Origin of the sequence: Bacillus sp. 22446 (assembly GCF_052044955.1) — a bacterium.
Classification (GTDB): Bacteria; Bacillota; Bacilli; order Bacillales; family Bacillaceae; genus Bacillus; species Bacillus altitudinis.
Map to the genome: position 1 here is coordinate 1 of NZ_JBQEOD010000009.1, position 57671 is coordinate 57671.

Annotated in this window: 60 protein-coding genes and 1 riboswitch (1 of these 61 running past the window's edge); of the genes, 22 read left to right on the plus strand and 38 right to left on the minus strand. The window is 41.6% G+C overall.

The features are described 5' to 3' along the window. Nucleotides 1-225: 225 nt before the first annotated feature. Together gerQ and ACTJJD_RS15315 are read left to right on the plus strand one after the other, a co-directional pair. Nucleotides 226-756 carry a spore coat protein GerQ gene (gene gerQ, locus ACTJJD_RS15310; RefSeq protein WP_173408391.1) on the plus strand — a complete coding sequence of 177 codons (531 nt, stop codon included), beginning with the start codon at nucleotides 226-228 and terminating at the stop codon, nucleotides 754-756. Between the two features lie 131 nt (nucleotides 757-887). Next, nucleotides 888-1505: a cupin domain-containing protein gene (locus ACTJJD_RS15315; protein ID WP_019743221.1), complete on the plus strand. Its 618-nt coding sequence runs from the start codon at nucleotides 888-890 to the stop codon at nucleotides 1503-1505. 42 nt (nucleotides 1506-1547) lie between these two features. Here ACTJJD_RS15315 and ACTJJD_RS15320 read toward each other — a convergent pair whose 3' ends face one another. The 3 genes from ACTJJD_RS15320 to ACTJJD_RS15330 form a co-directional block, all read right to left on the minus strand. Beyond that, complete coding sequence (locus ACTJJD_RS15320) at nucleotides 1548-1919, minus strand: DUF423 domain-containing protein (protein ID WP_003215282.1); 372 nt, start codon at nucleotides 1917-1919, stop codon at nucleotides 1548-1550. A 67-nt stretch (nucleotides 1920-1986) separates the two neighbouring features. Next, nucleotides 1987-3297, minus strand: a complete 1311-nt coding sequence (locus tag ACTJJD_RS15325; protein ID WP_041507947.1) for a purine/pyrimidine permease — start codon at nucleotides 3295-3297, stop codon at nucleotides 1987-1989. A 33-nt stretch (nucleotides 3298-3330) separates the two neighbouring features. Next, on the minus strand, nucleotides 3331-3663 hold the full coding sequence (locus ACTJJD_RS15330) for a YwdI family protein (RefSeq protein ID WP_008343634.1): 333 nt from the start codon (nucleotides 3661-3663) through the stop codon (nucleotides 3331-3333). 172 nt (nucleotides 3664-3835) lie between these two features. On the opposite strand from ACTJJD_RS15330, the gene ACTJJD_RS15335 reads away from it, so the two are divergent. After that, nucleotides 3836-5194 carry an aldehyde dehydrogenase gene (locus ACTJJD_RS15335; protein WP_432414310.1) on the plus strand — a complete coding sequence of 453 codons (1359 nt, stop codon included), beginning with the start codon at nucleotides 3836-3838 and terminating at the stop codon, nucleotides 5192-5194. A gap of 26 nt (nucleotides 5195-5220) precedes the next feature. Here ACTJJD_RS15335 and ACTJJD_RS15340 read toward each other — a convergent pair whose 3' ends face one another. Beyond that, entirely contained in the window at nucleotides 5221-5907 is a 687-nt protein-coding gene (locus ACTJJD_RS15340) for a uracil-DNA glycosylase (protein WP_440608611.1), read from the minus strand. Next, nucleotides 5904-6731, minus strand: a complete 828-nt coding sequence (locus ACTJJD_RS15345; protein WP_440608612.1) for a glycosyltransferase family 2 protein — start codon at nucleotides 6729-6731, stop codon at nucleotides 5904-5906. The genes ACTJJD_RS15340 and ACTJJD_RS15345 overlap by 4 nt, the downstream gene beginning before the upstream one ends. Nucleotides 6732-6858: 127 nt before the next feature. Between ACTJJD_RS15345 and ACTJJD_RS15350 the strand changes: the two genes are divergently transcribed. From ACTJJD_RS15350 to ACTJJD_RS15360, 3 genes are all read left to right on the plus strand, one after another. Then, a complete protein-coding gene (locus ACTJJD_RS15350) occupies nucleotides 6859-7164 on the plus strand; it encodes a general stress protein (protein WP_017360126.1) in 306 nt (101 codons plus the stop codon). A 126-nt stretch (nucleotides 7165-7290) separates the two neighbouring features. Beyond that, entirely contained in the window at nucleotides 7291-8100 is an 810-nt protein-coding gene (locus tag ACTJJD_RS15355; protein WP_060832744.1) for a bifunctional hydroxymethylpyrimidine kinase/phosphomethylpyrimidine kinase, read from the plus strand. A gap of 866 nt (nucleotides 8101-8966) precedes the next feature. Beyond that, a complete protein-coding gene (locus ACTJJD_RS15360; protein ID WP_440600166.1) occupies nucleotides 8967-9821 on the plus strand; it encodes a hypothetical protein in 855 nt (284 codons plus the stop codon). A gap of 387 nt (nucleotides 9822-10208) precedes the next feature. Here ACTJJD_RS15360 and ACTJJD_RS15365 read toward each other — a convergent pair whose 3' ends face one another. From ACTJJD_RS15365 to ACTJJD_RS15385, 5 genes are all read right to left on the minus strand, one after another. After that, entirely contained in the window at nucleotides 10209-10463 is a 255-nt protein-coding gene (locus ACTJJD_RS15365) for a hypothetical protein (RefSeq protein ID WP_008359596.1), read from the minus strand. A gap of 187 nt (nucleotides 10464-10650) precedes the next feature. Further along, complete coding sequence (locus tag ACTJJD_RS15370; RefSeq protein WP_440600187.1) at nucleotides 10651-12108, minus strand: sucrose-6-phosphate hydrolase; 1458 nt, start codon at nucleotides 12106-12108, stop codon at nucleotides 10651-10653. A 19-nt stretch (nucleotides 12109-12127) separates the two neighbouring features. Continuing rightward, entirely contained in the window at nucleotides 12128-13516 is a 1389-nt protein-coding gene (locus tag ACTJJD_RS15375) for a sucrose-specific PTS transporter subunit IIBC (protein ID WP_007497804.1), read from the minus strand. A gap of 255 nt (nucleotides 13517-13771) precedes the next feature. Then, entirely contained in the window at nucleotides 13772-14605 is an 834-nt protein-coding gene (locus tag ACTJJD_RS15380; RefSeq protein ID WP_008345476.1) for a PRD domain-containing protein, read from the minus strand. 51 nt (nucleotides 14606-14656) lie between these two features. Continuing rightward, nucleotides 14657-14935: a hypothetical protein gene (locus ACTJJD_RS15385; RefSeq protein WP_440608613.1), complete on the minus strand. Its 279-nt coding sequence runs from the start codon at nucleotides 14933-14935 to the stop codon at nucleotides 14657-14659. 501 nt (nucleotides 14936-15436) lie between these two features. Here ACTJJD_RS15385 and ACTJJD_RS15390 point away from each other — a divergent pair. Beyond that, entirely contained in the window at nucleotides 15437-17860 is a 2424-nt protein-coding gene (locus ACTJJD_RS15390; protein ID WP_440608614.1) for a S8 family serine peptidase, read from the plus strand. A gap of 81 nt (nucleotides 17861-17941) precedes the next feature. Continuing rightward, on the plus strand, nucleotides 17942-18169 hold the full coding sequence (locus ACTJJD_RS15395) for a hypothetical protein (protein WP_017360133.1): 228 nt from the start codon (nucleotides 17942-17944) through the stop codon (nucleotides 18167-18169). Nucleotides 18170-18180: 11 nt separating this feature from the next. On the opposite strand, the gene ACTJJD_RS15400 is transcribed toward ACTJJD_RS15395, so the two are convergent. The 3 genes from ACTJJD_RS15400 to ACTJJD_RS15410 all read right to left on the minus strand — a co-directional run bounded on the left by ACTJJD_RS15400 (nucleotide 18181) and on the right by ACTJJD_RS15410 (nucleotide 21311). After that, nucleotides 18181-19185 carry an LLM class flavin-dependent oxidoreductase gene (locus ACTJJD_RS15400; protein WP_440608637.1) on the minus strand — a complete coding sequence of 335 codons (1005 nt, stop codon included), beginning with the start codon at nucleotides 19183-19185 and terminating at the stop codon, nucleotides 18181-18183. A gap of 54 nt (nucleotides 19186-19239) precedes the next feature. Continuing rightward, nucleotides 19240-19989 carry an oxygen-insensitive NADPH nitroreductase gene (gene nfsA, locus ACTJJD_RS15405; RefSeq protein WP_060832746.1) on the minus strand — a complete coding sequence of 250 codons (750 nt, stop codon included), beginning with the start codon at nucleotides 19987-19989 and terminating at the stop codon, nucleotides 19240-19242. 110 nt (nucleotides 19990-20099) lie between these two features. Further along, a complete protein-coding gene (locus ACTJJD_RS15410; RefSeq protein WP_008345489.1) occupies nucleotides 20100-21311 on the minus strand; it encodes an FtsW/RodA/SpoVE family cell cycle protein in 1212 nt (403 codons plus the stop codon). Nucleotides 21312-21788: 477 nt separating this feature from the next. Here ACTJJD_RS15410 and ACTJJD_RS15415 point away from each other — a divergent pair, with 477 nt between their 5' ends. After that, the gene (locus ACTJJD_RS15415; protein ID WP_008345491.1) at nucleotides 21789-22052 is read left to right on the plus strand and encodes a spore morphogenesis/germination protein YwcE; all 264 of its coding nucleotides are present in this window, start codon (nucleotides 21789-21791) and stop codon (nucleotides 22050-22052) included. 77 nt (nucleotides 22053-22129) lie between these two features. On the opposite strand, the gene qoxD is transcribed toward ACTJJD_RS15415, so the two are convergent. From qoxD to ACTJJD_RS15455, 8 genes are all read right to left on the minus strand, one after another. Beyond that, nucleotides 22130-22510, minus strand: coding sequence for a cytochrome aa3 quinol oxidase subunit IV (gene qoxD, locus ACTJJD_RS15420; RefSeq protein ID WP_007497818.1), 381 nt, complete (start codon nucleotides 22508-22510; stop codon nucleotides 22130-22132). Nucleotide 22511: 1 nt separating this feature from the next. Next, on the minus strand, nucleotides 22512-23129 hold the full coding sequence (gene qoxC, locus ACTJJD_RS15425) for a cytochrome aa3 quinol oxidase subunit III (protein WP_007497820.1): 618 nt from the start codon (nucleotides 23127-23129) through the stop codon (nucleotides 22512-22514). Continuing rightward, on the minus strand, nucleotides 23129-25087 hold the full coding sequence (gene qoxB / locus ACTJJD_RS15430) for a cytochrome aa3 quinol oxidase subunit I (protein ID WP_008345496.1): 1959 nt from the start codon (nucleotides 25085-25087) through the stop codon (nucleotides 23129-23131). The genes qoxC and qoxB overlap by 1 nt, the downstream gene beginning before the upstream one ends. A gap of 27 nt (nucleotides 25088-25114) precedes the next feature. After that, nucleotides 25115-26071 (minus strand): cytochrome aa3 quinol oxidase subunit II, encoded by a 957-nt coding sequence (gene qoxA / locus ACTJJD_RS15435; RefSeq protein WP_089374137.1) that lies wholly within the window; start codon nucleotides 26069-26071, stop codon nucleotides 25115-25117. Between the two features lie 513 nt (nucleotides 26072-26584). Next, on the minus strand, nucleotides 26585-27667 hold the full coding sequence (locus tag ACTJJD_RS15440) for a M24 family metallopeptidase (RefSeq protein ID WP_440600163.1): 1083 nt from the start codon (nucleotides 27665-27667) through the stop codon (nucleotides 26585-26587). Between the two features lie 7 nt (nucleotides 27668-27674). Beyond that, nucleotides 27675-29195 carry a UDP-glucose--hexose-1-phosphate uridylyltransferase gene (galT, locus tag ACTJJD_RS15445; protein ID WP_440600162.1) on the minus strand — a complete coding sequence of 507 codons (1521 nt, stop codon included), beginning with the start codon at nucleotides 29193-29195 and terminating at the stop codon, nucleotides 27675-27677. Between the two features lie 31 nt (nucleotides 29196-29226). Then, the gene (galE, locus tag ACTJJD_RS15450) at nucleotides 29227-30219 is read right to left on the minus strand and encodes a UDP-glucose 4-epimerase GalE (protein ID WP_024719494.1); all 993 of its coding nucleotides are present in this window, start codon (nucleotides 30217-30219) and stop codon (nucleotides 29227-29229) included. Then, the gene (locus ACTJJD_RS15455; protein ID WP_024719495.1) at nucleotides 30219-31397 is read right to left on the minus strand and encodes a galactokinase; all 1179 of its coding nucleotides are present in this window, start codon (nucleotides 31395-31397) and stop codon (nucleotides 30219-30221) included. Before ACTJJD_RS15455 ends, galE begins: the two co-directional genes overlap by 1 nt. Nucleotides 31398-31578: 181 nt before the next feature. Between ACTJJD_RS15455 and ACTJJD_RS15460 the strand changes: the two genes are divergently transcribed. Beyond that, a complete protein-coding gene (locus ACTJJD_RS15460; protein ID WP_008345501.1) occupies nucleotides 31579-32424 on the plus strand; it encodes an AraC family transcriptional regulator in 846 nt (281 codons plus the stop codon). Nucleotides 32425-32458: 34 nt separating this feature from the next. On the opposite strand, the gene ACTJJD_RS15465 is transcribed toward ACTJJD_RS15460, so the two are convergent. Together ACTJJD_RS15465 and ACTJJD_RS15470 are read right to left on the minus strand one after the other, a co-directional pair. Continuing rightward, nucleotides 32459-32716 (minus strand): hypothetical protein, encoded by a 258-nt coding sequence (locus tag ACTJJD_RS15465; RefSeq protein ID WP_144739660.1) that lies wholly within the window; start codon nucleotides 32714-32716, stop codon nucleotides 32459-32461. Nucleotides 32717-32742: 26 nt separating this feature from the next. After that, entirely contained in the window at nucleotides 32743-33126 is a 384-nt protein-coding gene (locus ACTJJD_RS15470; RefSeq protein WP_024719496.1) for a GtrA family protein, read from the minus strand. 458 nt (nucleotides 33127-33584) lie between these two features. On the opposite strand from ACTJJD_RS15470, the gene ACTJJD_RS15475 reads away from it, so the two are divergent. The 6 genes from ACTJJD_RS15475 to ACTJJD_RS15500 all read left to right on the plus strand — a co-directional run bounded on the left by ACTJJD_RS15475 (nucleotide 33585) and on the right by ACTJJD_RS15500 (nucleotide 37971). Further along, complete coding sequence (locus tag ACTJJD_RS15475; RefSeq protein ID WP_008345506.1) at nucleotides 33585-33725, plus strand: anti-repressor SinI family protein; 141 nt, start codon at nucleotides 33585-33587, stop codon at nucleotides 33723-33725. Between the two features lie 297 nt (nucleotides 33726-34022). After that, nucleotides 34023-34712: a class I SAM-dependent methyltransferase gene (locus tag ACTJJD_RS15480; protein ID WP_024719497.1), complete on the plus strand. Its 690-nt coding sequence runs from the start codon at nucleotides 34023-34025 to the stop codon at nucleotides 34710-34712. Then, on the plus strand, nucleotides 34705-35373 hold the full coding sequence (locus ACTJJD_RS15485) for a glycosyltransferase family protein (protein WP_144739662.1): 669 nt from the start codon (nucleotides 34705-34707) through the stop codon (nucleotides 35371-35373). The genes ACTJJD_RS15480 and ACTJJD_RS15485 overlap by 8 nt, the downstream gene beginning before the upstream one ends. Before the next feature lie 107 nt (nucleotides 35374-35480). Beyond that, on the plus strand, nucleotides 35481-35795 hold the full coding sequence (locus ACTJJD_RS15490; protein ID WP_025208191.1) for a DUF485 domain-containing protein: 315 nt from the start codon (nucleotides 35481-35483) through the stop codon (nucleotides 35793-35795). Beyond that, a complete protein-coding gene (locus ACTJJD_RS15495; protein WP_007497838.1) occupies nucleotides 35792-37330 on the plus strand; it encodes a solute symporter family protein in 1539 nt (512 codons plus the stop codon). Before ACTJJD_RS15490 ends, ACTJJD_RS15495 begins: the two co-directional genes overlap by 4 nt. A gap of 302 nt (nucleotides 37331-37632) precedes the next feature. Continuing rightward, nucleotides 37633-37971: a DUF4288 domain-containing protein gene (locus tag ACTJJD_RS15500; RefSeq protein ID WP_060781543.1), complete on the plus strand. Its 339-nt coding sequence runs from the start codon at nucleotides 37633-37635 to the stop codon at nucleotides 37969-37971. A gap of 348 nt (nucleotides 37972-38319) precedes the next feature. Here ACTJJD_RS15500 and ACTJJD_RS15505 read toward each other — a convergent pair whose 3' ends face one another. The 4 genes from ACTJJD_RS15505 to cidR all read right to left on the minus strand — a co-directional run bounded on the left by ACTJJD_RS15505 (nucleotide 38320) and on the right by cidR (nucleotide 41213). Next, nucleotides 38320-38694, minus strand: coding sequence for a nuclear transport factor 2 family protein (locus tag ACTJJD_RS15505; protein ID WP_440608615.1), 375 nt, complete (start codon nucleotides 38692-38694; stop codon nucleotides 38320-38322). A 113-nt stretch (nucleotides 38695-38807) separates the two neighbouring features. Beyond that, the gene (gene thiE, locus ACTJJD_RS15510) at nucleotides 38808-39497 is read right to left on the minus strand and encodes a thiamine phosphate synthase (RefSeq protein WP_277687504.1); all 690 of its coding nucleotides are present in this window, start codon (nucleotides 39495-39497) and stop codon (nucleotides 38808-38810) included. Further along, the gene (thiM, locus tag ACTJJD_RS15515; protein ID WP_440600161.1) at nucleotides 39484-40308 is read right to left on the minus strand and encodes a hydroxyethylthiazole kinase; all 825 of its coding nucleotides are present in this window, start codon (nucleotides 40306-40308) and stop codon (nucleotides 39484-39486) included. The genes thiE and thiM overlap by 14 nt, the downstream gene beginning before the upstream one ends. 17 nt (nucleotides 40309-40325) lie before the next feature. Next, a complete protein-coding gene (gene cidR, locus ACTJJD_RS15520; protein WP_008345526.1) occupies nucleotides 40326-41213 on the minus strand; it encodes a cidABC operon transcriptional activator CidR in 888 nt (295 codons plus the stop codon). Nucleotides 41214-41378: 165 nt separating this feature from the next. On the opposite strand from cidR, the gene ACTJJD_RS15525 reads away from it, so the two are divergent. After that, nucleotides 41379-41762: a CidA/LrgA family holin-like protein gene (locus ACTJJD_RS15525; protein ID WP_008345527.1), complete on the plus strand. Its 384-nt coding sequence runs from the start codon at nucleotides 41379-41381 to the stop codon at nucleotides 41760-41762. Then, complete coding sequence (locus ACTJJD_RS15530; protein WP_007497850.1) at nucleotides 41756-42436, plus strand: CidB/LrgB family autolysis modulator; 681 nt, start codon at nucleotides 41756-41758, stop codon at nucleotides 42434-42436. The genes ACTJJD_RS15525 and ACTJJD_RS15530 overlap by 7 nt, the downstream gene beginning before the upstream one ends. 37 nt (nucleotides 42437-42473) lie before the next feature. On the opposite strand, the gene ACTJJD_RS15535 is transcribed toward ACTJJD_RS15530, so the two are convergent. Continuing rightward, nucleotides 42474-43655, minus strand: coding sequence for a class I SAM-dependent rRNA methyltransferase (locus ACTJJD_RS15535; RefSeq protein WP_019743483.1), 1182 nt, complete (start codon nucleotides 43653-43655; stop codon nucleotides 42474-42476). Nucleotides 43656-43772: 117 nt separating this feature from the next. On the opposite strand from ACTJJD_RS15535, the gene ACTJJD_RS15540 reads away from it, so the two are divergent. After that, the gene (locus tag ACTJJD_RS15540; protein ID WP_008345541.1) at nucleotides 43773-44156 is read left to right on the plus strand and encodes a VOC family protein; all 384 of its coding nucleotides are present in this window, start codon (nucleotides 43773-43775) and stop codon (nucleotides 44154-44156) included. Nucleotides 44157-44242: 86 nt separating this feature from the next. On the opposite strand, the gene ACTJJD_RS15545 is transcribed toward ACTJJD_RS15540, so the two are convergent. From ACTJJD_RS15545 to ACTJJD_RS15555, 3 genes are all read right to left on the minus strand, one after another. Continuing rightward, nucleotides 44243-44971 (minus strand): amino acid ABC transporter ATP-binding protein, encoded by a 729-nt coding sequence (locus ACTJJD_RS15545; protein ID WP_007497858.1) that lies wholly within the window; start codon nucleotides 44969-44971, stop codon nucleotides 44243-44245. After that, nucleotides 44968-45612 carry an amino acid ABC transporter permease gene (locus ACTJJD_RS15550; RefSeq protein WP_440608616.1) on the minus strand — a complete coding sequence of 215 codons (645 nt, stop codon included), beginning with the start codon at nucleotides 45610-45612 and terminating at the stop codon, nucleotides 44968-44970. Before ACTJJD_RS15550 ends, ACTJJD_RS15545 begins: the two co-directional genes overlap by 4 nt. Nucleotides 45613-45682: 70 nt before the next feature. Further along, nucleotides 45683-46447 (minus strand): transporter substrate-binding domain-containing protein, encoded by a 765-nt coding sequence (locus ACTJJD_RS15555; protein ID WP_007497862.1) that lies wholly within the window; start codon nucleotides 46445-46447, stop codon nucleotides 45683-45685. A 529-nt stretch (nucleotides 46448-46976) separates the two neighbouring features. On the opposite strand from ACTJJD_RS15555, the gene ACTJJD_RS15560 reads away from it, so the two are divergent. Then, nucleotides 46977-48062, plus strand: coding sequence for a tetratricopeptide repeat protein (locus ACTJJD_RS15560; protein ID WP_039165127.1), 1086 nt, complete (start codon nucleotides 46977-46979; stop codon nucleotides 48060-48062). Nucleotides 48063-48081: 19 nt separating this feature from the next. After that, nucleotides 48082-48231 (plus strand): hypothetical protein, encoded by a 150-nt coding sequence (locus ACTJJD_RS15565; RefSeq protein WP_017358698.1) that lies wholly within the window; start codon nucleotides 48082-48084, stop codon nucleotides 48229-48231. A gap of 51 nt (nucleotides 48232-48282) precedes the next feature. Here ACTJJD_RS15565 and ACTJJD_RS15570 read toward each other — a convergent pair whose 3' ends face one another. From ACTJJD_RS15570 to ACTJJD_RS15590, 5 genes are all read right to left on the minus strand, one after another. Beyond that, nucleotides 48283-48915 carry a GTP pyrophosphokinase gene (locus tag ACTJJD_RS15570; protein ID WP_007497867.1) on the minus strand — a complete coding sequence of 211 codons (633 nt, stop codon included), beginning with the start codon at nucleotides 48913-48915 and terminating at the stop codon, nucleotides 48283-48285. Nucleotides 48916-49009: 94 nt separating this feature from the next. Beyond that, nucleotides 49010-50023, minus strand: coding sequence for an ABC transporter permease (locus ACTJJD_RS15575; protein WP_156061547.1), 1014 nt, complete (start codon nucleotides 50021-50023; stop codon nucleotides 49010-49012). Then, nucleotides 50020-51516: a sugar ABC transporter ATP-binding protein gene (locus tag ACTJJD_RS15580; RefSeq protein ID WP_136944639.1), complete on the minus strand. Its 1497-nt coding sequence runs from the start codon at nucleotides 51514-51516 to the stop codon at nucleotides 50020-50022. Before ACTJJD_RS15580 ends, ACTJJD_RS15575 begins: the two co-directional genes overlap by 4 nt. 72 nt (nucleotides 51517-51588) lie before the next feature. Then, nucleotides 51589-52707, minus strand: coding sequence for a sugar ABC transporter substrate-binding protein (locus ACTJJD_RS15585; RefSeq protein ID WP_035389900.1), 1119 nt, complete (start codon nucleotides 52705-52707; stop codon nucleotides 51589-51591). A gap of 172 nt (nucleotides 52708-52879) precedes the next feature. Next, nucleotides 52880-52989, minus strand: a riboswitch (SAM riboswitch). A gap of 117 nt (nucleotides 52990-53106) precedes the next feature. Next, nucleotides 53107-54534 (minus strand): DUF1565 domain-containing protein, encoded by a 1428-nt coding sequence (locus tag ACTJJD_RS15590; RefSeq protein ID WP_440608617.1) that lies wholly within the window; start codon nucleotides 54532-54534, stop codon nucleotides 53107-53109. A 359-nt stretch (nucleotides 54535-54893) separates the two neighbouring features. Between ACTJJD_RS15590 and ACTJJD_RS15595 the strand changes: the two genes are divergently transcribed. Beyond that, entirely contained in the window at nucleotides 54894-55985 is a 1092-nt protein-coding gene (locus ACTJJD_RS15595; RefSeq protein WP_008345553.1) for a branched-chain amino acid aminotransferase, read from the plus strand. A gap of 324 nt (nucleotides 55986-56309) precedes the next feature. Here ACTJJD_RS15595 and ACTJJD_RS15600 read toward each other — a convergent pair whose 3' ends face one another. Together ACTJJD_RS15600 and ACTJJD_RS15605 are read right to left on the minus strand one after the other, a co-directional pair. Beyond that, entirely contained in the window at nucleotides 56310-56708 is a 399-nt protein-coding gene (locus tag ACTJJD_RS15600) for a hypothetical protein (RefSeq protein WP_057078885.1), read from the minus strand. 117 nt (nucleotides 56709-56825) lie between these two features. Beyond that, nucleotides 56826-57671: the 3' portion of a 6-phospho-beta-glucosidase gene (locus ACTJJD_RS15605; protein WP_017368309.1), read on the minus strand. Its footprint extends 483 nt past the window's final position; 846 of the gene's 1329 nt are visible here — the last part of the coding sequence; its start codon lies beyond the right edge, outside the window; it ends in the stop codon at nucleotides 56826-56828.

Here is a 57671-nt window from a genome sequence, read left to right on the forward strand (position 1 = left end):
GCGGAGCGAATTTGACATTCGTGAGCACCGAAGCGCAGGACTGACACCGAATGCGAGGGTTTGTCTACACGCTGAGGAACTGCACAAAGCAGTTCCTTTTTTTCGTTCAATGTACATATTCTCTCTTCCTGTCTCATAGTGTGAAAGAGAAAAAGAATGCTATGGAAACAACAGGCGCTTTTCTGCCTTCTGTTTAGAACACCATGAGGAAAGAGGAGGAACGTTATGAAATTGAAAAATCAATTTGGGCAAGGTTCGGGTTTCGAAGGTCAAGATTTTCGCCAGCAACAATATGGAGCAAATCCGTATCCTGCGCAGCAGATGGGTTATTCAGTCCCTCCCCAAACGCAGGGTCAAATGCAGCAGGGGTATTCGCCAATGCCGTCTACTGGTACTTCACAAGGAGGCCAAGGTGGGCAAAGTGGCGGGCAGCCCTATCAAATTCCTTCGGGACCGATTTATCAGCAGAACGTCACCGGTCAGCTGCCGCTTGAGCAGTCCTATATTGAAAATATTTTGCGATTAAACCGCGGCAAAGTAGCCACGATCTATATGACGTTTGAGGCAAGTAAAGAATGGAACTCTAAGATTTTTAGAGGGGTCATTGAGGCCGCAGGACGTGATCACATTATCATTAGTGATAACAAAACTGGGACACGATACTTATTGTTAACAATCTACCTTGATTACATTACGTTTGATGGGGAAATTCAATATGACTATCCATACTCGATGTCTACGTATTCTCCGAGATAACCTCAAGGTCATATCAGCAGCAAGGTGCAGACGCCCTTGCTTTTTTCTTTTGTCTAGGTTTTTGACACACCTTCGGGGGAAGGCTCATAAGATGCCTAGTAGTTTTTATTAAACGCCTAGAGGTGACATCAATGACTGTTGAGCTGGATTATACATCGCCGAATGTCAAATATTCATTTGATCTGAACCAAAGCCCCCTTGTGAAATATGACCAACACAACCTGATTAATGTTTTAGGAAAAAAACAATTAAATTCGCTCGATCAAGTATCTCTGCTGGATATATATTTGAGTAAAAGCAAAGTAGTAGAGCCTCATTATCATCAAAATGCTGCCGAGCTTGTTTATTGTATCGCCGGCTCTGCTGCTGTATCCATGTTGAACCCTTTTACAAAAAAGCTGTCCACCTACACCATTACCCCTGGGCAGGTAGCCAATGTGCCACAAGGCTGGTGGCATTATGAAGTCGCCTTACAGGACAAAACCCATTTGTTAGCCATTTTTAACGCATCGACGCCAGAAGTCATCTTAGGTTCAGACCTTCTAACCCTCACGCCTTCACACATCATGGCACATACTTATTGCATGAACGAAACGCAGTGGAAGCAGGCGACGCAGCCTGTGAAACCTGGTGTGTTTATCGGACCTTTCTGCCACCGGGAGGAAGAGACACAAACGCACCCTGTCCCCCCTTCCCACTATGTACCTTATTATCAAGCACCTCCGAACTATTCTCCTTATTGGAGTTAAGAAAAAAACCGATGCCCCTATGAGAGCATCGGTTTTCCTAGCTTATAAATTTTTTGCTGCTGCAATCACTAGCATGATCCAAGAAGCGATAAATGCCACTCCGCCAATTGGTGTAATGGCACCTAGAATCTTCACCTGAGTCAAGGCAAGCACATAAAGGCTTCCTGAGAAGAAAAGAATGCCTGCCAGCATCACCCAGCCAGCGGTCGGCACTAGAGAAACACCTGACAGCTTATCTGCCAGAAAGGCGACAATAAATAGGCCAATGGCATGGAACATCTGATATTGAACCCCTTTATTCCATATCTCAATATACTTTTCAGGAATTTTCCCTTCCAGTCCATGTGCACCGAAGGCTCCAAGACCAACCGCAAGCATGGCGTTAATGGCACCTAATATGAAAAATAGTTTCATTCGTCATTCTCCTTATCTCATCAATTATGTTTATCATAGCGCGGGTCTTATCCAACATTCAACTTTCCTATGATGCTGACACGAGATTGTCGGATTTCTTCTTCTTTCGCAGTAGCACTTGATCGACCACAATCGCAATCAGTGTGCCAAGCACAAGACCATTGCTCAATAAAGAAATCAGCACAGGATGCATGCCTTTCAATGCCCCCTGCGGCACAAACATTGCGCCCACACCTGCTAAAACAGCGATGCCAAGCACAAATCGAATGCGCGGGATGTCTTCTTTTTCATACTGATCGAATTCAGACATAGCAATCCCAATCATAGAAGAGAACACCACAAAGTTCACAGCCAGCCCCACAGGAGAAGGCAATGCAGAGAAAAAGCTCATCAATAATGGAAATAAACTAATGAGGACAATGAGCAGACTGCCAATAAAAAATGGCTTTCTCGATGGAATTTTGGTTGTTTGTATAAAGCCCGCTGCCCCTGAAATAGGAACAGGCGCAATCGCTCCAATCAGTCCGCTTAGCAAATGACCAAATGCGGCGACAAAACCAGCCGGTCTAGCTCGTTTTCGCTCACGCAGTTCACCAAATGCCTTGACGGAACTTTCCACAATTCGAATACTTGCCAGCATATTCACAATGAGTAAGATCGTAATAAAAAAGGACGTGACAAGCAGTCCACTGTCAAAGACCGGCATGCCAAACGGAAACAGTTTTGGAAACTCAATGATCTGCTCAGGAATGCGAACAGGCTTCGCTAGTCCGAGTAAAGCAAATAACAGCCAGCCGCCTGCAAGTGCAAATAACACAGAAAACTGTCTTAAATAATGCCATTTTGAGCGGCTGATCATGAAGGTGATGACAATAATCAAGATCGATAGACAAAAGACAAGCCCATCTACCTGATTTCCCCGATAGCCGATCCCCATCAGCCCTTTCATGATTGGCTGACTTAACTGCACAACAAGCAGCAGCAAATAAATACCTGTGACAACCGGCGTAAATAAAGACGCAAGCCAATTAATGATTTTAAAAAGACTAAAAATAAAAAAGAACGCAGCACTAAAAATTAACGCCCCTTGTAACGCTTGCAAGGTTTCAGGATATGTAGCAAAAATCGTCCCTGTCATGCCTGCATAAAGGGTATATACCCCCCACCACAGCCCTGCTGGACTTTCATTGATCGGCAGCATATGACCGCATAAACACTGCACCATCGCCACAAGTCCAAGTGAAAAGAATGTACTCTGAATCAGTTCCGCCGACTGCACTTGATTTAATTCAAATGCTTGTGCAATCGCAATCGGCACAGCAATAGAAGCTGCGATAAAAAATGCCATCCACTGAATGGCGCCCAAAAATAGTTTCAACCCGATCACCTTCCCTTTGTCGTGACAAGACCATTAAAAATCAAAAATAGAGTCACCGTTGCCATCTTTCTCTTGTTGACCCTCTTCTTTATGCTGAAATTTCTTTGCACCGCTAGTGCCCATCAATTTCTCTAGCATGGCTTGATCCGTAGACACAGCCGGTGCAGATGGTGTCTGTATAGATGGAGGTGGTGAAATAACCGAAGACTGCGGCATTTGCACCTGTGATGATGTGTCGAGAATGACATCACATAGTGAAGAAATGACCGCCGCTTGACGTTTCACCTCTTCATCATTTCCACTTTGTTTTGCTTTTTGAATGGCTTCCTCCATTTTTTGAAGCAGACTTGATATATGAATATTCAAGGGTAGACCCTCCAATCTAAAAAATTCGTTTTCCAACATTATTTTACCAAATGAACAAACCGAATGGGTTCATTTTTTCAAAGCTGTGTGCTTCTGTTCATCTGATTTGACCCTTACCCAAGATTCACACATAATAAAAAAGAAACAATATCGTCTTTGAAAGGACTGAAAGATGAACAAACTCACTGAACTCATTCACAAACAAAAAAACGTGCAAACACCAGCGGTTCAAGATCGAATCCGTCTTCTTAACGATTTAAAAAAAGCCATTAAACATCATGAAAAGGACATATTACAAGCCTTAGCCCATGATTTACATAAATCCGAACAGGAAGCCTATACAACAGAAATTGGCATGGTATATGAAGAGATCAATCATACCGTCAAACATCTTCACAAATGGGCCAAACCATCTCGCGCGAAAACACCTCTGACCCATATCGGATCAAAAAGTATGATCATTAAGGAACCGTACGGAAGTGTTCTAATTATTGCCCCTTGGAACTATCCTTTCCAATTGGCCCTTTCGCCATTAGTTGGAGCCATTTCTGCGGGAAATGCCGTTACTTTAAAACCGTCAGAATTAACGCCGCACGTCTCAAACGTGATTGGCACGATTGTGGAAAGCGTGTTTCAAGAAGATCTTGCAGCGGTCGTTGAAGGCGGTGTGGATGTCAGCACAGAGCTTCTGAAACTGCCTTTTGATTATATTTTCTTTACTGGGAGTGTAGCCGTCGGCAAAGTCGTCATGGAAGCGGCCGCAAAACATCTCACACCTGTCACACTTGAGCTCGGCGGAAAAAGTCCATGCATTGTCATGCCTGATGCAGACATCAAACTCGCTGCGAAACGAATCACCTTTGGTAAATTCACAAATGCTGGTCAAACATGTATTGCACCAGACTATTTACTTGTTCATGAATCGATCAAAGAAGAACTATTGCGTGAAATGACGACCTGTATCCGAGACTTTTACGGGGACCAGCCTGAAACAAATCCGCATTTCGGAAAAAATGTCAGCCAGCGTCATTTTGATCGACTTTCACAATTTCTCTCAAATGGCACGATGGTGACAGGTGGACAGCGCAATGAACAAGAGCTCAAAATCGCACCGACCATTTTAGATCATATTACATGGGAAGATCCTGTGATGCAGGAGGAAATTTTCGGACCTATTTTGCCTGTCATCACATTTGGTTCTCTTCAAGAGGCAGCTGACATGATTAAGGCAAGACCAAAGCCGCTCGCTCTTTACTTATTTACAACAAATAAAGAAACAGAAGCCTATATTCTAGACAACCTCTCATTTGGCGGGGGTTGCATCAATGATACGCTGATGCATGTCGCCACTCCATATTTACCATTTGGAGGCGTTGGTGAAAGTGGTATCGGACGATATCATGGAAAAGAAAGCTTTTTCACCTTTACGCATGAAAAAAGCGTCCTGCGCCAGACCAATCGCTTTGATTTTTCTTTCCGCTATCCAAATGCGAAAAACGGACTCGACATTGTCCGCAAATTTTTAAAATAAACAGGACGAAGGGATTTTCCCTCGTCCTATTTTGATTCAATGTCCATGATACACCAGTTGATTTCATCGATCCCCATTTGCTTTAAATAGGCGTTTACTTTTGAGAACGGACGGCTGCCAAAAAAGCCGTTTCTTGCAGAAAAAGGACTTGGATGAGGTGACTCAATGATGTAATGCTTGCTTTGATCAATGCGTTCTTTTTTATTTTGCGCATGTCTGCCCCAAAGCACAAAAACGACTGGCTGATCTCGGTCATTCAGGACGTCGATGACGCGGTCTGTCACACGTTCCCAGCCTTTGCCTTTATGCGAGTTCGCTTCCCCTTTTCTTACAGTGAGCACGGTGTTTAACAGCAAGACACCCTGCTCTGCCCAGCTGACAAGCGAGCCATGGTTAGGGACCGGACAGCCGAGGTCATCCTTTAGCTCCTGAAAAATATTTCTCAAAGATGGCGGATGTTTGACACCAGGCTGAACAGAAAAGCTTAATCCGTGTGCCTGTCCTGGGCCATGATAAGGGTCTTGTCCCAAAATCACGACCTTCACATCTTCATACGACGTCAAATGCAGGGCACGATAAATGTCATCTGGCTTTGGAAACACGATCTGCGTACGATATTCTTCCTTTACCCACTCACGTAATTCCTGATAATACGGCTGTTCAAATTCACTTTTCATCACAGCCCACCAGCTATCATTTAAAAATGGCTTCATTGCGGTTGTCCTCCTTCTGTCTGCTGTGCCAATCTTGAGATCATCGGTTTTCCATCCCATACAATCTCACTCTCTGATTCTCGTTTTTTCATCGCTGGTTCTTCTAATAGGACAGCAAAGTTCGCTGTCGGCAAATCACCGAGCCCATGCTTTTCACTCAGATCATCTAAATAGTTCTTCCTTGTTTCACCAAGATCACTCGACTGATTGCCCCCACCATCAAAGAACGCATAGATCACACTGGCAGCTGGCACTCGTTTGGCTCGTGCATGCTGCGTAACACGCAGGAAAAAGTCCCAGTCCCAGTAGTGATGCATCACTGGATCAAAATAGCCAATCTCATCATGTATGCGGCGTTTGTACATACTGCCAGAAGGAACATATGTAGAAAAAACACGCATGTCCTCAATGTCCGCTGTATAAGCAAACAAACGTCTTGATACTGGAAAACGAGTCGCACCTCGTTCTTCAAACGAAACAATTTCCGCATCCGAAAAGACAAAATCAGCGTCTTCCAGCGCCTTGCTCATACGTTCAATATGACAAGGTGTAAAATAATCATCGTCATCACTCAGCATAATGACGTCACCTGCCAGCTCACGCACGCCAACATTTCTTGCGTTCACATGCTGGACATTCTCATCTAAATGAATCAAGCGGATTGGCAGCTCGGGATAGAGTTCCTGAATCACGTCCACTCGCTCTCCTGCATCATTTACGACCACAATTTCAAAAGGCTGTACGCTTTGTCTCGAGATGGATTCAAGCAGCTCACACAATGCGCTCAGCCGGTTATGTGTCACAATAAGTAAAGAAATCTTCATATCGGCCTAACTCCTTTAATAGATTCGTCTTTTTCATTAAAACATAAATCGGCTTTCTTCTCATGATATAAAAGGCGGTTTGATTGATCGAGAAAATGGGAATTTTTGATGAAAAGGAGTGATGACGATGGAATTTTTCACGGTTGAGAATAGTAAAGAAGCCAAACAGACGATCGAACAGATACAGTCAGCAAAGGACGATGTGTTTGTTTTTGCGTATGACCCCGAACGCTCTGATACCGTTACTGAGTACACGGAAGCAAAGAGCATGACAGCTGTCGATCAAGGGATTTTAGATCAAATCGCCAATATCATTCGCACCAGGGATGATGAACTGATGGCCAAAATCATGTCGACCGGCGCCGATCAAGAATTAGCCTTAACGCTTTTAGAGGAGCTAAAAAAAGGGAAATTGGTGATTTGTAAAAGATAAAGAATGAGGCGTTTCATGAAGAGTGGAACGCTTTTTTATGCCGTTTCATTGTGATAAATGGAAAAGCTGATTATAATAAGGGATAGAACAGTAACTGTTACACATCACATTGGAGGTTCAGCAACTATGTCTATGAATAAAGCACTCACCATCGCAGGTTCGGATTCAAGCGGCGGTGCAGGTATCCAAGCAGATTTAAAAACGTTTCAAGAAAAAAACGTCTACGGGATGACAGCTTTAACCGTTGTCGTTGCAATGGATCCTCATAACAACTGGGATCATCAAGTGTTTCCAATCGATACATCAACAATCCGCGCGCAGCTCTCAACGATCGTGGAAGGCATCGGTGTAGATGCGTTAAAAACAGGTATGCTGCCAACAGTTGACGTCATTGAACTCGCAGCTGAAACGATCAAAACATATGAGCTGAAAAATGTCGTCATTGATCCTGTTATGGTATGTAAAGGTGCGAACGAAGTCCTTTACCCAGAGCACGCTGAAGCATTGCGCGAAAAGCTCACGCCACTGGCAACAGTTATCACACCTAACCTTTTCGAAGCAGGTCAATTAAGCGGCATTGGCGAGATCAAAACTTTGGAACAAATGGAAGAAGCCGCAAAACGCATCCATGAACTTGGTGCAAAGTATGTGGTCATCACTGGCGGCGGTAAGCTAAGCCCTGATAAAGCGATTGATTTGCTTTATGATGGACAAACCTTCGAACGCCTTGAAACAGATAAGATCGACACAGAATACACACACGGTGCAGGCTGCACATTCTCAGCCGCAGTCACAGCTGAACTAGCAAACGGCTCAGACGTGAAAGAAGCCATTTATGCAGCAAAAGAATTCATCACAGCTGCCATTAAAGGCTCTTTCCAACTAAACGAATACATCGGACCAACGAAACATTCCGCACATCGTTTGGACAAATAAGGGGAAAATTATCGCAATAAACCATATGTATAAATAATTTCAAAGTAATTTATAAAACTTACAGAGCGTATTGATGTGTAAACTAGTCATTCCTTTAATATTGCACAATTCATAAACAGTTGAACTCCCTTTTTATATTTGTTGCATTCTATATGTAATAAGTAAATTTTTGGGGTTCAACTTATATCAGTATTACAAGCCTTCCACTCAGTCATTATAAGAGTTCTTCCACTTAGATATTTCCTGAATTCTCCTATTTTTATAAACTCCGTATGTTCCATTCATTTGATTTAATCAATCTTAATTCGTTTTGATACTATCTTTACCAAAGATACCTTTCCATATCTTCCGTAGAACATAGAGGTCACATAAAGCGACAATTTTTGGTACTCTTTAAGTCGAACTTCTCCTGATTTGATATCAAAAGAAATTTTTTATTTCGGTACAACAACATCGACGATTACTTCTCTATTACCTAAGTATTCTTTAAAGTTTATAGAAGCAATTATTAATATTAGGCGAGAAATCATCATCACGACAAATATTCTTATTTCAACCTGCAAAATGAACACAATTTTAATACTCAAATAAATATTAAACCAAGGTCAAGGAAAATAAGAAAAATAGTCGCCATTATGAATACATATGATGTTTTTCTATCTTCATTCCAAAAATAAAAAATTAAAATAAAAGATACTATTGTAGTGATTAAAGCCCAAATTATCATTTAGTCAACCCTCCTCTATATTTGTAATGCTGTTTATAAATAGTTCTCTACGCTTTTTTCAATTTCCAGCATTTATTATATTATGGTGTGAACCATTCATAACATTTTAGTCAAATAAGACTGAAAGGGGACATTAAAATTGCTTAACAATATAGGACGGACTATGCGATCAATTAGAAAGAACAAAGGATATACTCAGCATTATGTTTCTAGTGGTTTACTATCACAAAGTGCTTATTCAAAGTTTGAACTACATCGAATCGACATACTTGCGTCATCTTTTATGGCTTTACTGGAAAAAGTAGACGTTTCTTTAGATGAGTTTCACTATATTATGAACGATTTTCAATATACTCGAAGGCAAAAGTTTATTAACGATTTTTTTCGTACGACTTTCAATCATCCAAACAAATTAAGACAATTGATAACAGAATCTGAAAGGTTGCTATCAGATTCGGAGGACCAATTGGTCAGTGATATTCAATGTATTTGTACAGCTTTAATAGTGCTTCATGAAACGGGTAGTATTGAACAAGCACGCAATCACGTAGATACTGTTTGGGAACGTCTTTCTAAGCATGAAAATTGGTACCTGATTGATATTAGACTGATAAACTCTATACTTTTTATATTTCCTATAGAAACGGCTATACATATAGCAAAGAATGCATTGAAAAGACTTAATATATATAAGAATTTTCAAGATACTTATAAAATTGAAATTAATATTCGAGTTAATTTTTCGCTTCTTTTAATAAAATACAATAAATTTAAGTCGGCATTAGTTGTATTAGAAGAAGCAATCCCTCTCTGTAAAAAACATGGTGCATACAGGGAGATGGCCATCTGCTATGGTCGTAAAGGGATATGTCTAAAAAACTTAAATATGGCTTCACCTGAAGAGTATACTGAAAAAGCTGTAACAGTCCTTAGTATACTAGAGGAAAAAAAACTAGAAGAAATGTTATATACGGAGATCAAAAACTATTATTAAAGCCATAAAAATAAATTCCACAATTCAATAAGATACAAAATACAATAATTGATCTCACTTTACTGGATTGAAAGTGGGTTCAAGAAATACATAAAAGAATCTCAAAAAATAATCCTAAGACAGACCTTAGGATTATTTTTACTATCTACTCATATATTAAATAAAATATGGATTTCAGTTCTCTCTACATTCGTTTTGAGAAGAATGGTTATCCTTCCGCATTGTAATGTTTCTTGCACTTTTAAAACTCATATACATTAAATATTCTATCTACAAATTTCTATTTATCATCATACATTAAGATTTAGAATAAAACTGACATAGATAATCTTTAAATAAAAAAAGCATACCCGCACCCAGGTACACTCTTTCACCATAATTTTTTACCTACTTTTGCTGATCGGATTCCTTCGCCATTTTTCGAATAAAGGCTTCAATGGATTCAACAAATAAGGCATATTCTTTCATTTGTTTATACGTATCTGACAGCTTCTCTTTTAATTCTTCCTGCTCTAGAGAAGGTTCACCGAGAATAGATTGGACTTGAATTAGCAATTCTTTATATTCTTCACGTTTATCTTCAACATGATCTGCCATTGTCTCCAAGCGTTTTCTAGTCGTCGGCTGCTGTTTTGAATTCAAGTAAACAACCCCTTTTTGTCCTACCGCATTTGGATAAACGTCAGCCTCAGCTGTATATATTTTAAAATGATACCATAATTGAACCTGTTATCATATATGTAAAACGTCATCAAACCGCTTCAGGCCAACCTTGTATATACATGATATAGGCTTTAAGATACAGGCTGATCTCACTAGAAAAAGCAGATCAATGATCTGCTTCTTTTTGCAAATGCCACGTCTTCAATTTAAGCTTCGTTTCATTTCTACCACTGATGGAGATTGATTTATTTCCCGGGGAAGGAAAGTAACGTGCAGTAAATACTTCCCGGCCTCCGTTGACAAAAATCTCAATCGATGATGCATCAATAAAGATATGCAGATCCTGTAATTCCTCAATTTCTACTGCACGAACTTCCTTTGTTCGATCTTCAAATCGATCTCGCTCTAACGTTAGTTTGCCTTCATCTTTATCATAAATGATACGAGCAGCAGCACGGATACAGCATTCAAACCCTTTTTGTGTTTCAATTTGATCAATGAATACCTCTGCGCTCGTCATATCTTCAACAGGAATGGAATGAACAGATCGTTTAACGTGAAAAACATGCTCCTGCTCATTTGTCCGCATAGATCGAAGTTCACTTACCGGCTGTTGAATAAGACGTCCTTCATCATCTAAACGAAGCTCTCTCGGAATCGTCAAACAATGGATCCATTGATAAGAGACAGTTGGGTGATGCTCTTCTCCTTGATCTGGTACACCCATCCATCCCATTAAAATGCGTCTGCCCGATTCATCTTGGAAAGTCTGCTGTGCATAAAAGTCAAAGCCACGATCCAGCTCATCAAACGCTCCATGCGTATATTGGTAGGTACGATCATCCAATGTACCAACAAAATAACCAGATTGATGTGTATTGTTGTATTTGAATCCATCAGGCTTCAGCCCCTGTGGTGACACGATCAATATATCCTGACCATCTAATTCAAACAGATCTGGACATTCCCACATGTATCCGAAATGATCTAATCCATTCTTTCCACTGCCTGCAATAATACCTTGAAACGTCCAATTGTCTAATGTATCAGATGTAAATAAGACAAGATGTCCTTTGAGATCTTCACTTTGTGCTCCAAGGACCATGTACCACTTTCCATTCCGCTTCCACACCTTCGGGTCACGAAAATGTGCAGTGAATCCCGCTGGCAAAGTCGCCACGACACCTTTTTTCTCAAAATGAACCCCATCCTCTGACACAGCTAAACATTGATATGTCTCACGGTTCCCTTGCTCATCACGGACATTTCCGGTATACATCACGTACATACGACCATCGTCAATGACTGCACTGCCAGAATAACAGCCATTTTGATCAAACCAATCACTTGGCGTGAGGGCAGCCTCTTCATGCTGCCAATTCACTAGATCGGTTGATGTGTAGTGACCCCAGAATTTTGCCCCATGTCCAGTTTTAAATGGCTGCCACTGATAAAATACATGATAGACTCCCTTCCACTGAATCAATCCATTCGGGTCATTTAAAAGACCAACTGGGGGCATTAAATGGAAGTTCTGACGGTACACATCTTTTTTCACCAAATGCTCATAGTTTCGAATACGATCTGTTACCTTTTGACGAAGTGCTGCGTCCGTTGTTGTCATCACTGTGACCACTCCTTGATTATTTTTCGACTTCTTTGACTTTAAAGATGATGGTAAGAATAAATGAAACAGCAACAGCTATTAACATACCAATAACATAATTTACCACATTTTGTAAACCGAATGGGGCTGCAATGGCAATCATCGGAATCCCTGTTAAACCATAAGCGTTGGCGGCTACCTTCGTGAAGACGACAAACGCCCCGCCTAATGCGCCTCCGATCATTGCAGCAATAAATGGCTTACGATAACGAAGATTCACACCGAATATGACCGGCTCTGTAATACCTAAGAAAGCAGAAAATGCTGCTGGTAATGCAATTTCTTTTGTTTTTGCACGCTTTGCTAAGAAAAAGACCGCTAGCCCAGCTCCGCCTTGAGCGACGTTGGACATGGCCCAGATCGGCAGCAAATAATTCCGTCCAATATCATTCAGAAGTCCTGCCTCAATCGCATGGAAGCTATGATGAACACCTGTCAGTACAATTAAAGAATAAGCGCCTCCGAAAATCAGTCCAGCTAAGAATCCTGCATGGTCATAAACATAAGTGAGTGCATTCGAGATCCCTGTACCGAGCATTCTCCCTAGCGGTCCTACAGCAATAAACGTCACAAATCCAGTCACAATCACCGTCACAAACGGCGTCACAAGTAAATCAATACTGTTCGGCACAACTTTTCTTAAGTTCTTTTCAATCACGCACATGATATACACAGTTAATAACACGGGAATGACCGTTCCTTGGTAACCAAGAAGCGCAATATCAAAGTTGAATAGATGCATATATTCTGGTTTTGCGTCTGTCAGTCCCCATGGATTCAGCAAGCTCGGGTGAATCATAATGCCCCCAATGACAGCTCCTAAATATGGATTTCCACCAAACTCTTTGGCTGCACTAACCCCAATTAAAATCGGTAAAATGATAAAGGCAGCACTTGAGAACATATCTAGCATTTGGAAGATGGCAGAGCTTGGATCAGCCCATTTGAAGGCTTTCATCATACCTAATAGGCCCATTAATAAACCGCTTGCTACAATCGCTGGAATGATTGGTACAAAAATATTCGATAGCGTCTTGGCAAAACGTGCAAGTGGATTCATTTTTTGCTTCACGGCTTCATCATGGCTGGCTGGTTTCTGATTCTCGTCGTCTGCCTCAAGACCCGTCTCACGAGCAAAAGGCTCATATACTTTGTTGACAGAACCTGTTCCAAATATGATCTGGAATTGACCCGAGCTTGAGAAGGCACCCTTCACACCCTCAAGTTCTTCAATGGCATCTTTGTCAATCAACGCCTCATCTTTCATCACCAATCGGAGTCGTGTGGCACAATGTGTTGCGCTAATGACATTTTCTTTGCCGCCTAATAATGTTGTTAATTCTTTGGCTGTTTTTTGATAATCCATGTTGTCTCCCCCTTTTTTTAAAACAAAAAAGACCTAAAATTCACTAACGATTAAAGGACATACACGTCCCCTCGTTACGCAAATTTTAGGTCTTGCCTGCCTGACAGTCACAATCCCACGATATTGATTTTTGATTACGCTTTCATCATAGTATAAGAGCGTGACCTGCGTCAACCTATTTTTTCGAATCAAATGACCCATATACACTAATTAGAGTAGTGTGCATAAAAAAAAGCCTGCGGACAGGCACAACCTTTACACCAATTCGGCATCCTGCAGACGCTGGACATGCAGCGTGATGTAGCCGATCTCCGATTTAGGGAGATGAAGTCCATATTCTTTTTTCAGTAAATCAGCCAGTCCAAGTGCACACCGGTAAGCCGAATCATACTTTGTTTGGATAAAAGTCAGCATGTCATCGTCCATGATTTGAAATGCTTCATTCGATTCCAACCTGCCTAATGCATACCTCAAATGTGTCACAAGCCGCTGATATGAAATACTATCCTCATCAATCGAGCGCTCAAAAACGCTTTCGATATGCTCGATCATTTCTTTGATCATCGTTGTGTATTTGACCGTCTTCTTCATGGACTCCGTATTCATTTTGGCCGTATGAATATGAAGCGCCACATACCCTGCCTCATCGTCCGGCAGGTCAACCCCAAGCCGCTCCTTTACATAACGAATGGCATACTTTCCAATATCATATTCCTGCTTATATAAGACTTTGATCTCTCCAAGCAATTTATTATATAGCACAATGCCTTTTTGAACGCGTTCAATGGCAAAGGATAAATGATCTGTCAGTGAGATGTGGATATGATCACTGAGCGGCATCATGAGTTCACCCTCTGCATAACTAATAATATGCTCTGCCACCTCAATATGCGCTTCTGGCAATGTCGCAAGAATTTGTTTGAATTTCTCATTTTCTTCACGCACAACAAAAATCTTCTCTATTTTTTGAACGGGAACGACGTCATTTTTCCCCTTCTGAAAAGCAATTCCGGGCCCCATCACAATTTTCTCCTGATCACCCTCCTTTACAACCACTGCATTGTTATTCAATATTTTATATATCTTCAAGGGGCATCCTCTCCCACAGATAACGTGTCTTATGTGGGATTTTACCCTGTTTCAACTTTTCTGTAAAGATAAGAACGGACCGGCACGAGCCTCTCTCGTTGTCTTTTCATCAAGCATCATCAGACTTTCTTGAAACGGCTTTTCTATCATGCGCTTCTTCTTCTTTTCATCTGCCAGTTTCTCTAGCTTTCTCTCATTCACCGCAAGAAAGAATCCTCCATCCACTGCTGCCACTTTCAACCCCTGCTTCTTCAGCAGCTCACCAGGATTCACAAGCACATTCATCACAAAACCAAACCATACACTCAACCAACTCTTCCATTTCTTCACTGAACATCCCTCCGATTTCCTTAGAATCTAGCAGTTCTAGCAAATTAACTGTTCCTATCATATCCCGAGAAAAAAGAGAGGTTTGTCACAATCTGGGTGAAAAAACGAACTAGTTTTCAGAAGTTTTGTTGAAAAGTGCAGAAGATGAGCATGTTCCACAATGTTTCTTTGAAAATTTTATACACACACTATCCCAAAGATAAGCACATCTTATCAACAGGGTTTATCCACATATCAACACCCTCTTACTAGATTTTGTGTATGAGATTTTTTTATTTTCCATATATATATCTGAATAATTGAGTTATCAACAGATTATTGTGCATAAGTGTGACTTTATAAACAAAATAGTTCTTTGCGACTATGTAAAATAAGACCATTTCAGTAAAGGAATTGGTTTCATCGTATGGAATACTTAATAACGGGCAGTGAATCTTTCCTATTTATCCACAAAAAGAAAGGCTATCTCCCTAAATACACAGCTAGAAAGGGGAAAATTAATTGAAAAAAGTAATCTCTCGTTCTTCTGTTCTATTGTTCTCCACTATTTTTACCTTATCCACATTCTTTTCAGGTCAGGCTGCTGCCGCTCCATCGAACAAACAGGTGGAACTGGAAAAAGCAGAAATCTTCGGCGAAATCAATGTTAAGTCTAGAAAACACACCACTGTCATTGTTGAATTAAAGGAAAAATCCTTAGTTGAAGCCAAGCAAGAAGGCGAAGCACAAACAAAAGCCTCCCTCAAAAAATCTCGAACTAAAGTAAAGAATGCAGCACTCAAAAAGTTAGATAAAGCGAGTGTTCGTCAAGAATATGAAAAAGTCTTCTCTGGTTTCTCTATGAAACTTCCTGCAAACGAAATCCCGAAGCTGCTCGCAGTTGATGGAGTAAAAGCTGTTTATCCGGATGTTACATATCAAACAGATGAAGTGAAAAAGAAAAGCGTCCAGCTTCCTCATGAGGATGTCTCTCCACTCATGGATAAAAGTGCTCCATTTATCGGTGCCCCAAAAGCTTGGGATGCCGGTTACTCTGGAAAAGGAGTAAAAGTCGCTGTCATTGATACTGGCGTAGACTATACCCACCCTGATTTAAAAGGAAACTTCGGATTATACAAAGGCTATGACTTTGTTGATAATGACTATTCTCCACAAGAAACACCAAAAGGAGATCCTAGAGGCGAATCGACAGATCATGGTACACACGTCGCAGGAACAATTGCGGCAAATGGACAACTTAAAGGTGTCGCAAAAGATGCTACCCTTCTTGCCTACCGTGTCCTTGGACCAGGCGGATCAGGAACAACTGAAAATGTCCTTGCAGGCATCGACCGGGCTGTCACTGACGGAGCCGATGTCATGAACCTTTCTCTTGGAAACAGTGTGAATAACCCTGATTATGCAACAAGCATCGCACTGGATTGGGCCATGTCTGAAGGGGTTGTCGCTGTGACATCAAACGGAAACAGCGGGCCAAACAGCTGGACCGTTGGATCTCCTGGGACATCAAGAGATGCTATTTCTGTCGGAGCCACTCAGCTTCCGTACAGTCTATACAACGTGAAATTCCCGAACTATTCAACAGCAAAAGTGATGGGCTATTATCAAGAACATGATTTAAAAGCACTTGACCAAAAACAAGTCACACTCGTCCAAGCAGGCATCGGTGACGAAAAAGCTTTTGAAAACATCGATGTCAAAGGAAAGGTAGCAGTGATTGAACGTGGAGCCATTGCCTTTGTTGATAAAGTGGACAATGCGAAAGCTGCTGGTGCGATCGGCGTTGTCATGTACAACAATACCGATGGAGAAATCCCTGTGGATGTACCAGGTCTAGCCCTTCCGACGATTAAGCTGTCAAAAGCGGAAGGAACAGCACTTGTTAAAGCCATTGAGGCTGGTAACAATACAACAACTTTCTCGATTCAATTTGTGAAAGAGTTAAGTGAACAAGTCGCTGACTTCTCATCTCGCGGACCTGTTGTCGATACGTGGATGATCAAACCAGATCTTTCAGCACCTGGCGTGAGTATTGTCAGCACCATTCCGACACACGATCCTTCTCAGCCATACGGCTATGGATCGAAGCAAGGAACAAGCATGGCATCTCCTCATGTAGCCGGAGTAGCAGCGATTATTAAACAAGCAAAACCATCCTATTCTACGGAACAAATTAAAGCGTTAATGATGAATACAGCAGAAACATTGTATGATCCAAATGGTAACCCGTTCCCTCACAATACGCAGGGCACAGGCAGCGTTCGAATCATCGAATCACTTCAAGCGTCTTCTATTGTATCTGATGCAAGCTATTCGTACGGCACTTTCTTAAAAGAAAAGGGCGTTCAAATCAAAACGAAGAAGTTCAAGGTAGAAAACCTGTCAAAAGCACCGAAAACCTATACCATTGATTACAAGTTCGATGGCAACGGCATTAGCACAAACGGCACGAAAAAAATCACAGTAAAAGGGAATTCCACAGGGTCCTTTACTTCCGCAGTACAAGTGAATTATGGAAAAACGAAAAAAGGAACGTACCAAGGCAGTATCACCATTCGCGAAAATGGCAGAAAGGTCACTGAAATCCCTACTTTATTGATTGTAAAAGAGCCTGATTACCCGCGCGTCACTTCGGTTTCCGTAGAGCCGGATAACCGTGCTGGAAGCTATGTCATTAGCAGCTATCTCCCAGGCGGTGCTGAAAATCTTGCATTCCTCGTCTACTCGACAGATGGAGAGTATTTAGGTGAAGCAGGAGTTTATCAACATGTTGATAAAGGAGAGCATCGTGTGAAATGGAATGGCACGATCAATAAAGGACAGAAGTTAGAAGCAGGTGAGTATACAATGCTTGCGTATGCAAGCCTGAAAGGCAAATCAGATACGGTTCAAACGAAAGAACCATTCGATATTTATCCTGAATAAATAAGAATCACATAAAAAGCCTTGTATGAGCCCATCAGCTCAACAAGGCTTTTCTATCATGTATGGAGGAAAGAGAAATTCATGTTGATATGGCTATGGATCGTTTCTTTTATGACGGCTTTTTTTCTCACGATCACCTTGGTTTATTTTTTTACCTTTTTACATGCAAAACAGCCTCGTCCTTTTCATCAAGCATGTGAACTGACTGTCTATACCACCTGCATTTATCCGCTTAGCTTGGCGGTGACAGCTGCCTTTATTCTCACCATGATGCTCCTCTATCCCTTTTATTGGCTGCGCAGACGGTAAATTGACATACGTTATGCGTCAAAAGCTTCTTTTAATAAACGATACGATGTGAGACGGTCTTGCATGTGATGTGTGATGGTCACAGCGATCACTTCATCTGTACGATACACCTTTGCGAGTGCTGTCAGCTGCTGCTTCACAGAAGATGGTGTGCCAACAACCATTCTCTGTCGATTGGCTGCTACTCGTTTTTGTTCATATGGACTGTAGGAATAGGCCTTTGCCTGTTCAAATGAAGGAAAGCCGCCAAGGTTCTGTCCTTGCTCATTGGCTAATAATGATAAATCTAAGCTGACAGCCAATTTTTCTGCCTGTTCCTCTGTTTCTGCACATAAAACGAAGACCGCAAGACTGACACGCGGCTCATCACCAAATTCCGAAGGTTCAAATCGGCTGATATACTGCGACACAGAGTCTTCTCCGCCTTCTCCATTAATGAAAAGAGCAAACGTATAGCCTGCACCTGCTTTTGCGGCAAGCCGTGCACTTCCTCCAGAGGAACCTAACATCCATACCTCTGGAGCAGTTTCTACTTTCGGAGAAGCGGTCAGGTGAGGCAGCGGATAAAATTCATCGGCTAAATCATGTAAATACACCCTTAATTCTTCTACCTGCTCAGGGTATTGATCACCAAGTCGCTTCCGTTCTCCATGATGAAGGGCAATGGAGGAGATCGGCATACCTCCAGGAGCACGTCCAATGCCAAGATCGATTCTGCCCGGAGCCAAGGCTTCGAGCACTCTGAAGTTCTCTGCTACTTTATAGGCACTGAAGTGGGGAAGCATGACGCCGCCTGAGCCAATACGGATATGTGACGTCACAGCTGATAAATGACCGAGAAGCACCTCTGGACTCGATCCTGCGAGCCGGTTTGAAAAGTGATGCTCTGATACCCAAAATCGATGATAACCCCATTTCTCTGCCTGCTTCGCCAGCTCGACGGTTTGCTTCAGCGCCTCAGCAGGCGTCGCATCTCCAATCAAAGGAGATTGATCCAGTATACTTAATTTCATGATGTCGCACCTCTTACAGAAATCCCCCTCTCTCACTCGAAAGGGGGATTTCCTGATTTATTTTCGATTAAAGCCCTTCTCTTTCACAAAATCTCCGAGGAAGGCACGTTTTGGCTGGCTAAAGCCTCGAAGCATTTGCTCAGACCATGTATCTTTTCTCTCACCGTTTGTTCGTTCTTCATAATATAATGAAATACGATCATCGTATTCTTTTAAATAACGATCCACATGAGCTTCGTCTTGCTGATATGTGTTTTCATGGTAGATCAGCTCAACGGGCAGCCGTTCCTTTTGAGATGATGGATTGGCAGGATGTCCTATGGCCAAGCCGAATAGCGGCAGCACATAGGAAGGCGTTTCAAGTAATTCGGATACTTCCTTCAGCTGATTACGCAGTCCGCCGATATAGCAGATGCCAAGTCCCATAGATTCTGCTGCGACACTGACATTTTGCGCAGCGAGCGCCGCATCAATCACACTGATAAGAAAGGCTTCAGTATTCTCAAGCGCTTCTTGATGGTTTTTCCCTGCTTTTTTTGCGATATAGTCGTGGCGTTTCAAGTCTGCACAAAAAACAAAAAAATGCCCATTCTTCTCAACGTATGGCTGATTTCCAGCCAGTTCAGCAAGCTTCGCCTTCTTCTCCTGATCTGTTACACCAATGATACTATACGCCTGTACATAGCTTGATGTCGAAGCAGCCTGCGCACTTTTGATAAGTGTCAGCACTTCTTCGTCTGTCAGACGCTCATCTGTAAACGAACGGATGGACCGATGATTCAAGATGGTTTCTATCGTTTTATTCAATTCGAAGACCTCCTTCACTCCTACTATCATAAGTCAAATGAACATTGCTTTTCAAAAGTTAGAACTCACGACAAAAAGGCAGCCTACGCTTAGACTGCCCTTTACCCGTTTTATTTAAATAAATAACTTTGATATTTCGTTAACTGAACACTTGCATTATAGGCGATACCAAATCCAATAAGAACTGATAAAACAGAGCTTCCCCCGAAGCTGATGAATAAGAGTGGTATCCCCGTTACAGGCATGACGCCTATGTTCATGCCAATGTTCTGGAATGTATGGATGACAATCAATGCTGTATATCCTACACAGAAAAATGACGCAAACCGGCTATAAGGATGGATACGGTCAATCAACACAACAAGCCTGTAAATCAGGAAGAAGAACATGATCACCACAAATGCGCAGCCGACAAAACCAAAGGCTTCCCCTATGATAGAGAAAATCATATCTGTCTGTGCTTCTGGAACATAAACTTTTAAGTTTTTAACACCGTTCCCGAATATTTGTCCTGCCCCAATTGCCATAATGGCCTGCTCGACTTGATATTTATCAGATCCAGATGCATCCTGTGTCTGGGCTTGGTTGGCTGTCGAAGAACTATCAGGCAGCCAAGCGGTAATCCGGTTGATCTGATACTGCTGAATCCCGATCTTTTGTGCGAAATCAGGGAATAGAATAATCACGGCTAACACAGCGGCAACTAAGAGCACAACCACTGAACCGATGAGAGAGATCAATTTCCAGTTGACCCCTGATAAAAAGACCATGACAACGACAATAAACATACATACCGCAGCCGTACCTGCATCTTGCAAAAAGATGAGTCCGACTGGTACAGCAGCCACGCCGGCAATTTTTAATAGTAGGAAAATATCATCTTCTAATGTTCGTTTTCCTCTTGGGGTTGCCTTCCCAATGACAGAGGCGAGCATCATAATCAAACCAATTTTCATGAACTCTGAAGGCTGAAATGTTCCAATTCCAGGTAACACAAACCAACTTTTTGCACCATTTTTAATTGGAGCAAAATCATGACCTGCAATTTGTGCAGGAGCAATTTTCAAAAGAATTAAGAGCATAATGCCGCCTATAAAAATATATAAGCTCAACTTTTCTAATTGTTCCAGATCGAAGTAATTAATAGCCACAATACATATGACCCCGACCATGTAGTAAATGATCTGTCTGGTCCATGCATTAGATCCATATTGCCCAAACTGTCCCGCAGCATAAATAGCGATGACACTGATGGCAAAGAAGGCTAAAAATATAAAAATCAAATCTCCCTGATAGTAAGGAGATGTATTCTGCTTGTTCATGAACTAACCACCCTTATTACAAAACATAAAAGCCCTTATTTATATTAGATTGAAATTTTCACAAAAGCAACTCACCTTAAATATGACGGAAGTGACACCTGAAAGGTTCCATTCTATTTTCAAAAAATGAAATACTTTTCATCCTAACAATAGGAAAAAATTCCTTTCTACTCTATCATGACAACCGATCATAAGTCCTTTAAAAAGATTATTTTACAGATTTTAAGGGGAAAATTCAATGACTTATGTGGCGATATGAAAGGTGAACATCTTGCCAGCATAAGCTTAACTGAGGTATAAGAAAAAAAACAAATTCTGCGGAATAAGGCCCATTTTCCAATTATTGAGTTTACTTCAAAGTCAATTGTGGTATAATATTTGTAACAAAATGTTCACAATATCTCCTAAAAACAGACACAATTGCATCCTGACCTCTCATTTGAATTTGGACATCAACTTACAAAGGAGTTGGATACGATGGATATGTTCTTTGCGTACCTATGTATTGCAACAGCTACACCCCTGTTTTTATGGTTGGAAAACAGAAAGATTGCATTAGCATCTATTCCACCCATCATGATTATGTGGATTTTCTTCGGTCTTTACATGACAAGCAGTTTATCTCCAGCAGGACATACCTTCATGATCGCATTCTTTGCCATTAACGTGATTCTGGCTCATATTGCAGCTTTCCTCATCTATGGACTTCCATTCATTCGCAAAAGATTCAGTAGCAGATAGATATTGCATCATCAATTGGAAGCGTTATCACAATCAGCATAAAAACCACTCATCTATGAAAGATGAGTGGTTTTTTATTATTTCTCTGAATGCTCAGACTGCTTTGGCGCAGATGGTGAATAACCGTCTTTGCTGTTCTCTCCGTGGCTGTAGTGAGCCGCGAAGATCCAAACAGACCCGATGACGAAAATGATCGCACAGAACAGACCAAACAAAGTATTTCCGACTTGAACAGTCCCGTTCTCACTCTCTGTCATGTGCATGAACATGAACAGCTGCAAGAATGCTTGAATGAAGGCAAAACCAAAGATAATCCATAGTTTCGCAGAACTGCCAATTTCAGCTCCGATGGCAATCCAGAATGCTAAGATGGTTAGCACAATGGAGAGAATGAAGCCGACTACGTGTTTCCAAGGGAAGTGTTCGTGCTCTGCTGAGGAATGTGTTTTTCCAGCCATATCACAAAAGCCCCCCTAATCCGATCAAGTACACAGCTGTGAAGATGAAAATCCATACAACATCAAGGAAATGCCAGTATAGACTTGAGATAAAGATCTTCGCTGCTGTTTGTGGTGTTAATCCACGTTTTTTAATTTGGAACAAGACGCCCGTAATCCAGAAGATACCGATGGATACGTGTAATCCGTGAGTTCCTAAAAGAACAAAGAATGCAGACCAGTATGCACTTGTATGGATGCTCGCACCCTCATGTACATAATGGAAGAATTCGAAAATCTCAAAACCAACGAAGCCTGCACCTAGAAGCAGTGTCAGAATCGTCCAAATGACAACCCCTTTTGTACTTCCACGGCGCATTTCATGAACGGCAATCCCGCATGTAAATGAACTCACCAATAGCAGGAATGTCATGATCAATACAAGCTTCATATCAAATAGCTCAGCTGGCAAAACGCCGCCAGCTGTTCTGCCATGAAGAACAAAGTAGGTCGCAAAAAGTGTTGAGAATAACACGATTTCCGCGCCAAGGAATATCCAGAAACCAAGGATGTTTAAACGTCCTGTTTCAGACTGATATTCAAGCGGTGCATTTGCATAGCTGCTATCATTATGTCCCATTACTTCTGCGCCTCCTTATTCTTTTTCTCTGTTTCAATCACTTCTTCAACAGGAATATAGTAGCCATCGTCATATTCAAATGAACGTAAAATCATTGTTGCGAATACACCGATTAAGCCGATAACGCCAATCCAGTACCATTCAAATACAAGACCGAATGCACCAAGTCCGAAGAATGCAGACATGATAAGCGGTCTGCCTGAATTGTGCGGCATGTGAATTTTCTTGAATTCTTTTTCAGGATGAACGTCTACATTGTTTTGCTTCCAATGATGGAATGCATCTGGTGACGTCACTTCTGGAAGTGCTGCAAAGTTATAATGCGGCGGAATTGCAGAAGATGTCGCCCAGTCAAGCGTACGTCCTTCTCCCCAGCTGTCTCCAGACACTTCACGTTTCGCGTGTCTCCAGCTGTAGTAAATGTTATAGCAAAGGATGATGAATCCGATACCCATCATGAATGCACCAATTGTTGAAATAAAGTTTAGTGCAGTCCAGCCATCTTCTGGTCCATACGTATAAATACGTCTTGGCATTCCTTGCAGTCCTAAGAAGTACTGCGGGAAGAAACAGATGTTAAATCCGATCATGAATACCCAGAAGAACCATTTGCCGATTCGTTCGTTTAACTTGTAACCAAACATTTTCGGATACCAGAAAACAAGACCTGCAAAACAAGCAAATACAGTACCTGCGATTAATACATAGTGGAAGTGGGATACTAAGAAGTACGTGTTATGGTACTGGTAATCCGCAGCTGCCATCGCAAGCATAACCCCAGTCACACCACCGATTACGAAGTTCGGGATGAAACCAAGTGCCCAAAGCATTGGGGATGTAAAACTGATACGGCCTCGATACATTGTAAAGAGCCAGTTAAAGATTTTCACACCTGTTGGTACAGAAATCGCCATTGTTGTAATCGAGAAGAATGAGTTAACCGCTGCACTGTTCCCCATTGTAAAGAAGTGGTGAACCCACACAAGGAAACTAAGAACAGAGATTGCCACAATCGATACAACCATCGCTTTGTAACCAAACAACTGCTTTCTTGAGAACGTCGCAAAGATTTCTGAGAAAATACCGAAAGCCGGCAGGATAACGATATATACCTCAGGATGTCCCCAAATCCAGAAAAGGTTCGCCCAAAGCATTGGCATACCGCCCGCTTCGAGTGTAAAGAATGCTGAACCGAATAAACGATCGAATGTCATAAGTGCTAAAGCAACTGTTAAAACAGGGAATGCGAAAACGATAATGACAGACGTGATCAATGTTGTCCATGTAAACATCGGCATACGCATAAGCGTCATACCTTTTGTACGCATTTTTAAGATGGTCACCATGAAGTTAATACCTGTCATTAGTGTACCAATACCTGCAATTTGGAGCCCGAGCAAGTAGTAGTTCTGTCCAGGTCCTGGTGAGAAATCATTTCCGGCGAGCGGCATGTAACTCGTCCAGCCTGCACTTGGTGATCCTCCAATAACGAAGGAAATGTTGAACAGCATTGCTCCGACCATAAATGTCCAGAAGCTCAAGTTGTTCAAATACGGGAATGCAACGTCACGTGCACCAATTTGAAGAGGAACCACGACGTTGATTAAACCAATTAAGAATGGCATCGCCATGAATAAAATCATGATTGTACCATGCGTTGTGAAAATTTCATTATAGTGGTTTGAATCTAAAAACGTATTATTAGGAAGCGCCAGCTGCGCGCGCATCATCAGTCCGTCTACCCCACCGCGGAAGAACATAATCACAGCAGCAAGGATATACATGATTCCAAGCTTTTTATGATCAACTGATGTCAGCCATTCTTTCCAGAGCCATTTCCACTTTTTGAAGTAGGTTAAAACAAACACAATAGCAATGGAAGTAAGAGCGATAGAAATTTGCGCACCAAGAATTAATGGGTCTCCAGTTACAAAAAACTCATCCCATTTTAAATGCATAACGGCCTCCTCCTTTCCTTAGTCAGTTTATTCGTTTTCTAGTTTTCTTTTATAGTTCTTCACATTCTCGAAAGGATCTGTCTTGGAATGCGGAGAAACTGATTGGTAACCTAAACGTTTGCGTGCTTGGAGTGCATATTCAGAATCCTCTCCGTGCTTCGCAAAAGATAAATGTGTTGATGAGAATGTCTGCACATCTGCAGCATCAGGAAGCATCAAGTAGTCATACGTTTTCTTCGTTAACTTCGGTGCTTCTTTTTTCGTTTTATTTACCCATTTATCATAGTCAGACTGCGTCATCGCATTGACTTTGAATTTTTGCTGAGCAAAGCCTTCGCCTGTGAAGTTGGCGTTTCTTCCTTCATATGTGCCTACTTCATCAGCTTGAAGATATTGTTCCATTTCCATTCCAGCCATCGCATACTTCTCCCCGCCTAGCTGAGGAATCCATAGTGATGCCATTGTATCAGCGGAAGTGATTTTGAATAAAACCGGCTGATCTTTTGGAATGTTTAAGTAGTTCACTGTTTCAATATTTTCCTCTGGATAGCTGAAGATCCATTTCCAATCAACTGCTGTAGCATAAACGACAAGTGGATCTTTATGACTTGTTGCTTGAGGCGCCTCTTCCAATGAGTAAATGGTTTTTACAGTTGGAACTGAAAGGGCAGCAACGATTAATATTGGGATCACTGTCCAGACAACTTCTAGAAGCGTATTCCCGTGTAGTTCTGGGTTATAAGAGGCGTTTCCAACGTCCTTACGCTCACGGTATTTAACCAAAATGATGGTAAACAGTACAAATACCGCACCAACGATAAAGAGCATGAATCCAATAGATAATAGGATTAAGTCTTTTTGTTGTGCTGCGACTGGTCCTTTAGGATCTAAAACAGCGATATTGCTGCAACCTCCTAATACAAAAACACTCACGAGCATCGCTAATAAAAGCATAGGTTTAATGGCTCTGAACAAGAAGATCACCATCCTTCCTTAAATAATGTATAAATTGCTGAATAATTGTGAAAAGCCATCTGCCTTCGAAAACTTTTCTTCCCTTTGTAATGCTATCAAAATCTGTTGGAGTTAGCTCCCCTTTTTTCAAAAGTTCATTTATTTTTCAACAGATTTCTATTGAAATGTCATAAATTCGCCATAAATTTATATTATTGCACACACAATAAATTTCTAGGATTTTGAAAAGTTGAGAGTTGAAGGCAAAGGACATACAATCAAGAACTTTGTCAAATTTAGGTTTACCACAATAAAAAAGTTTGGTCAAATTTCAATTTAACTTTATGAAATTTTATCTAGGTAAACAATTCTGAAATAGGTATCCCCATATTTAACAAAAACCTTACTCATTTTAACGCAAGTCGACAAGAAAAGAAAGTATCGATCCTCCGCCTATGCGCTGTAATGATTGGTAATGGTGATAAATGAGTGGAAACTCACTAAAGACTTCCAGCAAAAAACCGGCTCATCGCCGGCTTCTCATTATTCGTCTCTCACCAAAATGTCTGGTCGTCTATAGATGCTTCCTTCATGTTCTATGTCTATATACGTCCACTTGCCTGTATAGGTTAAAAAGCGATTTCCTTCTTTCTCGACGACCATCGTATCTTCTGATTTCAATCCTGGTAAGGAAGGATTCCAAGTGAATACTTGATGAAGCTGGATCTCTTCCACCGATGTAGGAACTGCAATGATCTCTCTAGACACAAATCCAGTCTTGCCTCCTTGGTGAAGCTTTTTCCAGCTATCAGGAAATCCTTCTTTTTCATATTGAGCAATGCCGGCCTTCAATACATCTCCAATGGTGTTCCCTGGACGAGTAGCCGCATTCATGACCGTGTCGATTCGCGCAAGCCTTTCCTTGTTTTCTTCAAGCTCCTTTGGTAGCTGTCCAAAGTAAACGGATCTTGTGACATTTGCCACGAGTCCATGCCGTTCAGCACAAAGGACAACCAGTGCATGCTTTTGAAGTGCTTTTTCTGTTGGGATCGGATGGCGATATTGATGAATCCGGTCATCTGTTGCCACAAGCAGCACTTCTATCGTCATCCCCTGCCCGATCGCTCTTTGAGCAACAAGCGAAGCAATTTCATGCTCCGTCTGTCCTGGAACGATTTCTCGACAGACACTTTCTACAATAACAGCTGTTTCATGACAAAGGGTTTCATATTGGCTGAGCTGTGGCGCTGAAAGGATCGATCGAACACGAGACAAATCGGGTTCGATCCATTCCACTCCTTCCATTTGAATGTCCGCACCAATTCGTTTGTCTTTTATGAGTGTTTGAATGTAAGGAGTCTCATCCTCAAACCAATCCATTGTGACGACTTGAAAGGGATGGTCAAAATACGCCATTTCTTCTTCAATGATTCGTTTTTCTTCCATTTGATTCACAACTAGAACAATATCGTCTTTCAACACAAGGAGCTGACAAACGCCCTCTGGCGTATTTAACACAATGTGGTTTCTTCTTCCTCCTGTAAGCCAAGAAAAGTTATTCCGCTTTTGAATCAGAACACCGTCGAGTTGTTTTTCTTCCATTAAAGTTCTTACCTGTTCAATCATCAACTCATCACCTGCCTGTATGGAGTGTTTGAATGAAACGTTTAAATGCTGTTTTCCCTTGCTCTGTTCTTTTAAACACACCCGCCTGCGCGAGTATACGGGAAAAAATGAGGCCGATTTCTTTTTGTAAAATGGCTTCTACGTTGTCCTTCGTAAAGGTATTCTCTTCGATCAAACGCGCTGCCCATGACTCGTGCTTCATGATAGACGGGCAGGCTTTGATTTCTTCAAGAGGGTGTTTGGATAGCAGCGCCGCTTTTAGCTGGCTTAATTCCTCTGCTAATCTTCCAGGAAGGACGGCGAGACCCATAACCTCAATTAATCCGATATTCTCTTTTTTAATATGATGAACTTCTTTGTGCGGGTGGAAGATTCCGTCGGGGTGCTGCTTGTCTGTACGGTTATTTCGTAGCACGAGATCTAATTCGTACTCATCCCCTTGACGGCGTGCAATTGGTGTAATGGTATTGTGCGGGGTCTCTCCTGTATGAGAGAACAGCCCCGCTTCTGGATCTGAATACATTTTCCACTCATGTAATATAAAATCCGCTGCCTCCGCAAGCGTCTGCTGGTCGCTACTTTGAAGCCTGATCACTGACATCGGCCATTTCACAATACCCGCCTTCACCCTCGGAAACTTTTCGAGAGAAAACACTTCTTCCATCTTTGCTTTCGCCATCGGAAATTCATGAGCACCACCTTGAAAGTGGTCATGACTTAATATGCTGCCTCCAACAATGGGAAGATCAGCATTTGATCCTATGAAATAGTGCGGATATATAGATATGAAGGAAAGCAGACGCTCGAAGGTCTTTTTAGATATCTGCATTGGTTCATGCTCGCCCTTGAACACAATACAATGTTCGTTGTAATACACATACGGCGAGAATTGCATAAACCACGACTCATTTGTAAGTGTCACCGGAATAATCCGGTGATTCTGTCTTGCTGGATGATTGATGCGTCCCCCAAACCCAACGTTTTCTTTACAAAGGAGACAAAGAGGATATTGCTTTTGACTAAGCTTTTTGGCTTCAGCGATCGCTTTTGGGTCCTTTTCCGGTTTCGATAGATTAATCGTGATCTCAAGCTCACCATCTTCTGTCGGTGTAAACCACTGCACATTTTTGGCGATTCTGCCTGTATGAATATAGTGGGCATGCTGCTGCATTTCATAAAACCAGCTTGTCGCTGCCTTTGGTCCGTAATGCTTGCGTTTCTCTTCAAACTTCGCATAGATGACACTCGGAGGCGCCACCAAGCAGCCCATGATTTTGGCATCTAATAAATCACGATACGTATCTGTCCCGTCAGGAATAAGACCTGTTTCAACTGCCCAATCGAGCATTGGCATTAAGATGTCTTCAAGGTCGCTGTCTCCTGAGACTGTTCTTGCCTCAGCATCATCGAGACCAAGCACCTCTAGCAGCCGGTTCCTTGTATAATCCATATCTAGTGGTGAGATCAGCTCTTTATTAACCCCATATTGAATCAGCTGTTCTAGCTTTTCAAAAATATCAATCGCCATTCCCTTTGTCTCCTCCCCTGCCTGCTACACGTTACTCACTTTGATAGCCATCTGGATGTTTCTGAAACCAATCCCATGCACTTTGAATGATGGTGTGGAGATCTGCATATTGCGGCTTCCATCCTAGTTCTTTCAGCGCTTTTTCTGATGAAGCAATCAGCTTAGCTGGATCACCCGCACGTCTTTCTGCCACCTGTGCTGGAATGGCATGACCTGTCACTTCTCTTGCGGCTTCTACGACCTGCTTCACAGAGAAGCCTGTGCCGTTCCCTAAGTTGTACGTCGCGCTTCCTTTTCCTTCACGCAGACGCTCAACCGCCAGAATGTGCGCCTCTACTAAATCCATGACATGAATGTAGTCTCTAATACATGTGCCATCCTCTGTTTCATAATCATCACCGTAAATCATGATTTGATCACGTTTTCCTAATGCCACTTGCAGAATAATTGGGATTAAATGCGTTTCTGGCTGATGATCTTCACCGACAATCCCTTCTGTATGAGCACCGGCTACATTAAAATAGCGAAGCACAACGTATTCGATACCATATGCCTGCTCAGACCACTTCAACATTTTTTCAATCGCGAGCTTTGTTTCCCCATAAGGATTTGTTGGGTTCGTCTCATCCGTTTCAACGATCGGTACACGCTTTGGTTCACCATATGTCGCAGCAGTTGAAGAGAATACAATACGTTTCACATCAAATTCATTCATCACCTGAAGTAAAGCCGTTGCCCCTCCGACGTTGTTGTCATAGTACTTCAGCGGGTCTGTTACACTTTCTCCAACAAGTGAATCTGCCGCAAAGTGCATGACCGCTTCAATGTCATGTGTTTGAAAAACACGTCTTAAAAAAGCGTGATCCCTTAAATCTCCCTCTTCTAATACGGCACCCTTTACGACTGCCTCTTTATGACCTGTCTGCAAATTATCCACAATCACCACTTGTTCTCCTTTAGCCAAAAGAGCCGCTACCGCATGACTGCCAATAAAACCTGCTCCTCCACATACTAAAATTGCCATCAAATGTCCTCCTTCGTTAATTCTCTAGCGCCGCCTCCAATTCCAGCTGTGTAAAAAGAGGCTTGAATGCCTGTTTTTTCTTGATAAATCGCACCTGTTTCTTCTATAAATGAGTCCAGCAGCTCTTCTTTCACAATGCTGACGGTACAGCCCCCAAAGCCAGCACCTGTCATACGAGAACCAATCGCCCCTGGATGTTGCCATGCGGCTTCAGCCAGTGCATCTAGCTCAAGCCCAGTGACTTCATAATCATTCTTTAAAGAAAGGTGAGATGCCTTCATGAGTGCACCTAGTTCTTCCATTTTATCATCTTTCAGAAAATTTACTGCTTTCATGGTCCTCTCATTTTCCGTAATGGCATGTCTTGCACGTCTTCTACACGTTTCATCTTGTATCAAATGTTCATGCTTAGCGAATTCATCCACCGTGAGCTCACATAAATGCGCAATATCTCGTTCTTTTCTAAGATCGTTTAAAGCAGATTGACATTCTGAACGGCGTTCATTGTATTTGGAATCTGCAAGTGTTCGTTTTTTATTTGTATTGGCAATGACAAGTGCCAGACCCTCTTGCCGAAATGGGCTGTATTCAAAGGAAAGCGTGTCACAATTGAGCAAAATAGCGTGACCTTCTTTTCCAAGACTAATTGAAAATTGATCCATAATGCCGCAGTTCACGCCAATAAACTCATTTTCAGCACGCTGCGCAAGAAGGGCTAGGTCGATTTGCGTTACACCGAATGACGACCATTCATTGATCAAGACAGCCGTGACGAGCTCAATAGAGGCAGAGGATGACAGGCCTGCGCCATTTGGGATATTGCCGGCATACACAATATCAAAGCCTTCTTTCACATCCATGCCTGCTTCGATAAACTGTTGGAATACTCCCTTCGGATAGTTCGCCCAGCCGTCCGATTCTGAGAAAGCGATTTCAAAAAGGTCGAACTCTTTCACACCTTCTTCTTCAAAATTCAAGGAATACATTCTGACGCGTCCATCTGATCGTCTTGCTCCCGCAGCATATGTACCAAGGGTGAGTGCACATGGAAAGACATGGCCCCCATTATAATCTGTGTGTTCACCAATCAGATTGACTCTGCCTGGGGCGAAAAAATAGCGGAGTTCTTCCTGATCTCCAAATTGCTGGTGAAATGCTGCTCGTAATGTGTCGATCATATCCATTCCCCTTTTCTCTTCTGATAATCTTATTTTAGTTGCCCCGTCAGCTGAAGTTCAATGGTAAAAAAATCGTTAAAAAATACCCTTTTTTTGCTGTGAATGGTACGATGTGATATGAGGTGTACCATGATTCAAAATAGAAAAAGGTTGTTTTTTGCTGTGAAGGAGGGTTTCCAATTTGAAGAAAGAAGCATTTGCATTTCGTTTTCACCATTCTGATGTGACATTGCCGGCCCAAATCTGGTCTGTTGGCTGGGAAGTTCAATCATCTTCGTTATACAGCTGGAATGGCGTAGAGCGGAAGGATCAGGGCAAGTGCATCTTTCAGCTCACACTGTCTGGACACGGCATGATTGAAATCGGACAGAAACGATTCAAAGTATTGCCTGGACAGGCCTTTCTGGTGAAAAGCCCCAGTGCTTATCAATACTATTTTCCAGAAGACAGTGAACATTGGGAATTTCTCTATTTAACACTTTATGGGGAAGCCTGTGACCTTTGCTTTGATCAATTTATCGATCAAGGAAAGCAGGTCATGCGTTTTCATCCGAATTCCAAACCGATCCGCCTGCTAAAGAAGATTTATGATGAAGCCAGTGAAAGACGGATTACCAATCCATTTGAGGGGTCTAGCCTTGCTTATCAATTTGTCATGGAACTGTATTCATATTTGCCAAAGCTTGAGGGACAAATGGAGAAATGGCCTGAGCCCATCGTCCAAGCGGCCTTATTTGCAAGCCACCATTTTCACGAGGAGATTGGGCCTGACGATATGGCAGCTGCGGCACGTTTATCCAAAAGTCATTTTACGAGGGAATTCAAAAAGGCAACTGGCTTCACACCGATTCATTATTTAACCAATATTCGTTTAGAAAAGGCGGAAACGTTACTGAAAACAACGAAATACTCGATTGAAGAAATCGCCACACAGTGCGGCTACCGAAATGCGAATTACTTGAATAAAGTCTTTCGAAAGAAAATCGGCATGTCTCCAAAGCAACTCCGGGAAACAAGCGATGCATAATAAAAAGCAGCCGCTTTTCAATTGGCTGCTTCTTTTACGCTTTCGTTAGGTCAACACGAATTCTCCCTTGTCTTAAAACAATGGTCATTTGCGTATCAGGGGTCATTAAATTTTCTAAAATGTCCGTTGCTGTTTGAAGCGCAATGTCCATCCGGTTGATCTTTTCCTTTTCTTGTTCAGAAAATGCTTCTGGATGTGCGGTCATTTCCTTGACTAGCCTCAACACTTGTTCATGCTGCTTTTCTGTTTGTTGATATATGGCATCATATAATTCGTCTGGCCTGTTGCTCATTTCACATCACCTATCTTTTTCATGTGTTAAATCGCATCTTCTTTTGTTTTCTTGAAGACGAACCATTTACTGGCGACATAATTGACCACGACAATCACAAAGTTAACAAGAATTTTTGCGACGGTTTCGTTGAGCGCCATTTGGCTCACAAATAAAATCATCAGCCCCAGATCTACACCTAGAGACATGAGACGGACACTAAAAAATGAAGAAAGCTCACGCATCAGGCTTTTTGTGTCACGAGCCTTTTGCTTGAAGACATACTTCTTATTGGTTATATAAGCAAAGAGCACAGCAAATACCCATGAAACAACCGTTGCTGTTTTGTAATCCATAGAAAACATCTCAACGAATAAATAGAAGCTGACTATGTTGACAATGGTTGTACACACACCCATGATCAGATACATGACAACTTCTTGATACTTTTGAAAAAGGCTATACATGTCTTTCTTCATTCCTTCTTGGTGAATTCTGTTTCTTTTAGAATACCATCTTAAGAAGAACTTCCCAAACGAACAATATGTGCGTCCTGTAAAGATGAAATTTGTTCACGCTGATGGCATATGTCAACCTTATTGGTTTATATGAGTCAAATGATTTAGGTCTTTATCATTATTTTAATTTATAATCTTTTAACTGACTTTACAATTGTTTATTATGAGAAGTAAGAATTCAATATTTATGGGTTTTTTAGTCATTTTTTTAGGGACGTGGTAGGTGATAGATTTTACAAAATAGGTTAAATGTCATCATTTTTCGACAAAAATCTATTTTTGTACTCCATTCACATACACGTACAGTTACTAGACGGTTTGTTCAAGTCATTGGTTGCAGATGAATATGTCTTATTGAACTGGAGGATATTATGGATACGCAAGTGAAAAGAAGAGTTGACGAAGAGTGGGTTTATTTGATTCAAGAAGCGAAAAAAATTGGACTAGGCATCGAGGAAATACAAGCTTTTTTAACATCCAACGGTGATCAGAAGATGATAAACAAACCGTAATCAACGCCGTTATCCTTTGTCTTTCAGATTGCTTTGGCTAAAGTTCTAACCTGTCAATTGACCTTTTAAACATCCTTTCATGACGATACGCTACAATAATTGAACACCTCATCATACCAATCCCTTCCACTCAATGGGGTTCTGTCTTTCTATTTTTAGGAGGACAGTCCGTTCCCTGTTCTTTATATGACCCCTTTTTAGCTGTCATTCATGAAAATTGCCCATTTTCGTTATAAAACCAAGCTCCCCACCCATATATTAAGCATAAGACACAAAAAGAAGAAAGGTGGGTGGCGCGTGAGTTCAGATTCCCTATCTTATTATCATCAAAAGAAGGATCAATATTATCACGGTGTGAACCCTGTGATTGTCCATCGTATTCGCAAGGAATGGACGTCTATCTTGGATATCGGATGCGGCACAGGCCAGCTTGGCAAAGTCCTAAAACAGCAAGACCGTACCATATATGGAATTGAATCTTTTGAAGATGCGGCAAAGCAGGCTGAGAAAGCGCTGGATCATGTTTTATGCGGCAATATTGAACAGATGGCGCTGCCTTATCAGCATGAACAATTTGACTGCATCATTTTCGGAGATGTTCTTGAACATTTATTGGACCCTTGGGCCGTTTTAAAAAAGGTCAAACCCTTTCTAAAAAGGGAAGGGGCCATCTTGTCTTCCATTCCGAATATTGGTCATATTTCAACGGTTTTAGAATTACTAGCCGGGAGATTTACTTATACAGATGCAGGGTTAATGGATCAAACACATTTACGCTTCTTTACCCTTCACGAAATTCATGCCCTCTTTCAGTCAGCCGGGTTTCATGTTCGTGAGCTTGAAACCATTCGTGTACAACACCCTTCCTATACGGGCGTCATGAATGATCTACATGAATTACTCGTAAAACATGGCATCCGTTTTGATTTTAACGAGGCTGCGACAGCCTATCAATACGTGGTTGAGGCGGTTCAACTCAATGAGTAGCCCCACCATCTTATTTGTTTTATGTGTAAATGATGAGTCGATGTTTCAAGCTTGCTTCCGGCAGCTCGCTTCACTTCCTGCTCCGCACGGGTATCATGTAGAGGTTTTGCCCATTAGACATGCATCAAGTATGACCTCTGCATACAATGAAGCTCTCACTCATCCTGCACAGTTTAAAATTTATCTTCATCAAGATACACTCATCGTCAAACAGCATATGCTTCTCGAGCTGATTCCACTTTTCTTGCAAAATCCGTCACTTGGCATGCTTGGGGTAATAGGTGCAGAAAGTGTGCCAGACAATGGAATCTGGTGGGAGAGCCATGATTGCAGAGGGAAAGTCATTGAATATCGGCACGACACCTATCAGCTGCTGACGTTTGAAACTGGTCATCCACAGACAGAGCCCCAAGGTTATATCAAAGCTTCTGCTATTGACGGTCTTTTTATGGCAACACAATATGATATCAAGTGGCGTGAGGATCTTTTAGACGGCTTTCATTTTTATGATGTGTCACAATCTTTTGAGTTTGCACAGCAGGGATATGAGGTTGGGATTGCAAGGCAAGTGGAGCCCTGGTGTATTCACAAATGCGGAGATCATTTTGATGCAGAAGCATATGAAAAAGCAAGACAAACATTTCTTGCGCATTATCGGTAGAAAGCACCCTTTTCGGGTGCCTTTTTTATGATATACTGTCATAAACAACCAGATCGACTCATATGCATTGGAGTACCTTGTCCCTAATTCGTACAAAGGAGGAAACAATGGCAGACAAAAACGTTCATTATAAGAAGGTTGCCGCTTCAAAGGATTTTCGAAAACTTCTTGAGGAAAAGCGCAGATTTATCGTACCGATGACGATTTTCTTTTTTCTCTTTTACTTTTCACTTCCGGTTGCTACATCCTACTTCACCTTTTTGAACACGCCAGCAATTGGAGCGATCACGTGGGCTTGGTTATTTGCCCTCACGCAATTTGTGATGACATGGGTTTTATGTGGGCTTTATGCAAAAAAAGCAGCTCAGTTCGACAAATATGTAAGCGCTTTAAAAACTGAATCTAGAGGTGATGACGAATGAGTATGACCGCTTTTATTTTATTCATAGCGATCGTAGGTCTCACATTGGTCATCACGTATTTTGCTGCGAAAAAAACAAGCAATGCGAGTGATTTTTACACCGCAGGCGGCGGACTGACTGGATTTCAAAATGGCCTTGCCATCGCCGGGGACTATATGTCTGCTGCTTCATTTTTAGGGATAGCCGGCATGATCGCCTTAAATGGATTTGACGGCTTTTTCTATAGTATTGGCTTTCTTGTAGCGTATCTTGTCGTCCTTTATGTCGTGGCTGAACCGCTTCGAAATCTAGGAAAATATACGATGGCTGATATGATTGCTGCACGATTTAAGCGTCCTGCCATTCGAGGGGTAGCCGCATTTAACACAATCACAGTCTCAACTTTTTATATGATTGCACAGCTTGTTGGGGCAGGTGCATTAATTAAGCTGCTTCTTGGCATTGATTACTGGATTGCGGTGCTGATCGTAGGTGTCTTGATGACTATTTATGTCGTGTTTGGCGGCATGATCGCAACCAGCTGGGTACAGATCACGAAAGCTGTGCTTCTCATGCTGGGCACGCTGATTATTTCGCTGCTTGTGTTTGCCAAGTTTGATTTTAGCCTGCTGAAGATGTTTGAGCAGATGAAAACAGCGACCCCGCTTGGTGAAGCTTTTCTTCACCCGGGAAATAAATATGATGTGCCTTTAGAGACCCTGTCTCTGAACCTTGCCCTTGTGCTAGGAACAGCAGGTTTGCCGCACATTTTGATCCGTTTTTATACAGTAAAGGATGCCATTTCTGCGCGTAAATCTGTTCTATCCGCTACGTGGATTATCGGGATTTTTTATTTAATGACGGTTTTCCTCGGCTTCGGTGCCGCTGCTTTTGTCGGAACAGATGCAATTACGGCAGCCGATGCAGCAGGAAACATGGCCGCTCCACTACTCGCCCAAGCGCTTGGAGGAGATTTATTATTTGCCTTTGTTTCCGCTATTGCCTTTGCGACCATTTTAGCAGTGGTGACCGGTCTTGTTTTATCCGCCGCGTCTGCCTTTGCCCATGATTTTTATAGCCAGATTATCCGCAAAGGGAAAGCGAGTGAACGGGAACAGGTGAAGGCGGCACGCTTTGCTTCCATCGGCGTGGCCATCCTTTCCATCATTCTTGCATTATTTGCGCAATCTTTAAACGTTGCTTTTCTTGTGTCACTTGCCTTCGCAGTGGCAGCAAGTGCGAATTTACCGTTGATTATCTTCACTGTCTTTTGGAAACGATTTAACTCAACAGGTGCTATCGCAGGAAGCTTAACAGGTCTTCTGAGCGCACTCCTGATCGTGTCACTCAGCCCAAGCGTCTGGGACCCATCAGGGGCAGCCATTTTCACAGGAGAGCCGCTTATCCCACTATCGAACCCTGGGATTATCTCGATCCCGCTCGGATTCCTTGCGGCTTACTTAGGCACCATTTTCTCCTCTGAAAAAGCAGATGAAGACACCTTTACTGAAATTCAAGTAAAAGCACACACAGGTATGCATATGGATACAGATTGATGCGAAAAAGCCGGCTGCTCTGCCGGCTTTTTCAGTGTTCTTGCTATTTCAAAACTGTACTCAATATGGGATAAATTGGCCTTTTAATCTCTCTTTATATCTTTCTAACTTGTCACATTTCCTCAACGTGATCAACGAACAGCATGTGATGATGATCAGCAGAACTTCATGAACTTCTCCTCTGTTATCAATGATTCTTTTCAACCCTATTACCCCCATAGACTTCAATTCTCTTGTTATTCCTATGTTATCATTTTAAACATATACTGGGAAAGTCACCCCACAAGGAAGAAGTGAAACATATGCATAAATTGTACTCAGCAAAATTATTATTTGAATCTAGTTCCTCACCAAAGGTGAGACCGGATAAAATCTTTGAGGAACGAATCATTTTAGTGAGAGCAAAAAACAATCGAAAAGTGAAACAAATCGTCAAAGACCATTTTCCAGATGAGACATTTGAAAATGGAGATTATGGACAAACAACCACAAAACTAGTAGCCGTACTAGATATCTTTGAGCTAGTTGAAAACTTAGACGAAGGTCCCCTGCATTTAAGCGAAGTGTACAGCCGATATCTTCTTTTTGATCACGAAACATCTGCTAAAGAAGCGATTGACGCTTATTCGTTAGACAAATAAAAGAAGTCTAAGCTACCAGTGTGTGAACTCAAATTGCTATACAGTTAGATAAGAGGGATAAGCGCGCTAATAATGGTTGGTAGATATATATTAGGAGGAATGTTGTGAAGAGTATGATCAAGTATGCAGTGATGATTTTATTTATGAGTGTATTTTTCTATTATTACAATATGTTTGTACCTAAAAATGTTCTGTACATTTTCATTGCATTTCCATTTTGTTTTGTTGCTATAAGTTTGATTGATAAGCTATTTACGGATAAATAAATCTAATAATAAGCAAGCCTCATGCTTGCTTATTATCTCATACTGCCTAATTAGAGGGGATAATATCCGCTCTGCCGGCTTCTTAATATTGCTGGAATAACTCTGGGTTTTTCGGGACATTTTCTAAATAAACGATCTTTCCTTGATCATCCAGCTCCGCAATATCAATGCCTTCTGCTGTATATACACGACCGTCTGTTAACTTTCCGCAAACAGCCCAGTTTGTTTCATACTTCCCATCTTCACGTTTCACCCAGCCATCCCACATATGCTTAATGTCTTCATGTACGTGGAAAAATGTGTTCAAAAACTGTGTGAACGCTTGGATGCCAGGCTTTTCAGCACCATTTAAGACAATCATGACATCATCTGAAAACAATGCCAGCAATTCGTTCATTTGCTCTTGCCCTTTTCCCGCTTCATCATATCGGCGAAAATACGTATCGAGCACTTCCATCATTCATTCTCCTTTATTTACCTGTCATTTCGAAAACAATCGAACAATTAGATTGTACACAATTGTATCTCTAATGTCTATTTTTCACGCAGATAAGAAAAGACATGGATGAGTCAATCCATGTCTTTTACAGATGAAAGAGCTGCTTTCTCTGACTCGACAAGAGATGTTAGTTCTTCCGCAGCTTTTTTCGGATCAGCGCTTTGGCTAATGGCGCTGATGATGCTAATGCCATCGGCTCCCGCTTGGATGACTGGTGCCGCATTTTCATACGTGATCCCGCCGATGCCCACAATAGGAATGTGAAGACCGTGTTGACGTACTTCGTTGATTAAAGAAACACCTTGGACACTGCGTGCATCCTTTTTTGTTTCTGTAGGATAGACTGGACCCATCCCTACGTAGTCTGCCCCGTCCTTCATCGCTTGCCTCACTTCATCTAGATTGTGCGTGGACACGCCTAATATTTTATTACCGATTCTTTGCCGTACATCTTGTGCAAGTGTATCTTCCTGCCCAACATGGACACCATCTGCATCAAGATCTATTGCAAGCTGTACATCATCATTTACGATAAAGGGAATATTCGCTTCTTGGCAAAGTGCTTGAATCTGCTCAGCGATTTTTTTCTTTTCTTCACCTTGCAGAGCACCTTCACCCTTTTCACGAAACTGAAACATCGTGATCCCGCCTTGAATGGCCTCTTTCACCACATCAAGCGGATGCCGGCTTGTATTCGCTGTTCCCATAATAAAATAAACCGATAATTGCTGTTTGATTAGCTGCTGATCAACCTTCGTCATGCAAAACTCCCCCTATTTTCCCTAACGTGATCACATCTTGACCATTTGTATTGGATAGCGCGTTTAACAATTCGATTTGAAAGGTGCCTGGCCCTTTCTCTTCTGTCTGCTGAGCTGCCTTTTCTGCAGCGACACCATAAAACAGCAGAGCTGATGCCGACGTATGAATGGGCCGTTCCCCTGTTGCACAAAATGCCCCTATGACAGAGGTGAGTAAACAGCCAGTCCCTGTCACCTTGGTTAACCATTCGTGTCCATTATGAATAGATAGAACCTCTTCTCCATCTGACACGACATCCACTTTTCCCGTAATCGCCACAACGGTTTGAAGGGCTTTTGCCGCCTGCTTTGCTAAAGACGATACATCTCCATTTGCCCCTTTTGCATCAACCCCTTTTGACTGCCAGCCATTCACTCCAATTAAATGAGCTATTTCAGCAGCATTCCCTCTGACAACAGTGATGTCCACTTGCTGTAACAGCTGTTTCGCCGCACTCGTCCGAAACATTGTCGCACCAACACCAACAGGATCCAATAGAACCGGTACACCTTTTTCATTGGCCGCTTGTCCAGCAATGACCATTGCCTCCACTGTATCCTTTGTTAGTGTGCCGATATTCAGCACAAGTGCATCCGCTAATTGCGCCATTTCTGCCACTTCTTCTTTGGCATTTGCCATGACTGGAGAAGCACCTAAAGCGAGCAGTCCATTCGCTGTAAAGTTCGTCACAACTTGGTTGGTGATATTATGGACAAGCGGATTTTCCGCTCGAACCTTTTCCAAAAGATGAGACACGCAGCTTAATTTCATCTGTATCGTCCTCCCTTTTACTCTGCATCCCACACATAGGATTTTGTATGCTTTAACCATTCTCTTGCAGCAAAGGACAAGTAGCGGTCCTTTCGCCAAATGACACCCAAATGCCACGGAATAGACGGATTTAAGGATATGATCCTCACTTTATCAGGATCTAGATCACGGCAAATCCGTTCAGGCAGAAGCCCGATTCCAAGGTTCTCAGCAACCATTTCACTGATGAAATCCCATTGTGACGTTTCATAAATAACGTTCGGCCTGAATCCCGCATTCATACATTCATTTAAGATTCGGCTGTGCAGAACGAAATCTTCTCGAAAGAAAATAAAAGACTCTTCCTTTAAATCAGCCAAATGAACCTCATCACGTCCTGCCATCGGATGTGATGGATGGGTGACAAGCTTCATATTCTCTTTAATGATGGTGTATGTATGAAAAATTTTATCATTTGCAGGCAGAACAATGACACCAATATCTAATGATCCATCCTCTACCCCTTCCTCTACTTTAATGGAGCCGTGCTCCACCAATTGAAAGGTGACATCTGGATACTGCTGGCGGAATTCCCCCATCACATTTGGGAAAAAGCTTGATCCAATCATGGGCGGCAGTCCTATTCGGATATGTCCTTTTTTCACATTCATTAAATCATTTAATTCACTCGTTAAATTCTGAAAGGATTGTGTGATTTCACTCGCCTGTGTATACATGGTTTGTCCAGCATCTGTCATTTCAACCTGTCTGCCATTACGGTAAAACAACTGCACCCCCAGCTCATCCTCCAGGTTTTTGACCATCTTGGAAATGGTCGGCTGCGACACATAGAGCGATTGTGATGCTTTCGTAAAACTCTTTAACCGTGCCACTTCTAAGAAATATGTTAAATGTCTGATGTCCACATGGTTCACCCTTTCTATAGACAAAAGGAATACTAACTATTCGATATATGTATTTTACCTATAACAGAACGTGCTGTACACTTTAAAGTAAGCTCACCGATTAGAACGTTGTGTTGTTTTTGTGAAACAGTGAACAATTTATATAGAAAAAGGAGTGAACAGAAAGTGCAATTGCTCAAAACGTCGCTGATTGCTACCCTTCAGATTATGGCTTTATTTGCTTTTGCGAAATTGATGAATGTGCTGGCGGCCTTTTTGCATTTAAGAATTCCGGGCACGATCTTAGGCATTCTTGTCATTTTCTTATTACTTCATTTTAACATCATTAAATTAAAATGGATTGAACTTGGCGCCGTATGGTTGCTCGGAGAACTGCTACTCTTCTTTATCCCTTCAGCAGTAGGTGTGATTGATTACGGAACATTGCTTTCTCAATCTGGCACAAGTATTGTCCTTGTGGTTTTACTTAGTACCTTTGTGGTCATGCTCTCGACTGGCATGATGACGCAGATGATTGCGAAAAGAAAGGAGCGAAAAAAGCTATGTTAGTTGGCGGACTATTCTTGATCCTAACCATTCTGATCTATCTCGGATCAAAAGCAGTTTATAAACGTCACCCGAAAGTCTATGTCTCCCCTTTACTTGTGACACCAGTTGTTCTTGTGGTCTTGCTGTTAATCGTGAACATTCCTTACGATGCTTACAATCAAGGCGGAAAATGGCTGACAAATATGCTTCAACCTGCCACTGTGGCATTTGCCATTCCTTTATATAAGTATTTTCACATTCTGAAGAAGCATGCAGTAGAAATTATTTTGAATGTGGCTTGCGGTTCTATCGTTGCAATTTTATCAACAGCGTTTATCGCCAAATTGTTTCATTTGGACACGAGTCTGATCGAGAGCCTCGTCCCAAGATCCGTCACAACACCCGTTGCGATGAGTGTGTCTGAAATGATTGGCGGGATGCCGTCCGTTACGGCTGTCTTCGTCATTTTAACAGCATTATTTGGCTCAATCATTGGGCCATTGGTTATCCGTTATTTCCGTATTGATAATGACATTGCAATGGGCGTTCTGCTTGGTACAGGAGCACATGGTGCAGGCACATCGAAGGCCTTTGAACTGAGCTCGGTCTCAGGCACGATCTCAAGTGTGTCCATGATCATTTCGGCCATTATTACATTATGTGCAGCGCCTATCCTGATGTCGTTTGCCTTATAGAAAAAGCCATTTCCCCTTATCGGAAAATGGCTTTTTCTTATGCTTGGATGAAGACAACCTTTAAATAGTTCCCCTCAGGATAATTTTTCGTTGTACGGAAGTCCTCAGGAAGTGTATATTCCTCAAGAATACGATACGTTTTCCCAGATTCTTTAAAGGCCTGCGCAATAAATCCTTTAAACTTTTTCATCCCAAATGCACTGCTATTGGTTGACGCCACAATGACGCCGTTCTCAGCTGTGATCTGGATGGCTTCTTTTAATAGTTTCTTATAATCCTTCGCTGCACTGAATGTGTGTTTCTTCGTTCGTGCAAAGGAAGGTGGGTCCAAGATCACGACATCATAGCTCCAGCCTTTTTTCGCCGCAAACGGGAAATATTTAAAGACATCCATGACTTTGATATCCTGCCCGTCTACATCAATGCCATTCACTTCAAACTGCTCAGATGTTTTTTTCAAACTGCGGTTTGCAACATCTACACTTGTCGTACGGCTTGCCCCGCCAAGCGCTGCTGCTACAGAGAAAGCGCCGGTATAAGAGAACGTATTAAGGACGGTCTTTCCTTTTGCATAGCGATCTCGAATTGCTTTTCGCACATGACGCTGATCAAGGAAAATACCTGTCATCGCACCATCATTTAGATAAACCGCCACGTTCATCCCATTTTCTTTGACGATAAGAGGAAATTCACCTTTCTCCCCTTTTACAAAATCGTCATCTTCGATATATTGTCCAGACGTATCAAATCGCTTCTTTTCATAAATACCTTTATAGTCAGGGTACACCTGCTCAATCGCAGCCAATACATCTTCTTTTAATGTATAAACACCTTCGCTATACCATTGGATGAGATAGAATCCATCATAATAATCAATCGTGATCCCACCAATTCCATCCCCTTCCCCATTGAACACACGGAAAGCCGTCGTCTGTGCATCACGAAATAGATGCGTTCTGCTTTTGGATGCCTGTTCAAGTTTAGAAACAAAAAAGGCCTGATCTATTTTTTCGTTAGCGTCAAAGGAAAGCACCCAACCGATGCCTTTATTTTGCACACCATAATATCCTTTCCCTAAAAAAGAGCCTCTTTCATCTACCCATTCAATGAGCTCGCCTTCCTGTACACCGTTCACACGCGACACAGCATCTTTTGAAATAAGCGGATATCCCTTTTTCACTTGTTCTGCAAATGTTTGTTTTAATGAGATTTTTTTCATTTGTTTCATCCTTATCCTAAATTGACTCTCTCTATCCTACCATATGAATGTATACGTTACTTCTATTATGATAAGATGAGGAGAAAAATATCAACTCGACATAGAGGAGGCTCTTTTTTGACAACATTACGCTTAGATCATACAGGGATTATGGTGACAAATATTGATCAGTCCATTGATTTTTATGAAAAAGTGGTGGGCATGAAATTAAAGGATCGCATCACTCATACAAACGGAGTCATTGAACTTGCCTTTCTTGGCTTTAAAGACGAAGCGGAAACGGAAATTGAACTCATTCAAGGGTATAGCAGTGACCTTCCATCTGAAGGAAAGGTCCACCATCTCGCCTTTACAACAGATAATATTCACGCGGAATTCAACCGTATTCAAAAGCTGCAAATTGAGCTAATAGATGAAGAAATCACAACTTTGCCCAATGGCTATTGCTACTTCTTTTTCCGAGGGCCAGACCAAGAGTGGATTGAGTTCTTCCAACGATAATATTTCCTAGGAAATGCATGCGAATCGGTATATTCATTCTCGTCACAAAGAAAAAGAGTAAGAGCATACCTGCTCTTACTCTTTTTTTATAGCACCTTACTAAGAAACAATTTGGTACGTTCATGCTGTGGGTTTCCAAAGAGTGCTTCTGGTTTGTCCTCTTCGACGATATATCCACCATCCATAAAGATCACGCGGTCTCCCACTTCTCTTGCAAAGCCCATTTCATGTGTGACGACAATCATCGTCATTCCTTCGACTGCTAATTGTTTCATAACAGCTAAAACATCCCCAACGACCTCAGGGTCAAGAGCAGATGTCGGCTCATCGAATAAGAGCACTTTCGGGTCCATCGCCAAGGCTCTTGCAATGGCAACACGCTGTTTTTGTCCACCAGATAATTGGTTAGGGTAACTTTTGGCCTTGTCTTTCAAGCCGACCTTTTCGAGCAAGTCTAATGCTTTATCGACTGCCGCTTTCTTCTCCATCCCTTTTACTTTCACCGGTGCGATCGTGATATTTTCTAACACGGTTTTATGAGGAAATAAATTAAAGTGCTGAAACACCATACCAACTTCTTGTCGTACTTTATTGATATTCACTTTTGGGTCTGTAATCGTATGTCCGTGGACAACAACTTCCCCAGCCGTAATATCCTCTAATTTATTAAGACATCTTAGAAATGTGCTTTTTCCTGATCCTGAAGGACCAATGACACATACAACCTCTTTTTCCTCGATGACTGCATTAATATCCTTTAAGACTTCGTTGTCACCAAAGGATTTCTTTAAGTTTTTCACCGTAATCATACTCATTTCACATCAAATCTCCTTTCTGCGTAGCTAGCCAGTAGAGAAAGTAAATAAATGATCACGAAATAAATGACACCGACAATGAGCCAGACATTCAAAGGATCAAAGGTAGCCGATGCTTGAACTTGTCCCCGCTGCATGATATCAGCAATACCGATAATCGATAAAAGAGAGGTGTCCTTCAAACTGATGATGGCTTGGTTAGTTATGGCTGGAAGCATACGGCGAAATGCCTGTGGAAGGACGATAAAGCGCATGTTTTGTCCACCTGTTAATCCTAAAGAGCGTGCGGCTTCAGTTTGTCCTTTATCGATGGACTGAATCCCTGCACGAATAATTTCTGAGAAATAAGCTCCTGCGTTAATCGCTACTGTAATAATCCCTGCCGGCACTCGGTCAAGTGAAATGAATTCAAGTGTATTTAGCCCAAAATAAATGAAGAATAGCTGTACGATAAATGGCGTTCCTCGAATGGCATTGACAAAAACGAGTGAAATAAAGTTCAAGATTTTAAATGGTGATAGGCGGAATAGCGCCACAATTAACCCGATGATAAAACCTAAAATGATAGCAACAACAAAGATATATAAAGTGGTTTGCAAACCCTCCATTAAATACGGAAATGCATTAACAATCGTATCCATGTTTTTCCCTCCCTAATTCACATACGGTTGACACATAAAGAAAGCGCGCTCTGAGCGCGCCTCGCTTGGGTTATGACTTCAAATATTTCTCAATAATTTTGTCATATTCACCGTTTTTCTTTAGGTTTTCCAGCCCTTTATTGATTTTCTTCAATAAGTCCTGGTTTTTCCCCTTCATCACTGAGATCCCGTATTGGTCTCCATTCAAGCGATCTCCAACTGTTTTCAATTTCAAATCTTGCTGTGCGATCGCATACGTAATGACAGGATAATCCTCAATTAAAGCATCTGCATTTCCATTAGATACTTCTTGGAACATAGATGGACTGTCATTGAATTGAACTACTTCATACCCATATTTGTCTGCGTTATCTGTTGCAAATTTTGCACCTGTTGTCCCATTTTTAACAGCTAGCTTTTTCCCCTTTAAATCATCAATCGATTTGATGCTGCTGTCCTTTTTCACAACAACTGTCAGACCAGCGTCGAAGTATGGATCTGAGAAATCCACTTTCTTTTTACGCTCATCTGTAATACTCATACCACCCATTCCAACATCAAGCTGACCTGCTTGCATCGCTGGAATAATCCCTGAGAAATCCATTGCTTCAAGCTTCACTTTGAAGTCTTGGTCTTTCGCAATTGCGTTAATTAAATCAACGTCTATTCCCACAGTTTTACCGCCCTTTTCAAATTCAAATGGCGGATATGTTACATCTATCCCGATTTTATATGTGCCTTTGCCTTCTCCCGAACCGCTGTCTGATTTTGAACCACAGGCTGCCATGACGAGCACAACAATTAGTCCCATGATCAGTAACATCGATTTCTTCATAAAACACGACCCCCAATTGTCAGTTTTGTCTAAATATTCGCAACAACAATCTTACTATACCACGCTAAAGCTATACTGTGTGATATTTTTTATCAATACCAAAGATCCATACAATTCTAGATCGATAGTCTCTTTAAATTTTACTTTTTTGCGAATAACTCATTTTATTCTGAAAGAAGCATGTTTCACAATATTCATGTGATATAATCTCACAAAAAACCGCGAACACTCCTTTATAAATACCACTTCTTTCTCACCTATGAAAAAACCCTCTTTCACTGTCTCTCTTCCTCTATTGATATCCTGATATATTTTTTTCAATATCCTCTTTTTACCTAAAAAAATGTAAGCGTATACAAACCAATCGTTACTCCCTATTTTTTTCACTACTGGTTGAATTTACATCAAAAAACATGTTTTACAAATTGAGATAGACCGCTTAAAATATAAGAAGATACTTAATATGGAAAGATGATTCAGACAAATAAGAATCAGCAGAAATGAATAGGTGAAGAAAGGAGGATACCAATTGGCAGAAACAGGTGTTTTGTCATCCGTTGATGTAGCAAATATGCTAAATGACTGGTATGTCTTGATGAAAAAAAGAGACATACAAGAAGCAATACAGCTAAAAGAAGAGATTCTTCAAGCATTTGATCGAATGGAAGAGAATCAAGACGTCTTACTCTACTATCAACTTTTAGAATATCGTTTCAAAGATTTAGTCGAAGATACAGCTTCGTTAGATCACAGTCTTTTTGTGGATGAAAATGCGATTCGTACAGATGATATGCTCAGCTACTATTTCTATTTCTTTAAAGGCATGTATGAAATGCGCAGAGGGAATCAAGATACAGCATTTCACCATTTGAAATTGGCCGAGGATAAATTAGATCTCGTACATGATGACATTGAAAAGGCAGAATTCCATTATAAAACAGGATGTCTATACTATAATATAAGATCCACACTTCTCTCCATCCACCACTTAAAAAAGGCTTCGTCTATTTACGACGCAGATCCATGTTATGTGAAAAAATCAATCAGCTGTCAAATGATGCTTGCTCTGAATTATGCGGATCAATCGAAATATGAAGAGGCAGAAGCTTTGTTTGGACAGGTGATTCACTCACTCGAACAGATGGAGGATCCAGATTTACTTGGTCACGCGTATTGCAATGCAGCCTTTATTAAAAGTCTAAGAAATGAATACAGTGAAGCTGTACCGCTCCTAGAAAAGGCTTTATTGATTGAGGCATTCGAAACTTCTTCTCCAGGCGGCTATTTACTGGCCTTGTATGCCTACACGAAAGCGCTGTTTAAGCTGAAAAAGCCTGGTTTGTTCCACTATTATGTACAGCTTTCACTTCAAAAAGCAGAAAATTTAAAACAACGAAACATTTCACTTAAATTATCCATTTTAGAAACATTGATGCTCCAGCCAAACAACATGATTGAGCAGATCATTTCTTATTGTGATCAATTGGAATCTATGAATTTCCTTGTTGATCTTGAGGCTATCTGTCAGGATGTAGCCGCCTACTTAACTGAAAATGGTCTTCCGAAAGAAGCAATTTATTTTCAGAACAAGGCATTGTCATTCAAAACTTGTTAAGAAGATGGAGTGATGTATGATGAAAAAATGGCTGATCTCAAGTGCGATTTTTACGTTCTTGATTACAGGTGTTTTGATTGGCACTTCTACTCAAAAAGAGAGCCAGTCTGCACAATCGCAAGATGACGGTACGATCATTCAAAAGAGAGATCGAGGCACCAACCCTTAATAAGACTAAAAAGAGTAGCTGTCATTCAAAACAGCTACTCTTTTTTATTGGTTAATCAATTTCTCGTTTGATATTTTGCATTTTTTCATCTAAGTAGTGAGCGATATCTGCCGCTTCCTTTAGTTCATCGGTGAGCTGATGAGGAACATCGTTTTGCAGTTTATAATAGATTTTATGTTCGAGACTCGCCCAGAAATCCATCGCAATGGTCCGCACCTGAATTTCAACCTTCACATGCTCCACACGATTCGTTAAGTAAACAGGAATCTCAACAATTAAATGAAGACTTCGATAGCCATTTGGTTTCGGATGCTGAATGTAATCCTTCACTTCAAGGATCTTTAAATCCTCTCTTTGCCTCAGAACATCAATAATGTTATAGATATCTTGAATAAACGAACAGATGATGCGGACACCAGCGATATCATGTATGTACTCCTTGGCACATTGTGTGGTGATGTCACATCCTTTTCTCGCTAGTTTATTCACGATGCTTTCAAAGGATTTGATCCGTGATTTAGTATGCTCTATTGGGTTGTGTCCATGGATTAAATTATATTCCTGACTAATAATCGAAAACTTTGTATCCATTTCATCTAATGCAAATTTATATACTAATAATTCATTTTTCCAGTCTTCCATGACACTTTTCAAATCTTCTACATGAGTTGCTGACATATTCATTTCTTTTTGTCATCTCCTTTTGGCAAACAGCTGTTACACTGCTTTCCGTTTACTAGACGGAGAGAGAACGCAAATGGTTTTAAAAAAGTACATCTTACCCCCGTTGTTTGTAATAAGTCAGCGCGAGTGCCAGTGCAAGCACAGATCCTTTCACGATATCCATTGCATAATACGGGACAGACATCATCACAAGTCCATTTTGCAAAATACCGATGAGCACCGCACCAATAAACGTACCGAATGCGTTTGGTTTACCTGCTCCCATGACTGAAAACCCGATAAAAGCAGCAGCTACCCCATCCATTAAATATGGCGTTCCTGCGTTAATTTCTGCTGTCATCACCCTTGTTGCCAGCACGATACCACCGATCGCCGCAAATAAGGCAGACAACAGATATGCTGCGATTTTGTATTTGTTCACATGAATACCAGATAATCGAGCGGCTTCTTTATTTCCACCAATGATATACATCAATCGCCCATGCTTTGTGTAAGTCATAAAAACATGTGCAAAAAGCACAATGGCCGCCATAATCAAAATGATATAGGGTACCTGCCCAATCTTGCTGAAAAAGGCCGGGATGGTGCCAGTTGAAAAAGTGCCATCAGGCAGCACCATATTTTCAGAAATGGTCGCACCTTTCGTATAGGTTTGTGCCAGCCCTTGAATGATAAACATCATGGCTAGTGTCATGAGCATATCTGGAATCTTCATTTTGACAATCATCCAAGCATTCAGCAAACCGACAATAAGAGAAGCCGCCAGCGCAGAAAGGATCGCAATGAGTGGGTTTTGCGAGAACCATACAAACATGGAGATCACAATTGCATTTGATAACGTAGCAACTGAGCCTACAGATAAATCAAAGCCGTTCACTGCTAGTGAGATCGTCAGCCCTACCGCAATGATGGTTACAATCGAGATCGATCGTAAAATATTGATGATATTTCCTGACTGTAAAAATGCCGGATTGGCTGCCGCAAAGACAACAATCAATACGACAATCGTTAAGATGGTGCCATATTGATAAAAGAAATCAAACAGATGAAAGGATGGCCGCTGTTTCTTGATTTGTTGAACTGGGGCTGAAACTTGTCGTTCACTCATGATTGTCCTCCTGTTGAATGATATAAAAGCTCTTCTTCAGTCATTGGTGCCGTCATTTCCCGGGCAATGCTGCCATCATATAAGACGTATACTCGGTCGGCGATTCCTGCAATTTCTGAAAGCTCACTTGAAGCATAAATAACCGCTTTTCCTCTTTCAGCTAGTTCTGCAATGAGAGAGAAAATGTCCTTTTTTGCTCCAACGTCTACACCTTTGGTTGGTTCATCAAAGAGATAGACATCCGCCTCAGCCAACAACCATTTTCCAATCGCAATCTTTTGCTGATTTCCACCAGATAGATGCTTCACCTTCGCTTCAAGAGAAGGTGTCTTGACGCCAAGCCGCTTGACGATTCCATCTGCTGCCTTCCGTTCCTTAGAACGATGTAAGAAGCTGAACGGCCGTGTAAACGAACGTAGACTTGCAGCTGTTACGTTCCATCCAACAGTTTCTTCTGTTAGAATCCCTTCTTTTCTCCGTTCTTCAGGCACAAGGGCAATACCCGCTCTCACAGCGTGATGAGGCGACTTGATATGAATGGTTTGACCATGCAGCTGCACAGTGCCTGACTTTTTTTCTGAGGCGCCGAATAGGGCTTTGCACAATTCTGTTTTACCAGCACCGACTAGTCCTGCAATCCCGAGAATTTCTCCTTTTTTCACATGAAGATGAATGTTGTTTAATTTATGCTGGTCATGCAACTCTTTCACGTCAAGCACAATCGGTGCATCCTCAAGCGTTGTACGAGATGGGAATTGTTCCTCTAATGGCGCGCCAAGCATTTCTTCAATGACCTGCTTTGGATCGGTTTCTTTAATGAGGTGTGCCGCCACATCAGTTCCATTCTTCATCACAGTCAGTTCATCACAGATGTTGAAAATTTCTGGCATGCGATGCGAGATAAAAATGATGCCTGTGCCGTTCTTTTTCAATTGATGAATCATTGAGAATAGCTTGCTTGTTTCTGCATGACTAAGTGGAGCGGTTGGTTCATCCAAAATTAAAATGCTGCATTTGATCGACACAGCCTTGGCAATGAGCACCATTTGTTTTTCTGCCAGTGTCAAATCACTCACAAGACGCTTCGTCGAGATGTCAATGTCCATCTCTTTTAACAGCTGTGCTGCCTTGCGGTGAATCTCTTTCCAGCGGACGAATGGATTTTTCTCAATTTCATGGATCATCATATTTTCGCCAACACTTAAATATGGCACTAGAGCTGTATCCACTTCTTGATGGACGGTCTGCACACCGTATGAGGCCGCATCCTTCGGAGTATGAATGGTCGCCGCCTCGCCATTGATGTGGATGGTTCCTTCAAAATGTGAATGAGCACCAGAGAGAACTTTCATTAACGTTGACTTCCCAGCACCGTTAGCCCCAATCAGGGCATGGACTGTGCCTTTTTTTAATGTGAAATTTGCTTGATCTAACGCTTTGACTCCTGGGAATTCAATCGAAATGTTTTTCATATGAACAAGCGGCGTTGTCATAGGTGTCCTCCTTCTCTCCTGATCGTCAATTGAAAAACGAAACACCCTCTATGAAAAGAGAGTGCACGTGGTTTATTTTGCATAATGCTTCTTCAAGGTCTTCATCCAGTCTTCTTCAAAAGCAGTCGATGATCCGAATCCTTTTACTTCTTCTGCAAGATTGACCATATTGATGGCCTTTCCTGCATCCTGAAGCTGCTTTTGTGAAATGAGAGAGGCCTCAAGGTCATAGGAAGATGGCGTTTTCTCACCAGCTAGTTTCTTCGCAAGAATCCTTACGTCGATTGCACCAATGAGCTTCGGATCGACAGCGGCAGTGTACTTCCAAGGACTGTCTTTCGCAGTCATTTCTTGGAGATCGGCATTAGATACATCAATACCGTAAATCTTCACTTCGGTTCTCCCCGCTTCTTTTAAAGCTCTTGCAGCACCAATCGCAAATGCATCCCACGTGGCAAAAATCGCATCCAGTTTACCCTTTGGATATTTATTTAGCATAGCCGCAACCGCATTTTGTGTTTGAACTGATGTATCAGAGGCCGCAACGCCAAATCGGTCAAGTTCCTTGATCCCTGTATGCTGTTTGAGCGTTTCTTGGTACACCTTGTTTCGTCTCACCATTGGAGGGAATCCGTCTACCCAAAGATACGCAATATTTGCTTTCCCTTTAAAATCAGCCACGAGTGCATCTAATGATTTTTTCGCTAATTGCTCGTCATCTTGAGACGTCACTGTGACTCCTTTGATATCCTTCAGCTTCGGATTTGAATCAAACGCCACAACTGGAATGCCTTTCGCCGTGATCTTCTTCACATCAGCGACTGTCGCCTCATCATCCCCATGAGAGATGATAAAGCCATCATAGTTTTCTTCTAGTGCTTGAGAAATGGCATCATGAAACTTCGCCGTATCACCATTTGCCGTGTAGACATCTACTGTAAAGCCTAGCGCTTCCCCTTCTGCCTTCGTTCCTGCTAAAAACTGAGCGGTATGATCGTCCCCGCCAATTTTACGGATGACTTTAATTTTTGCTCCCTGTCCTTTTGCAAATCGCTTCGGGACATTGTCAAAAGAGACCTTTTCGTTTGCATTGGCTTTTGAGCCTGCGCTTGATCCCGTACCGCAGCCAGATAATAGCACGGTCAGGACCGTCAATAATACAAGAGATGATGTCCAATATTTACGTTTCATTGCTGTTCCTCCTCAAGTTGTTTTATTTTTCACATCGGAAAACTAGGTAAAAAAGTGGAAATATGCCTGTGAACCCAGTCTTTTGATTCTAAAAAAAGAGATCAAAAAAGCCTCTCTTGATAAAGAGAGGCTTGATCACCGTTGCATGAAACATGTATCGGGAAGTCTTCCTCTCTTATCTGTCAAAGCTGTAACAGCTTTGCAGGAATTAGCACCAATTTCTTAGATAGAAACGGTTGCTGGGCGTCATAGGGCCAGTCCCTCTGCCTCTCTTGATAAGAGATCCGTTATGAAATTTGTTTTAGTTGAAATGTCTTCTTTACTTTAATGTGATGTCTCATCAATGTCAATGATTTTTTTGAAAATTTCTAAAATGATCATTTGCACCGAATGCCTTGTTTACCTGCCGATGATTTTCTTAGCAGGTGATGATGCCTTAAGACGGAAATCATATTTTTTCTCATTCACAAATTGGGGATTGAGGTGTGCTGATCCTTTATCTTGACCGCTTTTCGAGCGATACGTTTTGTAGCCTTCCATCCATTTCCCTCGCCATACCCACTGAGAGGCTTTTGCACCTTTGCGGTCATCGTAGACATTCTTTTGGAATGTATTCTTCTTGTTCACTTCGTAGAGATTCACGACTAAATAATGCGAAGCACTGGCTGTCATGATATTATTCGTGATTCGATTGTTCACCGATTGATATTGCATCAGCAATTGACCGCCTTCTAAGCCGGCTGTGTCATTTTTGTACAAAATGTTATGGGAGATGGTTGTGTTTGTGGTTCCGCCGCGCTTCTTGTCATATCCGCCAATGGAGATGCCTGTATAACGATTTAAATATACTTGATTGTGCTCAATGCGAATGCGTTCGGCCATCTTCCCTTTATGTTCACTTGTGACCTCAATCCCAAGGTCATTATGATGGCTGATGTTATGATCGATCACGATGTCTTTCCCGCCATCCACATAGATTCCTCCTGCGGAGATGTCCTTGCCGTACGCTGGATTCCCAACACTCGTAATCTCATAAACTTTGTTTCTAGATACGACACCATTTCTCACTTGATCATACTTTTTAGAAGGTGCGACATTCTCAAAACCAATTAAATCAATCCCGATATTGTCCGTATGCCGGACTGTATTATGTGTCACGCGGAATTTTTTAACGTTTCCGTTTAGCACAAGGGCTTCACTAAAACCCAGCTTTAACTTTTCCACAGTGTTTCCTTTGATTTCGATGTCTTCAATGGCTGCTGGTGCTCTCGTTCCATAGACCGCAATGCCATGAGCATTCCCATTTTGATGTGTCGTCTGAATGTCGTACACACGGTTGTTAAGCAGTTTGACGCCTTTGCCGCTGCCTGTGATGAACATACCGATGGGTGTCACATCTTCTTTATTCGTTTTAATATGTCCGACTGTCAGCCCTTTCAGGGTGATATAGCTTTTTTGATCAATCTTCACAAGACCACCGTCTGCTTGATTTCCTTTAAGAGATGCTCCGCTAATGACAGGCTTCTCTTTTCCATACGCTTGAAAAACAACTGGTGCTTTCTTTGTTCCAGAGTGGCGGACAATCAATTTCTCTTTGTATGTACCGCCTCTCATATAAACTGTTGTCCCAGCTTTCGCGATACTTGTCGCTTTTTTCAACGTACGGAAAGGCTTTTGCTTCGTCCCTGGATATTTGTCGTTCCCATTTGCTGCGACATAATAGGCAGTACCTTGCTTCGCACCAGCCTCCTCCGTCATCGCTTGACAGCCAAAACTAATGGCGGTCATCAATAAAATCAATAAGGCGCCTGATATCATTCGTTTCATCTCGTTGTTTGCTCCCTTCCATTCTCTTCTATCTTTATCGGTTAAAAAAAAGAGGATTAAAATATGGCAATGCCCCTTGCAATGTACTAGTCAAAAGGTGTATGGTTGAAAGAATATCTTACAGGAAAATAAATCGCTTTTAAATTGTCAGATTAATCAGTTAATAACGAAATTGGATTTTATTTCTAAGGGGAAACTTCAGTAAAACCACGATAGAGAGGAGGAAAGCGCTTTAACAGATTTTTCTTGTCTGAATTCCAGAAAACCTATTGCTAATATTTTGTGAAGGTATAGAATAGAATCATAATTATTTCATATTATTAGAATTTTCAAATAATCAAACAGCAAGGAGATTTACGATGCCAAAACAACCCATCCGCGTTGAACTTAGTTCAACAAAAAAACCAAAACCTCAATCTGATCAACTTGAATTCGGAAAAATCTTCACAGACCACATGTTTGTGATGGATTATTCAATTGATAAAGGCTGGTATGATCCGAGAATTATCCCTTATCAGGCGATTCCAATGGACCCAGCTTCTATGGTTTATCATTATGGCCAATCTGTTTTTGAAGGCTTGAAGGCGTATGTGTCTGAGGATCAAAAGATTCTCTTATTCCGTCCCGAAAAAAATATGGAACGCTTAAACAGATCAAATGACCGCCTATGTATCCCGCAAATTGATACAGAAACGGTTTTAGAAGGCTTAAATGAACTCATTCGCATTGATAAGGATTGGGTACCTGATGCAGAGGGCACTTCTTTGTATATTCGTCCATTCATTATTTCTACTGAGCCCTATTTAGGTGTTGCACCGTCAAGTACCTACAAGCTGATCATCATTTTATCTCCAGTAGGTTCTTATTATAAAGAAGGCATCCATCCGGTCAAAATTGCGGTGGAAAACGAATTTGTCCGCGCTGTTAAAGGCGGAACAGGAAATGCCAAAACAGCTGGAAACTATGCATCAAGTCTGAAAGCACAGCAAGTTGCTGAAACGAAAGGATTTTCACAAGTCCTGTGGCTTGATGGCATCGAGAAAAAGTACATTGAAGAAGTCGGTAGTATGAATATCTTCTTTAAAATCAACGGAGAAATCGTGACGCCTGAACTGAACGGCAGCATTTTAGAAGGGATCACACGGAATTCTGTGCTTGAGCTGTTAAAGCATTGGGAAATCCCTGTGACAGAACGTAAAATTTCAATTGATGAGTTAATTGAAGCACATCAGTCAGGTGAACTTGAAGAAATCTTCGGAACAGGAACGGCAGCCGTCATTTCTCCTGTCGGTGAATTAATTTATCACGATCAGCCATACGTCATTCAAAATGGTCAAACAGGCGAAGTATCGAAGAAATTGTACGAAGCGATTACCGGAATCCAAAAAGGAACTCAGCCAGACATCTTCGGCTGGACAGTAGAAGTCGATTCGGTCGTCAAGCAGGCATAAGCAAGCGAAAGAACCTTTCATTTGATGAAGGGTTCTTTTTTTGTTTCTTTATCTTCTCCACTCCCTCATAATGGAAAATGTGGATCTATTCCACACTTAAGGAGTGATGGTATGTTTTTTACTTATTTACTAGCGTTCTTTGGGATTTGCATCGGATCAATCATCATCGCTACAGGTTTCGATGATTCATCGTTCTTCACCCGTTTTCTATTTAAGTTTCTCGGAATTTCTATCTTTGTTCTTTCCATTACTTTTGTAAAGGTGAGGCGAAAGAGGTTACGCAACAAAAAGGCGAAAAAGACTTAGATGTCAGTCAGCCTCTCATCAAATCGTGCACCAAAACAAGACCGATATCCCCACAATGGCCCCTGCATATATCCACTGTTTCCCTTTGATACTCCGCTTTCTCTCGATCATTAAAAAGATCTCTGGTAAAAAGACGATGATGATTTCTAGGATAAAAACAAGATGATAAACTGGAGGCATCGGCTGGAAATCAAAGTCTCTTTCATCTCCACCGATGGTTGCGAAATACATTAACAGATTGGTTACTGGAATAGTAAAACAAACGAGCAGGCGGAGAACATACATCCACACATCCTGTCTATGCCGAATCAGGCCAATAAATGAAGCGATGATTCCATACAAAAACAAAACCACTGTGCCGTAACTAAGTAGAGGTTGAACGATAAAGCCGTAAAGCATTAAACCAATTGCCACCATATTCTAACCGTCCTTTCTTTGAAGCAGTACATGTTGTTTTTTCTATCATACACTGCTTTCTCCGGTTTCCATATGAAAAAATCATAAAAAACGACCCCATAAAGGGGCCATTTTATTTTAAGCATTCACTGATTTGAAGAACTGCGGTAAATATTCACGGTGCGCTTCAAGCATTTCATCTAAGATTTGCTTTGCAATTTCATCAGATGGAACGAGTGGATTGATGGTCATGGCGACAAGAGCCGTCTCGTAATCTCCTGTCACAGCTGCTTCAGCTGCCACACGCTCGAAGGACTTGATTTGTTGAACGAGTCCTCTCACAGCCACAGGCAGATCACCTGTCGCGATTGGTTTTGGTCCGTCCTTTGTAATGATACAGTTCACTTCAACCGCTGATTCGGCCGGAATGCTAGCAATCGCTCCTCTATTCACTGTATTTACCGGTTGAATGTCATGTTTATCATTATAGATGGAGCTGATCAAATTACATGCTGCATCGCTGTAATAAGCCCCGCCTCTTTTTTCGAGCTGCGGCGGTTTAATCGATAAATCTGGGTCTTTATATAACTCAAATAGTTCATGCTCGACTTGCTGCACAACCTCTGCTCTTGTTCCTTTTTCTTGAGCCGCTTTTTGTTCTTCCTCCAGCATATCTTTCGTTTTATAGTAATAACGATGATACGGACATGGAATGACCCCTAAGCCTTTGACGAAAGAAGGCTCCCAGTTTTTCGCTTCAATATTCCTCATGGACCACTGGCTATTTGGATTTCCTAATTCATCGAGCACTTGATCCATAATGCTGACCCCGTCTAAATACACATCTAAGCCATAGACCATGTGATTGAGGCCTGCAAATTGTACTTCAATGCGTTTGACATCGACATCCAGCGCTTTTGCAATGCCCATTTTGATTCCAATCGGCACATTGCATAGACCGACCACTTTTTTCAGATTCGTGTA

Bases quoted from the DNA above. Each gene is read 5' to 3' on its own strand.
- gerQ (WP_173408391.1), top strand. From the start codon at position 226: ATGAAATTGAAAAATCAATTTGGGCAAGGTTCGGGTTTCGAAGGTCAA.
- ACTJJD_RS15315 (WP_019743221.1), top strand. From the start codon at position 888: ATGACTGTTGAGCTGGATTATACATCGCCGAATGTCAAATATTCATTT.
- ACTJJD_RS15320 (WP_003215282.1), bottom strand. From the start codon at position 1,919: ATGAAACTATTTTTCATATTAGGTGCCATTAACGCCATGCTTGCGGTT.
- ACTJJD_RS15335 (WP_432414310.1), top strand. From the start codon at position 3,836: ATGAACAAACTCACTGAACTCATTCACAAACAAAAAAACGTGCAAACA.
- ACTJJD_RS15340 (WP_440608611.1), bottom strand. From the start codon at position 5,907: ATGAAGCCATTTTTAAATGATAGCTGGTGGGCTGTGATGAAAAGTGAA.
- ACTJJD_RS15345 (WP_440608612.1), bottom strand. From the start codon at position 6,731: ATGAAGATTTCTTTACTTATTGTGACACATAACCGGCTGAGCGCATTG.
- ACTJJD_RS15350 (WP_017360126.1), top strand. From the start codon at position 6,859: ATGGAATTTTTCACGGTTGAGAATAGTAAAGAAGCCAAACAGACGATC.
- ACTJJD_RS15355 (WP_060832744.1), top strand. From the start codon at position 7,291: ATGTCTATGAATAAAGCACTCACCATCGCAGGTTCGGATTCAAGCGGC.
- ACTJJD_RS15370 (WP_440600187.1), bottom strand. From the start codon at position 12,108: ATGACAACAACGGACGCAGCACTTCGTCAAAAGGTAACAGATCGTATT.
- ACTJJD_RS15375 (WP_007497804.1), bottom strand. From the start codon at position 13,516: ATGGATTATCAAAAAACAGCCAAAGAATTAACAACATTATTAGGCGGC.
- ACTJJD_RS15395 (WP_017360133.1), top strand. From the start codon at position 17,942: ATGTTGATATGGCTATGGATCGTTTCTTTTATGACGGCTTTTTTTCTC.
- ACTJJD_RS15410 (WP_008345489.1), bottom strand. From the start codon at position 21,311: ATGAACAAGCAGAATACATCTCCTTACTATCAGGGAGATTTGATTTTT.
- ACTJJD_RS15415 (WP_008345491.1), top strand. From the start codon at position 21,789: ATGGATATGTTCTTTGCGTACCTATGTATTGCAACAGCTACACCCCTG.
- qoxD (WP_007497818.1), bottom strand. From the start codon at position 22,510: ATGGCTGGAAAAACACATTCCTCAGCAGAGCACGAACACTTCCCTTGG.
- qoxC (WP_007497820.1), bottom strand. From the start codon at position 23,129: ATGGGACATAATGATAGCAGCTATGCAAATGCACCGCTTGAATATCAG.
- qoxB (WP_008345496.1), bottom strand. From the start codon at position 25,087: ATGCATTTAAAATGGGATGAGTTTTTTGTAACTGGAGACCCATTAATT.
- ACTJJD_RS15440 (WP_440600163.1), bottom strand. From the start codon at position 27,667: ATGATTGAACAGGTAAGAACTTTAATGGAAGAAAAACAACTCGACGGT.
- galT (WP_440600162.1), bottom strand. From the start codon at position 29,195: ATGGCGATTGATATTTTTGAAAAGCTAGAACAGCTGATTCAATATGGG.
- galE (WP_024719494.1), bottom strand. From the start codon at position 30,219: ATGGCAATTTTAGTATGTGGAGGAGCAGGTTTTATTGGCAGTCATGCG.
- ACTJJD_RS15455 (WP_024719495.1), bottom strand. From the start codon at position 31,397: ATGATCGACACATTACGAGCAGCATTTCACCAGCAATTTGGAGATCAG.
- ACTJJD_RS15465 (WP_144739660.1), bottom strand. From the start codon at position 32,716: ATGAGCAACAGGCCAGACGAATTATATGATGCCATATATCAACAAACA.
- ACTJJD_RS15470 (WP_024719496.1), bottom strand. From the start codon at position 33,126: ATGTATCTGATCATGGGTGTGTGTACAACCATTGTCAACATAGTCAGC.
- ACTJJD_RS15475 (WP_008345506.1), top strand. From the start codon at position 33,585: ATGGATACGCAAGTGAAAAGAAGAGTTGACGAAGAGTGGGTTTATTTG.
- ACTJJD_RS15485 (WP_144739662.1), top strand. From the start codon at position 34,705: ATGAGTAGCCCCACCATCTTATTTGTTTTATGTGTAAATGATGAGTCG.
- ACTJJD_RS15490 (WP_025208191.1), top strand. From the start codon at position 35,481: ATGGCAGACAAAAACGTTCATTATAAGAAGGTTGCCGCTTCAAAGGAT.
- ACTJJD_RS15495 (WP_007497838.1), top strand. From the start codon at position 35,792: ATGAGTATGACCGCTTTTATTTTATTCATAGCGATCGTAGGTCTCACA.
- ACTJJD_RS15500 (WP_060781543.1), top strand. From the start codon at position 37,633: ATGCATAAATTGTACTCAGCAAAATTATTATTTGAATCTAGTTCCTCA.
- ACTJJD_RS15505 (WP_440608615.1), bottom strand. From the start codon at position 38,694: ATGGAAGTGCTCGATACGTATTTTCGCCGATATGATGAAGCGGGAAAA.
- thiE (WP_277687504.1), bottom strand. From the start codon at position 39,497: ATGACGAAGGTTGATCAGCAGCTAATCAAACAGCAATTATCGGTTTAT.
- thiM (WP_440600161.1), bottom strand. From the start codon at position 40,308: ATGAAATTAAGCTGCGTGTCTCATCTTTTGGAAAAGGTTCGAGCGGAA.
- ACTJJD_RS15530 (WP_007497850.1), top strand. From the start codon at position 41,756: ATGTTAGTTGGCGGACTATTCTTGATCCTAACCATTCTGATCTATCTC.
- ACTJJD_RS15535 (WP_019743483.1), bottom strand. From the start codon at position 43,655: ATGAAAAAAATCTCATTAAAACAAACATTTGCAGAACAAGTGAAAAAG.
- ACTJJD_RS15545 (WP_007497858.1), bottom strand. From the start codon at position 44,971: ATGAGTATGATTACGGTGAAAAACTTAAAGAAATCCTTTGGTGACAAC.
- ACTJJD_RS15550 (WP_440608616.1), bottom strand. From the start codon at position 45,612: ATGGATACGATTGTTAATGCATTTCCGTATTTAATGGAGGGTTTGCAA.
- ACTJJD_RS15555 (WP_007497862.1), bottom strand. From the start codon at position 46,447: ATGAAGAAATCGATGTTACTGATCATGGGACTAATTGTTGTGCTCGTC.
- ACTJJD_RS15565 (WP_017358698.1), top strand. From the start codon at position 48,082: ATGAAAAAATGGCTGATCTCAAGTGCGATTTTTACGTTCTTGATTACA.
- ACTJJD_RS15570 (WP_007497867.1), bottom strand. From the start codon at position 48,915: ATGAATATGTCAGCAACTCATGTAGAAGATTTGAAAAGTGTCATGGAA.
- ACTJJD_RS15575 (WP_156061547.1), bottom strand. From the start codon at position 50,023: ATGAGTGAACGACAAGTTTCAGCCCCAGTTCAACAAATCAAGAAACAG.
- ACTJJD_RS15580 (WP_136944639.1), bottom strand. From the start codon at position 51,516: ATGACAACGCCGCTTGTTCATATGAAAAACATTTCGATTGAATTCCCA.
- ACTJJD_RS15585 (WP_035389900.1), bottom strand. From the start codon at position 52,707: ATGAAACGTAAATATTGGACATCATCTCTTGTATTATTGACGGTCCTG.
- ACTJJD_RS15590 (WP_440608617.1), bottom strand. From the start codon at position 54,534: ATGAAACGAATGATATCAGGCGCCTTATTGATTTTATTGATGACCGCC.
- ACTJJD_RS15595 (WP_008345553.1), top strand. From the start codon at position 54,894: ATGCCAAAACAACCCATCCGCGTTGAACTTAGTTCAACAAAAAAACCA.
- ACTJJD_RS15600 (WP_057078885.1), bottom strand. From the start codon at position 56,708: ATGGTGGCAATTGGTTTAATGCTTTACGGCTTTATCGTTCAACCTCTA.